Source organism: Micrococcus lylae NBRC 15355, assembly GCF_001570885.1.
Taxonomy (GTDB): domain Bacteria; phylum Actinomycetota; class Actinomycetes; order Actinomycetales; family Micrococcaceae; genus Micrococcus; species Micrococcus lylae.
The window spans coordinates 1-56,912 of record NZ_BCSN01000005.1 but is presented as its reverse complement, the minus strand read 5'-3'; the positions used below and the strand labels follow the sequence as shown (position 1 = coordinate 56,912).

The 56,912-nt window shown below is 72.5% G+C and carries 45 protein-coding genes, 5 tRNA genes, 1 pseudogene and 1 riboswitch (1 of these 52 running past the window's edge); of the genes and pseudogenes, 12 read left to right on the top strand and 39 right to left on the bottom strand.

Annotation, left to right across the window (positions count from 1 at the left end):
• From MLY01S_RS02390 to coaE (MLY01S_RS02355), 8 genes are all read right to left on the bottom strand, one after another.
• Positions 1-741 carry the 5' portion of a TerC family protein gene (locus MLY01S_RS02390; RefSeq protein ID WP_067188937.1) on the bottom strand. It extends 513 nt beyond the left edge of the window, so the window shows 741 of its 1,254 coding nt (coding positions 1-741); its start codon is at positions 739-741; its stop codon lies off the left edge, out of view.
• 241 nt (positions 742-982) lie between these two features.
• Complete coding sequence (locus MLY01S_RS02385; RefSeq protein WP_067188935.1) at positions 983-1,807, bottom strand: putative hydro-lyase; 825 nt, start codon at positions 1,805-1,807, stop codon at positions 983-985.
• The gene (locus MLY01S_RS02380) at positions 1,804-2,709 is read right to left on the bottom strand and encodes a hypothetical protein (RefSeq protein ID WP_067188933.1); all 906 of its coding nucleotides are present in this window, start codon (positions 2,707-2,709) and stop codon (positions 1,804-1,806) included. The genes MLY01S_RS02385 and MLY01S_RS02380 overlap by 4 nt, the downstream gene beginning before the upstream one ends.
• A complete protein-coding gene (locus MLY01S_RS02375) occupies positions 2,706-3,485 on the bottom strand; it encodes a SatD family protein (RefSeq protein ID WP_067188931.1) in 780 nt (259 codons plus the stop codon). The genes MLY01S_RS02380 and MLY01S_RS02375 overlap by 4 nt, the downstream gene beginning before the upstream one ends.
• Positions 3,482-4,849 carry an MFS transporter gene (locus tag MLY01S_RS02370; RefSeq protein WP_067188929.1) on the bottom strand — a complete coding sequence of 456 codons (1,368 nt, stop codon included), beginning with the start codon at positions 4,847-4,849 and terminating at the stop codon, positions 3,482-3,484. Before MLY01S_RS02370 ends, MLY01S_RS02375 begins: the two co-directional genes overlap by 4 nt.
• Before the next feature lie 2 nt (positions 4,850-4,851).
• Positions 4,852-6,990, bottom strand: a complete 2,139-nt coding sequence (gene uvrB, locus MLY01S_RS02365) for an excinuclease ABC subunit UvrB (protein WP_067188927.1) — start codon at positions 6,988-6,990, stop codon at positions 4,852-4,854.
• Between the two features lie 61 nt (positions 6,991-7,051).
• Positions 7,052-7,798, bottom strand: coding sequence for a dephospho-CoA kinase (gene coaE, locus MLY01S_RS02360; protein ID WP_082739533.1), 747 nt, complete (start codon positions 7,796-7,798; stop codon positions 7,052-7,054).
• A gap of 187 nt (positions 7,799-7,985) precedes the next feature.
• Positions 7,986-10,364 carry a dephospho-CoA kinase gene (gene coaE, locus MLY01S_RS02355; RefSeq protein ID WP_067188925.1) on the bottom strand — a complete coding sequence of 793 codons (2,379 nt, stop codon included), beginning with the start codon at positions 10,362-10,364 and terminating at the stop codon, positions 7,986-7,988.
• A gap of 177 nt (positions 10,365-10,541) precedes the next feature.
• Between coaE (MLY01S_RS02355) and MLY01S_RS02350 the strand changes: the two genes are divergently transcribed.
• Positions 10,542-11,291 carry an IMPACT family protein gene (locus MLY01S_RS02350; RefSeq protein ID WP_067188923.1) on the top strand — a complete coding sequence of 250 codons (750 nt, stop codon included), beginning with the start codon at positions 10,542-10,544 and terminating at the stop codon, positions 11,289-11,291.
• Between the two features lie 62 nt (positions 11,292-11,353).
• On the opposite strand, the gene MLY01S_RS02345 is transcribed toward MLY01S_RS02350, so the two are convergent.
• Positions 11,354-13,120 carry a BCCT family transporter gene (locus MLY01S_RS02345; protein WP_067188921.1) on the bottom strand — a complete coding sequence of 589 codons (1,767 nt, stop codon included), beginning with the start codon at positions 13,118-13,120 and terminating at the stop codon, positions 11,354-11,356.
• A gap of 145 nt (positions 13,121-13,265) precedes the next feature.
• On the opposite strand from MLY01S_RS02345, the gene MLY01S_RS02340 reads away from it, so the two are divergent.
• Positions 13,266-14,624: a class I SAM-dependent methyltransferase gene (locus MLY01S_RS02340; RefSeq protein WP_082739532.1), complete on the top strand. Its 1,359-nt coding sequence runs from the start codon at positions 13,266-13,268 to the stop codon at positions 14,622-14,624.
• A 106-nt stretch (positions 14,625-14,730) separates the two neighbouring features.
• On the opposite strand, the gene rpsA is transcribed toward MLY01S_RS02340, so the two are convergent.
• From rpsA to polA, 3 genes are all read right to left on the bottom strand, one after another.
• Entirely contained in the window at positions 14,731-16,182 is a 1,452-nt protein-coding gene (gene rpsA / locus MLY01S_RS02335; protein ID WP_067188919.1) for a 30S ribosomal protein S1, read from the bottom strand.
• A 124-nt stretch (positions 16,183-16,306) separates the two neighbouring features.
• Positions 16,307-17,737 carry a GNAT family N-acetyltransferase gene (locus MLY01S_RS02330; protein WP_067188917.1) on the bottom strand — a complete coding sequence of 477 codons (1,431 nt, stop codon included), beginning with the start codon at positions 17,735-17,737 and terminating at the stop codon, positions 16,307-16,309.
• On the bottom strand, positions 17,721-20,516 hold the full coding sequence (gene polA / locus MLY01S_RS02325) for a DNA polymerase I (protein WP_067188915.1): 2,796 nt from the start codon (positions 20,514-20,516) through the stop codon (positions 17,721-17,723). Before polA ends, MLY01S_RS02330 begins: the two co-directional genes overlap by 17 nt.
• Before the next feature lie 40 nt (positions 20,517-20,556).
• On the opposite strand from polA, the gene MLY01S_RS02320 reads away from it, so the two are divergent.
• The gene (locus tag MLY01S_RS02320) at positions 20,557-21,087 is read left to right on the top strand and encodes a hotdog fold thioesterase (RefSeq protein ID WP_067188985.1); all 531 of its coding nucleotides are present in this window, start codon (positions 20,557-20,559) and stop codon (positions 21,085-21,087) included.
• 96 nt (positions 21,088-21,183) lie between these two features.
• Here the strand turns inward: MLY01S_RS02320 and MLY01S_RS02315 are convergent.
• Positions 21,184-21,265, bottom strand: a tRNA-Leu gene (locus MLY01S_RS02315).
• A 202-nt stretch (positions 21,266-21,467) separates the two neighbouring features.
• On the opposite strand from MLY01S_RS02315, the gene MLY01S_RS02310 reads away from it, so the two are divergent.
• A complete protein-coding gene (locus tag MLY01S_RS02310) occupies positions 21,468-22,154 on the top strand; it encodes an ANTAR domain-containing response regulator (protein ID WP_067188913.1) in 687 nt (228 codons plus the stop codon).
• A gap of 91 nt (positions 22,155-22,245) precedes the next feature.
• On the opposite strand, the gene pyk is transcribed toward MLY01S_RS02310, so the two are convergent.
• From pyk to hisI, 11 genes are all read right to left on the bottom strand, one after another.
• Positions 22,246-23,730 carry a pyruvate kinase gene (gene pyk / locus MLY01S_RS02305; RefSeq protein ID WP_067188911.1) on the bottom strand — a complete coding sequence of 495 codons (1,485 nt, stop codon included), beginning with the start codon at positions 23,728-23,730 and terminating at the stop codon, positions 22,246-22,248.
• 182 nt (positions 23,731-23,912) lie between these two features.
• Positions 23,913-25,373 (bottom strand): glutamate synthase subunit beta, encoded by a 1,461-nt coding sequence (locus MLY01S_RS02300; protein WP_067188909.1) that lies wholly within the window; start codon positions 25,371-25,373, stop codon positions 23,913-23,915.
• Complete coding sequence (gltB, locus tag MLY01S_RS02295; protein WP_067188907.1) at positions 25,366-29,976, bottom strand: glutamate synthase large subunit; 4,611 nt, start codon at positions 29,974-29,976, stop codon at positions 25,366-25,368. Before gltB ends, MLY01S_RS02300 begins: the two co-directional genes overlap by 8 nt.
• Before the next feature lie 250 nt (positions 29,977-30,226).
• Positions 30,227-31,270, bottom strand: coding sequence for a prolipoprotein diacylglyceryl transferase (lgt, locus tag MLY01S_RS02290; RefSeq protein ID WP_067188983.1), 1,044 nt, complete (start codon positions 31,268-31,270; stop codon positions 30,227-30,229).
• 5 nt (positions 31,271-31,275) lie between these two features.
• A complete protein-coding gene (gene trpA / locus MLY01S_RS02285) occupies positions 31,276-32,136 on the bottom strand; it encodes a tryptophan synthase subunit alpha (RefSeq protein WP_245232068.1) in 861 nt (286 codons plus the stop codon).
• On the bottom strand, positions 32,133-33,452 hold the full coding sequence (gene trpB, locus MLY01S_RS02280; protein WP_082739539.1) for a tryptophan synthase subunit beta: 1,320 nt from the start codon (positions 33,450-33,452) through the stop codon (positions 32,133-32,135). The genes trpA and trpB overlap by 4 nt, the downstream gene beginning before the upstream one ends.
• A 148-nt stretch (positions 33,453-33,600) precedes the next feature.
• Positions 33,601-34,407 (bottom strand): indole-3-glycerol phosphate synthase TrpC, encoded by an 807-nt coding sequence (trpC, locus tag MLY01S_RS02275; RefSeq protein ID WP_067188905.1) that lies wholly within the window; start codon positions 34,405-34,407, stop codon positions 33,601-33,603.
• A gap of 11 nt (positions 34,408-34,418) precedes the next feature.
• Entirely contained in the window at positions 34,419-34,700 is a 282-nt protein-coding gene (locus MLY01S_RS02270) for an HGxxPAAW family protein (RefSeq protein ID WP_067188903.1), read from the bottom strand.
• A gap of 131 nt (positions 34,701-34,831) precedes the next feature.
• Positions 34,832-35,482, bottom strand: a complete 651-nt coding sequence (locus tag MLY01S_RS02265; protein ID WP_245232069.1) for a Trp biosynthesis-associated membrane protein — start codon at positions 35,480-35,482, stop codon at positions 34,832-34,834.
• Positions 35,479-37,035: a chorismate-binding protein gene (locus tag MLY01S_RS02260; RefSeq protein WP_067188977.1), complete on the bottom strand. Its 1,557-nt coding sequence runs from the start codon at positions 37,033-37,035 to the stop codon at positions 35,479-35,481. Before MLY01S_RS02260 ends, MLY01S_RS02265 begins: the two co-directional genes overlap by 4 nt.
• Before the next feature lie 62 nt (positions 37,036-37,097).
• Entirely contained in the window at positions 37,098-37,538 is a 441-nt protein-coding gene (hisI, locus tag MLY01S_RS02255; protein ID WP_067188901.1) for a phosphoribosyl-AMP cyclohydrolase, read from the bottom strand.
• Positions 37,539-37,603: 65 nt separating this feature from the next.
• Between hisI and MLY01S_RS02250 the strand changes: the two genes are divergently transcribed.
• Positions 37,604-38,434 carry a maleylpyruvate isomerase family mycothiol-dependent enzyme gene (locus tag MLY01S_RS02250; protein ID WP_067188899.1) on the top strand — a complete coding sequence of 277 codons (831 nt, stop codon included), beginning with the start codon at positions 37,604-37,606 and terminating at the stop codon, positions 38,432-38,434.
• Between the two features lie 63 nt (positions 38,435-38,497).
• Here the strand turns inward: MLY01S_RS02250 and hisF are convergent, their stop codons facing one another.
• From hisF to MLY01S_RS02190, 12 genes and pseudogenes are all read right to left on the bottom strand, one after another.
• Positions 38,498-39,268, bottom strand: coding sequence for an imidazole glycerol phosphate synthase subunit HisF (gene hisF, locus MLY01S_RS02245; protein WP_067188897.1), 771 nt, complete (start codon positions 39,266-39,268; stop codon positions 38,498-38,500).
• A gap of 25 nt (positions 39,269-39,293) precedes the next feature.
• Complete coding sequence (gene hisG / locus MLY01S_RS02240) at positions 39,294-40,142, bottom strand: ATP phosphoribosyltransferase (RefSeq protein ID WP_067188896.1); 849 nt, start codon at positions 40,140-40,142, stop codon at positions 39,294-39,296.
• Positions 40,143-40,161: 19 nt separating this feature from the next.
• On the bottom strand, positions 40,162-40,425 hold the full coding sequence (locus tag MLY01S_RS02235) for a phosphoribosyl-ATP diphosphatase (protein ID WP_067188894.1): 264 nt from the start codon (positions 40,423-40,425) through the stop codon (positions 40,162-40,164).
• A gap of 80 nt (positions 40,426-40,505) precedes the next feature.
• Complete coding sequence (pnuC, locus tag MLY01S_RS02230) at positions 40,506-41,216, bottom strand: nicotinamide riboside transporter PnuC (protein WP_067188892.1); 711 nt, start codon at positions 41,214-41,216, stop codon at positions 40,506-40,508.
• 95 nt (positions 41,217-41,311) lie between these two features.
• A pseudogene (ribH, locus tag MLY01S_RS02225) lies at positions 41,312-41,773 on the bottom strand (6,7-dimethyl-8-ribityllumazine synthase); the annotation flags it as partial.
• Positions 41,770-43,119, bottom strand: coding sequence for a 3,4-dihydroxy-2-butanone-4-phosphate synthase (gene ribB / locus MLY01S_RS02220; RefSeq protein WP_082739529.1), 1,350 nt, complete (start codon positions 43,117-43,119; stop codon positions 41,770-41,772). The pseudogene ribH and the gene ribB, both read right to left, overlap by 4 nt.
• Positions 43,116-43,835 (bottom strand): riboflavin synthase, encoded by a 720-nt coding sequence (locus MLY01S_RS02215; protein WP_067188890.1) that lies wholly within the window; start codon positions 43,833-43,835, stop codon positions 43,116-43,118. Before MLY01S_RS02215 ends, ribB begins: the two co-directional genes overlap by 4 nt.
• Before the next feature lie 4 nt (positions 43,836-43,839).
• Positions 43,840-44,955: a bifunctional diaminohydroxyphosphoribosylaminopyrimidine deaminase/5-amino-6-(5-phosphoribosylamino)uracil reductase RibD gene (gene ribD, locus MLY01S_RS02210; RefSeq protein WP_067188888.1), complete on the bottom strand. Its 1,116-nt coding sequence runs from the start codon at positions 44,953-44,955 to the stop codon at positions 43,840-43,842.
• Between the two features lie 117 nt (positions 44,956-45,072).
• Positions 45,073-45,222, bottom strand: a riboswitch (FMN riboswitch).
• Between the two features lie 22 nt (positions 45,223-45,244).
• Positions 45,245-45,934, bottom strand: a complete 690-nt coding sequence (gene rpe / locus MLY01S_RS02205) for a ribulose-phosphate 3-epimerase (protein WP_067188886.1) — start codon at positions 45,932-45,934, stop codon at positions 45,245-45,247.
• Between the two features lie 52 nt (positions 45,935-45,986).
• On the bottom strand, positions 45,987-47,561 hold the full coding sequence (locus MLY01S_RS02200) for an RsmB/NOP family class I SAM-dependent RNA methyltransferase (protein ID WP_067188883.1): 1,575 nt from the start codon (positions 47,559-47,561) through the stop codon (positions 45,987-45,989).
• On the bottom strand, positions 47,558-48,616 hold the full coding sequence (locus tag MLY01S_RS02195; RefSeq protein ID WP_067188975.1) for a methionyl-tRNA formyltransferase: 1,059 nt from the start codon (positions 48,614-48,616) through the stop codon (positions 47,558-47,560). The genes MLY01S_RS02200 and MLY01S_RS02195 overlap by 4 nt, the downstream gene beginning before the upstream one ends.
• A 420-nt stretch (positions 48,617-49,036) precedes the next feature.
• The gene (locus tag MLY01S_RS02190; protein WP_245232070.1) at positions 49,037-50,014 is read right to left on the bottom strand and encodes a cytochrome; all 978 of its coding nucleotides are present in this window, start codon (positions 50,012-50,014) and stop codon (positions 49,037-49,039) included.
• Between the two features lie 191 nt (positions 50,015-50,205).
• Between MLY01S_RS02190 and MLY01S_RS02185 the strand changes: the two genes are divergently transcribed.
• The 4 genes from MLY01S_RS02185 to MLY01S_RS02170 all read left to right on the top strand — a co-directional run bounded on the left by MLY01S_RS02185 (position 50,206) and on the right by MLY01S_RS02170 (position 50,604).
• Positions 50,206-50,279: transfer RNA gene (locus MLY01S_RS02185), tRNA-Gly, on the top strand.
• Positions 50,280-50,298: 19 nt separating this feature from the next.
• Positions 50,299-50,369: transfer RNA gene (locus MLY01S_RS02180), tRNA-Cys, on the top strand.
• A gap of 54 nt (positions 50,370-50,423) precedes the next feature.
• Positions 50,424-50,495, top strand: a tRNA-Val gene (locus MLY01S_RS02175).
• Between the two features lie 32 nt (positions 50,496-50,527).
• Positions 50,528-50,604: transfer RNA gene (locus tag MLY01S_RS02170), tRNA-Gly, on the top strand.
• Between the two features lie 52 nt (positions 50,605-50,656).
• Here MLY01S_RS02170 and MLY01S_RS02165 read toward each other — a convergent pair.
• A complete protein-coding gene (locus MLY01S_RS02165) occupies positions 50,657-51,646 on the bottom strand; it encodes a hypothetical protein (protein ID WP_067188881.1) in 990 nt (329 codons plus the stop codon).
• 30 nt (positions 51,647-51,676) lie between these two features.
• Positions 51,677-52,744, bottom strand: coding sequence for a cell division protein ZapE (gene zapE / locus MLY01S_RS02160; protein WP_067188879.1), 1,068 nt, complete (start codon positions 52,742-52,744; stop codon positions 51,677-51,679).
• A gap of 233 nt (positions 52,745-52,977) precedes the next feature.
• On the opposite strand from zapE, the gene MLY01S_RS02155 reads away from it, so the two are divergent.
• The 3 genes from MLY01S_RS02155 to ybaK all read left to right on the top strand — a co-directional run bounded on the left by MLY01S_RS02155 (position 52,978) and on the right by ybaK (position 55,077).
• Positions 52,978-53,871: a sulfurtransferase gene (locus tag MLY01S_RS02155; RefSeq protein ID WP_067188877.1), complete on the top strand. Its 894-nt coding sequence runs from the start codon at positions 52,978-52,980 to the stop codon at positions 53,869-53,871.
• A gap of 223 nt (positions 53,872-54,094) precedes the next feature.
• Positions 54,095-54,556: a SufE family protein gene (locus MLY01S_RS02150; protein ID WP_067188875.1), complete on the top strand. Its 462-nt coding sequence runs from the start codon at positions 54,095-54,097 to the stop codon at positions 54,554-54,556.
• A 2-nt stretch (positions 54,557-54,558) separates the two neighbouring features.
• Positions 54,559-55,077: a Cys-tRNA(Pro) deacylase gene (gene ybaK, locus MLY01S_RS02145; protein ID WP_067188873.1), complete on the top strand. Its 519-nt coding sequence runs from the start codon at positions 54,559-54,561 to the stop codon at positions 55,075-55,077.
• Between the two features lie 67 nt (positions 55,078-55,144).
• On the opposite strand, the gene MLY01S_RS02140 is transcribed toward ybaK, so the two are convergent.
• Positions 55,145-56,912 (bottom strand): acyltransferase family protein (locus MLY01S_RS02140; RefSeq protein ID WP_067188871.1); only part of this gene is annotated, 1,768 nt, incomplete at its 5' end.

The following is a 56,912-nucleotide window of genomic DNA, read 5'->3' as shown; positions in this document are numbered from 1 at the left end:
GATGAGGAAGTACAGCTGGCGCAGGCCCATGAGAGAGAACGCGGTGGCGCTGAAGACGATGTACGCCTCCTGCGTCACGCCGAAGATCGCCGGGATGGAGTCGAAGGCGAAGAGGATGTCGGTCGCACCGATGGCCACCATGACCAGCAGCATCGGGGTCATGACCTTCTTGCCGTCGACCATGCTGAAGAGCCTGTCGCCGTCGTAGTTCTCGGACGCCGGGAGGAAGCGCTTGGCCAGGCGGACCATGATGTTGTCCGCCTCGTCCTCGGCCTCGTCGCCGGCGAGCTCCCCCTTCAGCTGGGAGCCGGCCACGAGGAGAAGGAAGATGCCGAAGATGTAGAAGACGTCCGACCAGGCGTTGATGATCGCCGCACCGAGCAGGATGAACACCGTGCGCGAGATCAGGGCGAAGGTGATGCCGAACAGGAGCACCTTCTGCTGGTAGTCGCGGGGCACCTTGAAGGACGCCATGATCACCAGGAACACGAAGAGGTTGTCGACGCTGAGCGCCTTCTCCAGGATGTAGCCGGTGTAGTACTCGACCGCGTGCTGTGTGTCGCCGAAGGCGAAGAACACGAGGCCGAACACGAGGGCCGCTCCGATGTAGATGGCGGACCAGACCGCGGCCTCGCGGATGGTGGGGGTGTGCGCCTTGCGCACGTGGGCGAAGTAGTCGAACGCGAGCAGGCCGACGATCAGTGCGATCGTCAGCCCCCACGTCAATCCGTTGATCTCCATGATCGTCGGTGCCTTTCAGCTCCAGGACAGGTGGAAACGACCGCAAGTCTCTCCGCCCGGCGCTCCATGGCGCTCTCAGGCCGCTGCGTCCGGCTCCCGGCGACAGGTGACCGACCATGGTCACGCGTTCCGGTCGCGTGCTGACGTCCGCAGTGTTCGGGATACTCCCCTACGACGCCGACCAGTGTAGCGAAGCGGTCCGCGTGCGGTGGTCAGGTCGGCGCAGGGTCATGGTGACCGCTCAGGCGGGGCGCCGCCCGTCCGGCTGGTCCGTGACGAACATGTGCCCCGGGGCGTGCGTGATCGCCCACGGAGGGCGTGACAGCTCGAGCGCGCGCTGCGGGGTGACGCCGCAGGGCCAGAACACGGGGACATCCCCCGGGTGCATCTCGGTGGGGTCGCCATAGTCCGGGGCATCCAGGTCTGCGATGCCGAGGGCCGCCGGATCGCCGACGTGCACCGGCTCACCGTGGGCCCGCGGCACGCCGGCGGACACGACGGCCGCCCGCGCCACCAGCCGCGGCGGCACCGGCCTCATGGACACCACCAGCTCCCCCCTCATGCGGCCGGCCGAGCGCAGCGGCACGTCGGTCCGGTACATGGCGACGTTGCGGCCCTGGTCGATGTTCCGCACCGGCACGCCGGCCGCCTGCAACGCCGACTCGAACCCGAAGCTGCAGCCGATGAGGAAGGCCACGGCGTCCCCGGTCCAGTGGGAGGTGGCGTCCGCCACCTCGCCCACGAGCTCGCCGTCCCGCCAGAGCCGGTACAGCGGCAGGTCCGTGCGCAGGTCCGCGCCCGGTGCCCACGGCGTGGTGGGATCGCCCGCGTCGGTGACGTCCAGCAGCGGCATGGGGGCTGGGTTGCGCTGGGCGAACAGGAGCATCTCGTAGGCCCAGTCCGCGGGCAGGACGATCAAGTTCGCCTGGGTGAACCCCGGTGCCAGGCCCGAGGTGGGCCGGACGAGGCCGCCCCGGAAGCGAGCGCGATGGGCGGCGGGCGCCTCGGAGGCGGCCTGCGGCTCCTGTGCGAGGGCGTCGGCGGCGGACGTGTACGGGTCGGTCATGGGGAGGGCACCTCCAGAAGCGGGCCGTGGGCGGCCGCGAAGATCAGCAGTGCGGAGACGAAGGCCAGGCCCCAGCTGGTCAGGGACCCGACGAGGAACTCCTCGGCGCGGGAGCCCTTGCCCGCGTCCGCGGAAATCTCCGGGAAGCGGACGATTCCCTTGGCGGCCATGAGTGCCGCCACCACCTGATAGGCGCCGGCCAGGCCCAGACCTGCCAGGAGCAGACGCTCGACCGGGCCGATCCAGCGGCCGCCGCGCAGGCCGGAGTCCGGGGCGCCGGACTCTTCTGTGGTGCCGGTGGACGCGTCGGCCCCGGCTGTGGGAGCGTCCGGGGGCACCTCGACGGCGGCCGCGACGGCGGCCTCACCGGTGGTCTCGGATACGGCGTCGTCGCGAGGGTCGTCTGCAGGTGCCTGGGCGGGGGCTGGCGGCCCGTCCTGGGTGGACGGACGGCCGGCGAGGACGAGGACGTCACGGGTGATCCGGTTGCCCGGCTCGATGAGGAACGCCAAGGCGCCGAGCACCACCGGCCATCCGGACCCCAGCGCCACGTGGAGGCCGCCGTAGGCCACCAGCTCGAGGCCGGCCAGCAGGACGAGCACCGCCACGAGGACGGGCGAGGCCCAGGCGCGTGTCCCGGCGGCCGTCCAGGCGCAGCCCGCCGCCAGGGCCAGGGCGCCGGCGAGGAGGACGGGGGCGGCGTCGGCTCCTCCGGAGCCGCCGTGCCCTCCGAGGGACGAGGTGAGGGCCACGAACACCAGGGTCAGCAGGACGACCACCGCGCCGACGCCGAGACCGATGAGCCGGTGGCGTGCGGTGGGGACCGCCCCAGGCCCGCGACCGGCCAGCAGGGCCACGGTGAACTCGGTGGCGGCCAGGCACAGCAGGACGACGCCGATCATCGGTGCTCCTGCCCCGTCCGGGCCGGCCGTCCGGCGGCCTGCGCCAGCAGATGGTCCACGTCCACGAGCATCCGCCCGCCGGAGCGGGTCAGCGACTGCGACACGGCGGACTGGCTGATGCCCTCGGCCTCGGCCACGTCCTTCTGGTAGACGCCGTCCAAGGTGGCGCGGACGATCCGCCGCTCCCGCGGCTTCATCGCTCCGATGAGGTGCTCCAGCAGGCGGGCCGCCGCCGCCTCCAGTCCGGGCACCGCCTCCCCGTCCTCCGCAGCGTCCCCGGCGGCGGAGCGCACCTCGAGCGTGGCCGCCGTCGCATCCCGTTCGTGTCCGGCCTCGATCGCGGCGCGCGCGGACCACCAGGCGTCGCCGTCCTGGATCGGTCCGCCCTGGCCGTCGGCCAGCGCGGTCACGTGTCCGAGCCCGATGCCGAAGCGCAGGCGCACCGGCTCCTGAAGGGCCAGCATCACCCGGAGCAGGGCGCGCAGTGCGGTGGGCAGGTCCGGGTAGACGGCCTGGAACTCGTCGCCGACGGTCGCCCACGGCGGGACCTGCCCCGCTCCCGGGGCCGGGGGCTGGTCCCCGGCTGTACCGGAACTCGTCTCGTCCGTCCCCGCCTGCCCGTCCGCATGCGACGAAGCCGATCCGCAGACCTGCCCATGGGCCTCGGCCCAGGCGTGCAGCACCTGCTCCTGCGCGGATGCACGGTCCGGGAGCAGCCGCGACCCGACCAGATCCGCGATCACCGCCACGGCCGGCACGGCCCCCTGCTCGGTCATGACATCACTTCCTGACTGATACTGACATTAGTATAAGCGTGAAGGTCATGGCGCAGGGCGGCGAGCACTCCCGCGAGGCCCGCCAGGCAGATCACACCGCCCACCACGGCGAGCCCGTGGAATCCGATGACGGCCATGATCAGCCCGGACAGCGCTGCCGCCACCGCGGCACCGGCACCCATCCCGGCATCCGTGACGCCCTGGACCAGCACCCTGCGCGGGCCGGCCGCATGCTCGGACACGTAGGCGGAGCCTGCCACCGTCACCAGGGACCACCCCAGACCCAGGAGGATGAGCGCGACCGTCACGGCCCCCCGGCTGCCCGGCCAGGCGAAGGCCGTCACGCAGGAGCCCAGCAGCACGCCCTCGCCCAGCGCCATGGTCCTGAGCCGCCCCCAACGGTCGGCGAGCAGACCCACGAGCGGGGACAGCGCGTACATCCCGGCGATGTGCAGCGAGATGACCAGCCCGATCACCACGAGGGTGTCCGCGTCCGTGTGATGGTGTCCGCCCGTCGCCTGACCGGCATGGCCCGCGTACTCGGCGGCGGCCAGCTGGGACAGGTGCACCGAGGTCATGGCCATGATGCCGACCATCACGGTGTGCGCGGCGACCACGGAGCCCACGCCGAGCAGGAGCCTGCGGCTCGCCACGGTCACCTTGAGGCCGTCGCGGAGCCGGGGTGCGGCGACCTTCTCGGCGGCCTCCTGGCCCACCTCCACGTCCGGGCGCAGGTGCAGGGGGTCCGGCCGCAGCCCGATCTGCAGGACGGTCACCGCAAGGACCATGCCGACCAGGGAGAACAGGAAGGGTCCGGAGGTCTCCGGCAGCCCGAGCGCCTCGGCGACAGCCGAGCCGGGTCCGATGAGATTCGGCCCGGAGACGGCGCCGACGGTGATGGACCAGACCACGATGCCCAGGTCCCGCCCGCGGGTGCGGTCCTCGGCCAGGTCGGTGGCCGCGAAGCGCGCCTGAAGGTTGCCTGCACCCCCGAGGCCGATGAGCAGCGCCGCGAGCACCAGCACCGGGTAGCCGATCCCCGGCAACGCCTCCTCGAGCATGGGGGCCACGATCATGCCCAGCGCACCGAACGCCGCGATGCCGTAGGCCGTGGAGAGCGTGATGCGCCGCCCCTTGGCCAGGGCCAGCCGGGCCAGCGGCAGCGCCGACAGCGCACCGGCGAGGGACAGCGCCATGGTGGTCGTGCCCGCCAGCGCGTCGCTGCCCGAGAGCTCGGCCGCCATGAGGGAGCCGACGGCCAGGGCGGCGCCGTTGCCGATGCCGGAGAAGACCTGGCTCAGGGACAGGGTGGTGACGACCCTGTGCTGATGACGTGCCCGGGCGACCCCGTGGTCCCGGCCCATGCTCAGCCCTCCCGCTTCATCTGACGCAGTTCCTTCTTCAGCTCTGCGACCTCGTCGCGCAGGCGCGCGGCCAGCTCGAACTGCAGCTCGGCGGCGGCCTGGTGCATCTGCCGGGACATCTGGGTGATGAGGTCCTCGAGGTCCTTCGCCGGCAGCGTGGCGGCGTCCACGGCAGGGCTCGCTCCGTCCTCGCCCTCGCCCTGCTCGGCGGCGTCGGCGCGCGCGGAGGTGATGCCGCGGCGGCCCATGCCGAAGTCGAAGCCGGACTTCACGCCGCCCATGCCGGAGAGGAAGTCCGCGGTGTCCGCGTCCTCGCGGGCCAGCTGGTCCGTGATGTCCGCGATGCGCTTGCGCAGCGGCTGCGGGTCGATCCCGTGCTCCCGGTTGTACGCGATCTGCACGGCCCGGCGGCGCTCGGTCTCGTCGATGGCCCGGCGCATCGAGTCCGTGACGTTGTCCGCGTACATGTGGACTTCGCCGGAGACGTTGCGGGCGGCGCGGCCGATGGTCTGGATGAGCGAGGTGGTGGAGCGCAGGAAGCCCTCCTTGTCCGCGTCGAGGATGGACACCAGGGACACCTCGGGCAGGTCGAGTCCCTCCCGGAGCAGGTTGATGCCCACGAGCACGTCGAAGGTGCCCTTGCGCAGCTCACGCAGCAGCTCCACACGCCGGAGGGTGTCCACGTCCGAGTGCAGGTACTCGACCTTCACGCCGTGCTCGAGCAGGTACTCGGTGAGGTCCTCGGCCATGCGCTTGGTCAGCGTGGTGACGAGGACGCGCTCGTCCTTGGCCGTGCGGATGCGGATCTGCTCGAGCAGGTCGTCGATCTGCCCCTGCACGGGCTTGACCACCACCTTGGGGTCCACCAGGCCGGTGGGGCGGATGATCTGCTCCACGTAGCCGTCGGCCTGCGAGAGCTCGTAGGGTCCGGGGGTCGCGGACAGGTACACGGTCTGGCCGATGCGCTCGAGGTACTCGTCCCACTTCAGCGGCCGGTTGTCCATGGCAGACGGCAGCCGGAACCCGTGCTCCACCAGGGTCCGCTTGCGTGACATGTCCCCCTCGTACATCGCGCCGATCTGCGGGATGGTCACGTGGGACTCGTCGACCACCAGGAGGAAGTCGTCCGGGAAGTAGTCCAGCAGGCAGTGCGGGGCGGAGCCGGCGGGCCGGCCGTCGATGTGCCGGGAGTAGTTCTCGATGCCGTTGCAGTAGCCCATCTGCTGCATCATCTCGAGGTCGTAGGTGGTGCGCATCCGCAGCCGCTGGGCCTCGAGGAGCTTGTCCTGGGACTCCAGCTCCTGCAGGCGCTCGCGCAGCTCGTCCTCGATGGACGTGATGGCCTTCGCCATGCGCTCGTCGCCGGCCACGTAGTGGGAGGCCGGGAAGATGTACATCTCGTCCTCCTCCCGGATCACCTGGCCGGTGAGCGGGTGGAGTGTCTGGATGGACTCGATCTCATCGCCGAAGAACTCGATGCGCACGGCCAGCTCCTCGTACATGGGGATGATCTCGACCACGTCGCCGCGCACGCGGAAGGTGCCGCGGTGGAAGTCGGTGTCGTTGCGGACGTACTGCATGGCCACGAACTGGCGCAGCAGCGCGTCCCGGTCCATCTCCTGCCCCTGCCGGAGGGTGACCATCTGCTCGATGTACTCCTCCGGCGTGCCGAGGCCGTAGATGCAGGAGACGGTGGCGACCACGACCACATCACGACGGGTCAGCAGCGCGTTGGTGGCCGAGTGGCGCAGACGCTCGACCTCCTCGTTGATGGAGGAGTCCTTCTCGATGAAGGTGTCCGTCTGCGGGACGTACGCTTCCGGCTGGTAGTAGTCGTAGTAGGAGACGAAGTACTCGACCGCGTTGTGCGGCAGCAGCTCGCGGAACTCGTTGGCCAGCTGCGCGGCGAGCGTCTTGTTCTGGACCATCACCAGGGTGGGCCGCTGCAGGGACTCGATCAGCCACGCGGTGGTGGCGGACTTGCCGGTGCCGGTGGCTCCCATGAGGACGACGTCCTTCTCGCCGGCCTGGATCCTCTCGGTCAGCTCGGCGATCGCCGTCGGCTGGTCCCCCGAGGGCTGGTAGGGGCTGACGACCTCGAAGGGTGCGACGACGCGGTTGATCTGCTGGGCCAGGCTCATGCCAGCCAGCCTACGCGGGTCGGCGGACGCGGTGCGGTCCTCGCCCGCCGTCCCGACGACGTCACCGGCCTTGGGCGCGCCCCTCGCCGCGGTCCTCGGCCGGCTCGGCGGCGTCGGCAGCCGGTGCCTCGCCGGCCGGCTCGTCCCGGCCCTGGGTGGAGTCCGGGTCGAAGCCGTCGCCGTCGACGGCGATGAAGCGGTCCCAGACCTTGTTCGCCGCGCGCTTCAGCGCATCCAGGTCGGCGTCGTTGACCAGGAGCACGTCGGCGGCCTTGCGGCGCTCCTCGTCGCTCGCCTGGGCGGCGATGCGGTTCTGGGCGTCCTCCACGGTCATGCCGCGGTCCTCCACCATGCGGCGGATGCGCTCCTGCACCGGCGACTCGACGACGACGACCAGGTCGTAGGCGGAGGCCTGGCCGGACTCGACGAGCAACGGCACGTCCTGGACCACCACGGCGTCCGGGCCGGCCTCCGCCACGAGCCGGCGGCCGAAGGCGCGGATGCGCGGGTGGACGATCCGGTTGAGGCGCTCGCGGGCGGCCGGGTCGGTGAAGACGATCTCGGCCATGGCGGCACGGTCCAGGTCCCCTTCGGCGGTGATGACGCGGTCGCCGAACTCGTCCTGGACGGCGGCGAGGCCCTCGGTGCCTCGGGCGAGCACGTCGCGGGCGATCTTGTCCGCGTCCACCAGGATGGCGCCGCGCTCGGCGAACACCCGGGCCACCGTCGACTTGCCGGCGGCGATGCCGCCGGTCAGGCCCACGTGCAGACGGGGACGGGAGGGGTGGGGTGCGACGGTCTCGGTCACGGAAGTCTCTCCTCGGTGGGTCGGAAGGCGGAGGCGAGGGGGCCGTCGTCGTCAAGGGCGCCGTCCCCGAGAGGCCGCGCGCGAGGCGGGCCGCTGTGCTCCGGCCCACAGCACGCTACCGGCCGGGGCCGCCCGAGGGCGACACCGGCCGGCGGCGTTTCGTCCCGGTGTCCGGGACGGCGGCGGATCAGGCGTCGGTGGACGCCGCCTTCACCTGGTCCAGCACGGGCTGGACATGTTCGGACCAGTAGGCGTCCACCGCAGCGGAGAGCTCCTCACGGGTGCCGGAGTTCTCGATGGTGGTCCAGCCGGGAGCGTCGCTGGGGTCCGCGTCCTGGGCATCCGCGTCGATCTCGGCCCAGGCCTGCTCGCGGGTGAGGCCGAGTTCGGCCATGAGCCGCTCCACGCGGGACTCCACCGAGGACTCGACCACGATCACGCGGTCGAAGTCGCGGGCCGAGGAGGACTCGTCCAGCAGGGCCAGGTCCACCACGAGGACCGCGTCGTCGCCGATCGCGGCGGCCCGGCGGTTCGCCTCGGCCTTCACGTGCGGGTCGACGACCTCGTAGAGGCGGGTGCGGGCGGCGGTGGACTCAGCGGTCAGGGCGTCCACGGCGGTCCAGTCCACGGAGCCGTCCGCGCGGACCATGTCCTCGCCGAACACGCCGCCGAGTTCCCGGACGGCGGGGTGGCCGGCCACGAGCAGTTCGTGCATGAGGTCGTCGTAGTCCACGACGACGGCACCGTGGCGCGCGAACTCAGAGGCCACGAGGGACTTGCCGGACGCCACGGCACCGGACATGCCGATGGTGACGGCGGCGCGTTCGGCGACCGTCTTCTGCTGGTGCCAGGTGTTCGGGGTGTGCGTGTCGTACTCCGGCTCGGTGCCGACCTCGAACTGCGGGCGGATGGAGTAGTCGGTGATGTCCACGCCGCCCTCCTGGGCACGGCGGTGGTACTCCTCCGCGGGGAGCACGGGCTTCCACTGACGGGTGCGCATCGGCTTGAGGGAGCCGGCGTCCTCGCGCAGGGCGCGCAGCAGCAGGGCGGCCTGCATGAGGGTCAGGACCATCACCGGGAAGCCGATGACGATGATGACCTCCTGCAGGGCGTCCAGGCCGTCCTCGCCGGCGGTGGTGATGATGGCCGTGCAGACCAGGCCGATGGACAGGCCCCAGAACACACGCTGGCGCCGGGTGGTCTCCTCCTCGTGCCCGGAGGCCATGGCGTCCATGACGAGGGCGCCGGAGTCGATGGAGGTGACGAAGAAGATGACGATGATCAGCAGGGCGAACGTGGCGACCGGCAGGTACAGCGGCATGTGCTGCAGGTACTGGAACAGCGCGGCCTGGACGTTGCCGTCCACCACGATGGTCTGGGTCATCTCACCCGGGGCGCCGGGCGCCGACGCGGTGGACCGGTCCAGCTGGTAGGAGGAGAAGCCGTAGACCCCCATCCAGATGATCACGAAGGCGGTCGGGATGCCGATGCCGGCGAAGACGAACTCGCGGATGGTGCGGCCGCGGGAGATCTTCGCGACGAACAGGCCGACGAACGGTGCCCAGGACACGGTCCACGCCCAGTAGAAGACGGTCCAGTCACCGGACCAGGCGCCGCCGCCCAGGGTGTCGCTGAAGGTGGTGAGCATGGGCAGCGCCTGCACGTAGCGGCCGACGGACTCGACCATGCCGCGCAGGACGTTGAGCGAGGACTCCGCCCACATCAGGCAGTAGAGCATGAAGGCCACAGCCATGCAGATGTTGATGTAGGACAGGCGCTTGACGCCCTTGTCCATGCCGGCCAGCACGGAGGTGAGCGCGGCGGCGGTGATCACGGCCATGATCAGCGCCTGGACCCAGCCGGCGATCGGGGTGCCGAACACGTAGTTCATGCCCGCGTTGATCTGCAGGGCGCCCAGGCCGGTGGACACGCCGATGCCGAACACCGTGGAGACGATGGTGACGACGTCGATGGTCTTGCCGATGGGTCCGTGGATGCCGTCGCCGAGGATCGGCTGGAAGGCGGAGGACACGCGCGGGGGAAGCTTGCGCTTGTACGTGAAGTACCCGAAGCACAGGCCCGGCACCAGGAGGATGCCCCACATGTGGATGCCGAAGTGCAGGTTGGCGAAGTTGATCGCCTGCATCAGGGCCTGGTCCGTGTAGGGATCGGTGCCCTCCAGCGGGGGGTTGGCGTAGTGGTTCATCGGCTCGGCGATGCCCCAGAACATGAGCACGGCGCCGACGCCTGCGGCGAAGAGCATGCCGAACCAGGCGATGCCGGAGTGTTCCGGGGTGGCGTCGTCGTCGCCGAGCTTGACGCGGCCGAAGCGGGAGAACGCGAGACCGAAGGCGAAGACCACCAGGCAGGTCGCCGAGGCGGTGTAGAACCAGCCGATGTCATAGCGCAGCCACTGGGCGGCCACGCCGAAGACCTGCTGGACCGGGCCCGGGAACGCTCCCATGGCGACGGTGAAGACGATGATGACCAGGGCCGAGGCGAAGAAGATCGCGGGCGAGGTGCGCAGCCCCAGGCGGTCGTGAAGGCGCGTCAGGAATGAGTTCATTCGAGTGGGGTGGTGTCGTCGAAACCCGGGGCGGCCGGTCCAAAGGGCCCGCGGCCGGGTGCGGTGCCGGAAGAGCACTGCCGACGATCCTAGGCAGAAGCTCGGCACAGGTCGAGACCGGCTGTGTCAGGCCGGGGTGTCACGGGCCTAGAGTGGAGCCGCCCTAGAGTGGAGCCCATGTCCGCCTCAGACCCAGCCGTCTCCCCTGCCGCATCCGACGCCGCCGCCGGCGTGGTGCGCTGCACGGTGCCCGCCGCGCGGACCCGCCCGGAGGACGGGTGGACCCATGTGGAGCTGGAGATCAGGCGTTCCCGGTTCCTGGGCTTCGTGGCCCGCGTGGACTCCGAGGACGACGCACGCGAGATGATCTCGGCCCTGCGCCGGCGCTTCCACGACTCCCGGCACGTGTGCAGCGCGTTCGTGCTCGGGCCGGACCGTCGCCAGGCCCGCTCCAACGACGACGGCGAACCGGCCGGCACCGCCGGTGTACCCATGCTCGAGGCCCTGATGCAGCGCCAGACCGGTCCGGACGGCGCTCGCGACCTCACCGACGTCTGCGCCGTGGTGGTCCGCTACTTCGGGGGCGTCAAGCTCGGCGCCGGCGGGCTGGTGCGCGCCTACTCGGACACGGTGAGCGCGACCCTCGACGCCGCACCCCTGGTCACCCGCTCCCGCATGGCCCTGTTCGAGGTGGATGCCCCCCACGCCGAGGCCGGCCGCTGGCAGCACGAGCTGGACTCCGCCGGGCATCACGTCCACGACGTGCGCTACGAGGCGGACGCCGCCGTGCTGTGCGTCGCCGTGCCGGACTCCCCCACCCGCATCGAGTCCCTTCAGGCCTCACTCGCCTCGGTCACCTCCGGCGCCGGCACGGCCGTGCCGGTCGGCCACGACTGGGTGGACGTGGACGGAGCGGACCCGACCTGACACGCCCCGACGGCCCCGCACCGTGACGGTGCGGGGCCGTCGTCGTCCGACTGCCGCTGCGCTCAGCCGCTGGTCTTGTCCGCGGCGTCGCTGCCGGTCGGATGCTCGCTGCGGACCCGGTCGGCGGGGCCGGCGGTCGGCACGCCTCTGGGCTCCCAGCGGTCGAACTCGGGCTCGGTGCCCTCCTCGTAGGCCGGTCGCATGGAGTAGTCGCTGATGTCGTGCTCGTCCTCCCCGGCACGGCGGTGATACTCCTCGATCGGGATCACCGGCTTCCACTGGCGGGTGCGGATCGGGGCGAGTCCGCCGTAGTCCTCGCGGACCGCGCGCACCAGGCAGAGCGCCTGCAGGAACATCATCATCGTGACGGGCAGGCCGATCACCTTGATGACCTCCTGCAGCGCGGAGAGCGACTCCTCGCCGGTGGTGGTCAGCAGCACGGTGCAGACCAGGCCGATGGAGATGGCCCAGAACACGCGCTGGCGGGTCGGCCCCACGTCGTCGTAGCCGGAGGACATCGAATCGATCACCAGGGCGGCCGAGTCGATGGAGGTGATGAAGAAGACGGTGATGCAGATCAGCGCCACCATCGAGGTGACCTCGAGCAGCGGGAAGTGGCCGAGGAACTGGAACAGGGAGCCGGGGATGTCCCCCTCCTCCACGATGGTCTCCACGAAGTTCGCCTCGCCGGCCAGCTCGAGCTTGAAGGCGTTCACACCCATGACCCCGAGCCAGATGAAGGTGAAGGCGGTCGGCAGCAGCAGCACGCCGAGCACGAACTGGCGGATGGTGCGGCCGCGGGAGATGCGGGCGATGAACATGCCCACGAACGGCGCCCAGGTGGCGGTCCAGGCGAAGTAGAACACGGCCCAGTCGCCGGTCCAGTCGGACTCGCTCCAGGTGGTGTTGAAGAACGCCAGCGCCGGGATCATCGTCAGGTACTGGCCGATGGACTCCACGGTGCCCTGCACGGCCTGCGTGGTCGCGCCGAACATGAGGATGTAGATCAGCAGGGCGATGGCGATGGTGATGTTGATGTAGGACAGGCGCTTGACACCCTTGTCCAGGCCGGCGACCACGGACATCAGGGCGACGGCGGTGATGATCGCGAGGATCGCCGCCTGCACCCAGCCGGCGATCGGGACGCCGAACATGATGTTGGCGCCGCTGTTGATCTGCAGGGCTCCCTGGCCCACGGACACGGAGATGCCGAAGATGGTGGCGACGACGGCGAGGATGTCGATGGCCTTGCCGATCGGTCCGTGGATCTTCTCGCCGATCAGCGGCTGGAAGGCCGAGGACATGCGCGGCGGGAGCTTGCGCTTGTACGTGAAGTACGCGAAGGCCAGCGCGGGGACGATGAAGATGCCCCACATGTGCAGTCCGAGGTGGAAGTTCGCGATGCCCATGGCCTCGGACGCGGCCTGGACGGTCTCCGGCTCGGTGCCGTACATGGGCGGGTCGGCGAAGTGGCTGACCGGCTCGGCCACGCCCCAGAACATGAGGGTCGCGCCCATGCCCGCGGCGAAGAGCATGCCGAACCAGGCGAGGCCGGAGTACTCCGGGGTGGCGTCGTCGTCGCCGAGCTTCAGCCGGCCGTACCGGCTGAAGGCGATGCCGAACGCGAAGAGGATCATGCCGGTGATGGCCAGGACGTAGAACCAGCCGAGATTGCCGGCGATCCACGCGGCGACCGCGCCGAATCCGGCCTGCATGGCGCCGGGGACGAGCACCATGAGCGCGGAGAAGACGACCACGATGGCCGCCGAGACGAAGAAGATCTGCGGGTTGGTCCGCAGTCCGAGGCTGTTGTGCAGTCTCGTGAGCATTCAGCTGCCTTCCAGAAGGTGGAGTTGACGTGCGATTCTGTGAAAACCTCTGCCCCACCGTAGGGGGACGCTGTGACGTCCACAACCCCTCGTGGGCCCGTCAGCGGGGCACAGCGCACACCTGCCGGTTCCTAGGATGGAGGACATGCCCGAGACCTCCGCCGCCCCCTCCGGCCCTGCCTCGCACGGCGCCGCGCCCCGCGCCGCCTCCCGCCCCGACGACGGCCGCCTCCGCACCCCGGACGTCGTCCTGGGTGCCCTCCCGGACGCCTTCACCGCGGACTTCGACTTCGGCCGGCTCAGCCGCGAGCCGCTGCACGGCTCCCGCCAGCGGCAGGCCCACGACGCGGCCGACCTGCTTCTGCTGGACACCCTGGCCGGCTGGGAGGCGACCGGCCGCCAGTCCGGACGCATCGTGGTGCTCCACGACCAGCATGGGGCGCTCGCACTGCCACTGCTCGCCGCCGGCCGTGACGTGCGGCTCGGTGTGGACGAGGCCTCGGCCGCTGCGTCCTCGGCGGGGAACCTGGAGCGTCTGCGCGCCGAGGGCTGGGGACGGCTGACGATCGGCGGCGTGGACCGGCAGACCCTGTCCGGCGCCGACACGGTGGTGATGGCACTGCCCCGCTCCCTGGACGCGCTGCGCCTGACGGCGGCGCGGATCGCCCGCTGGGCCGCGGCCGACGTGCTCGTGCTGGCCGGAGGCCGCGACAAGCACATGAGCCCGTCCATGAACGAGGTGCTCGCCGGCTGCTTCACCACGGTGGTGCCCGGCCGCGGCCGGTCCAAGTCCCGGGTGCTCACGGCGGCCGGGCCCCGGCGGGAGGTGGCGGTCCCGGGGCCGGCCACCGGCGTCCATCGGGTGAAGGGACTCGGCCCGCTCACGCTCGTCGGCGGGCCGGCCACCTTCGGCGGCGCCGCACTGGACCCGGGCAGCAGGCTGCTCGCCGAGACACTGGCCGAGCGCCGCCCGCCGGTGCCCGAACCGCACAGCCGCGTGGTGAGAACCGACTCCGGCCTGAGCGTGCAGGTGCCGTGGACCGCCCCGGTGGACCGTACCGGTGCTCCGGCACCGGACGTCCTGGACGCGGGCTGCGGCAACGGCGCCCTGGCCGCGGTGGCGGCGCTGCTCTGGCCGGAGGCGACCGTGCTGGCCTCGGACCAGTCGGCCGATGCCGTGGCCTCGACGTCGGCGACGACGGCGGCGAACGGCCTGCAGGACCGCATCAGGGTGGAGCAGGACGACGCCCTGTCCACCGTGCCGGACGCCTCGGTGCGCCTGGTGCTGCTCAATCCCCCGTTCCACGACGGCACGGCGGTCGACCCGACGGTCGCCCACCGGATGATCGCCGCCGCCGGACGCGTGCTGGCACCGGGCGGCCAGCTGTGGTGCGTGTGGAACTCGCACCTGCGCCACCGCCCTGTGCTCGAGTCCGCCGTGGGCCCGACGCGGCAGGTGGCCCGCGACCGCACCTTCACGGTCACCGTCTCCACCCGGGCGTGATCGTCTCCGGCGGCACACGACGACGGCGCCCCGTCCCTCACAAGGAGGGACGGGGCGCCGTCTGTCCGGTCAGGACCTCAGCGAGGACCTGTCGAACCGATGCGGATCAGTTGCCGGTGAGCTTCTCGCGCAGGGCGGCGAGGGCCTCGTCGGAGGCCAGGGTGCCGCCGTCGGAGGCCGGAGCCTCGGAGACGTAGGAGGAGGCGCCGGCATCGTGCGAGGCGCCGGCGTTGGCGTCCTCCTCGAGGGCGCGGCGCACCTGCTCCTTGTGGGCCTCCCAGCGGGCCTGGGCGTCGGCGTACTGCTGCTCCCAGGCGGCACGCTCGGCCTCGTAGCCCTCCATCCACTCGTTGGTCTCGACGTCGAAGCCCTCGGGGTACTTGTAGTTGCCCTCGTCGTCGTACTCGGCGGCCATGCCGTACAGGGCCGGGTCGAACTCGGTGCCGTCCGGGTCCACACCGTCGTTGGCCTGCTTGAGGGACAGTGAGATGCGGCGACGCTCGAGGTCGATGTCGATGACCTTCACGAACAGCTCGTCGTTGACCGACACGACCTGCTCGGCGGTGTCGATGTGGCGCGAGGCCAGCTCGGAGATGTGCACCAGGCCCTCGATGCCGTCCTCGACGCGCACGAACGCGCCGAACGGGACGAGCTTGGTGACCTTGCCCGGCACGACCTGGCCGAGGGCGTGGGTGCGGGCGAACAGCTGCCACGGGTCCTCCTGGGTCGCCTTCAGCGACAAGGAGACGCGCTCGCGGTCCATGTCCACCTCGAGGACCTCGACGGTGACCTCCTGGCCCACCTCGACGACCTCGGACGGGTGGTCGATGTGCTTCCAGGACAGCTCGGAGACGTGCACGAGGCCGTCCACGCCGCCCAGGTCGACGAAGGCGCCGAAGTTGACGATGGACGACACGGTGCCCTGGCGGACCTGGCCCTTCTCCAGCTTGTGGAGGAAGTTGGAGCGGACCTCGGACTGGGTCTGCTCGAGCCAGGCGCGGCGGGACAGCACCACGTTGTTGCGGTTCTTGTCCAGCTCGATGATCTTGGCCTCGAGCTTCTGGCCGATGTACGGGGCCAGGTCGCGGACGCGGCGCATCTCGACCAGGGAGGCCGGCAGGAAGCCGCGCAGGCCGATGTCCAGGATGAGGCCGCCCTTGACGACCTCGATGACGGCGCCCTCGACGACGCCGTCCTCGTCCTTGATCTTCTCGATGTCGCCCCAGGCGCGCTCGTACTGGGCACGCTTCTTGGACAGGATCAGGCGTCCCTCCTTGTCCTCCTTGGTGAGGACCAGGGCTTCGACGGAGTCACCGACGGCGACGACCTCGTCCGGGTCGACGTCGTGCTTGATGGACAGCTCGCGGGACGGGATGACGCCCTCGGTCTTGTACCCGATGTCGAGCAGGACCTCGTCGCGGTCGACCTTGACGACGGTGCCCTCGACGAGATCGCCATCGTTGAAGTACTTGATGGTCGCGTCGATGGCGGCGAGCAGCTCCTCGGAGGTGCCGATGTCGTTGATGGCGACCTGCGGGGCGTGGGAGGTGGTGGTCATGTAGGAGGGACTCCGATGGGTTGTGGATCATGCCGAGGCGGCTGGACACACAGCGGCGCCTGCGACCCGGCATGGGTTGAAAACGGACAAAACTGTGAGCGCACGAAAGTGCTCGTCCAGCCTATCAGAATCCCGTGAGCAGGTGAACGGGTGCCGCGGAGGACAGCAGCGTGTCCAGCAGGACCGCCGCGCCGGGGGTCCGTTCCCGGACCGTGCCGGCGCGGACGCCGGTGACGGCACTGACCCCGCCCAGCCACAGGCCGGACAGCTCCGCGACGTCGAGGGCGAGATCGGCCTGTTCCTGCGCACCGTCGGCCAGGCGCTCCACCTGGCCGCGGCCCTCCGCCACCGTGAGCCGCCACGTGCCGTCGGCGAACCCGTGCCGGTCGGACACGGCCAGGGTGAGACCGCCGGCGACACCGGAGACGTAGGCCCGCCCCTCGAGGCAGGCCGGCACGTCGAGGATGCGCAGGTAGAGGTCGTCCCAGTGGTCGGTGACCGTCACCAGGCGCGCGTTCTCCAGCACGGCCTCCAGGGCCCCGTCGTCCGGCAGGCGGGCGAACTCGACGCGTTCGATCAGGTCGAGGTCCAGCAGGTAGCGGACGAGGCCGCGCCAGGCCTCCGGGTCGGCGGCCATGAACGCCTGCACCCGGACGGTGGCGGGCTCAGTCTCCCAGCCCTTGAACCGGTAGACCACGGCTCCGCGCGCCCGGCCCTCGGCGTCCCGGTACAGGCCGACGAAGGAGCCCTCTCCCTTGCCGTCGTTCTCCGAGGCCAGCGCGTCCTTCCACATCACGCGATGCGTCTGGGGCCGGCGCGGACTGCCGGGCGTGAGCAGCTGCAGCTCGCGCTGCAGCGCGTCGACCTGATCGATCACCTCGCGCGGGTCCTCGCGGGTGACGGTGCCGGTCGCGGCCGGGCCGCGCATCTGCACATGCCCGGTGGTGCGGACCTGCGCCCGGCGGGCGTGGCAGCAGACGCCGAAGCCGAAGCGGCCGTAGATGGCGGACTCGGAGACCGTCAGCGCGGCCACGGGCATGCCGGCCGCGACGGCGTCGGTCAGGGAGCGCCCCATCATCGCCCTGAGGATCCCGCGGCGGCGGTGTCCCGGCGACACGGTGACGTTGCTGATCAGCCACGCCGGCAGCTCGATGCCCGGGGAGACGGTGAGCGTCGAGGCCCAGTCCACGAAGGTGCCGACCGGCTCGCGGGCGGCCGGGTCGTCTCCGTCCGCGTAGACGCCGAGGCTGCGCTTGGCGTCGTCCGCGTCCATGCCCAGCGACTGGTCCATGGCCCTGCCGTCCGGGACCTTCTCGTAGAAGCCCTTCTCCACGGCGCGGGTGAACAGGGCCTGGGCCGGGAAGTCGGCGGCCTTCGGGTCGGACCCGTCGGCCGGACGCACCGGGGTGGGCAGGACCTCCAGCCGCAGCCCGTGGGCGGCGAGGGCCGCCTGAGGCGAGCCCACGGCCGAGGCCCCGGACGCACCCGGGCGCGCGGCCGTCGTCGTGGTGTCCGCGGCGGCGACGCCGCCGACCGTGTCAGTGTGCTGCGGCATGCCAGCTCTCCCCCTGTCCGACGTGGACGTCCAGCGGCACGGACAGCTCGGCGGCCCGGCCCATGCGCTCCTTCAGCAGTGCGGTGGCGGCCTCCAGCTCGTCAGCGGGGACCTCCAGGATGAGCTCGTCGTGCACCTGCAGCAGCAGGCGGGATCGCAGCCGCTCCTCGGCCAGGCCGGCGGCGACGTCCAGCATGGCGCGCTTGATGATGTCGGCCGCCGAGCCCTGGATGGGAGCGTTGAGGGCTGCGCGCTCGGCCATGTCCCGCAGCTGGCGGTTGTCCGAGTTCAGGTCCGGCAGGTAGCGCCGGCGGCCCTCGATGGTGGCGGTGAAGCCGTCCCGGCGGGCCTGTGCCACGACGTGGCGGAGGTAGTCGCGGACGCCGCCGAAGCGGTCGAAGTAGCCCTTCATCAGCGTGCGGGCCTCGTCCACGCCGATGTTCAGCTGCTTGGACAGGCCGAACGAGGACAGGCCGTAGGCCAGGCCGTAGCTCATGGCCTTGACCTTGGAGCGCTGCTCGGCGGTCACCTCGGACGGCTCGCAGCCGAACACCTGGGCGCCCACGAAGTCGTGGAGGTCCTCGCCGGTGCGGAACGCCTCGATCAGGCCGGCGTCCTCGGACAGGTGCGCCATGATCCGCATCTCGATCTGCGAGTAGTCCGCCGAGAGCAGCACGTTGCCCTCGCCGGCCACGAAGGTCTCGCGGATGCGGCGGCCCTCCGTGGTGCGGACCGGGATGTTCTGCAGGTTCGGGTGCAGAGAGGACAGCCGGCCGGTGGTGGCCACGGTCTGCGAGTAGGTGGTGTGGATGCGGCCGTCCTCCGCCACGGTCTCCAGCAGGCCGTCCACGGTCTGGCGCAGCTTGGTGGCGTCGCGGTGGGCCATGAGGTTCTCCAGGAACGGGTGGCCGGTCTGCTCCAGCAACGAGTTCAGGGAGTCCACGTCCGTGGAGTAGCCCGTCTTCGTCTTGCGGGTCTTCGGCATGTCCAGGTGCTCGAACAGCACGGTCTGGAGCTGCTTGGGCGAGCCGAGGTTGACCTGCATTCCGCCGGTCTCCTCCGCCACGGACGCCCAGGCGGACTCCTTGGCGGCGTCGGCGGCCGCGGTGAAGTCGGCGCGCAGCGCCTCGAGGTGCTCGCGGTCCACGGCGATGCCCTCGAGCTCCATGTCCGCCAGCAGTCGGGACAGCGGGATCTCGATCTCGCGCAGCAGCGCCTGGGCGCCGCGGTCCACCAGGCGCGGGGTGTAGTCCTCGGACAGGCGGCGGACGATCCAGGCGGCGCGCACGGCGTTGCGGGCGCGGGCCGCGGCCTCGGCGGCGCCGGCGGCGCCGTCCAGGTCGAGCTCGCCCTGGGCCGGGCCCTCGTCGTCGTCGGCCGGCGCCTCGAGCGGGGTGTGCAGGTCCTCGCCTGCCAGGGAGTCCAGGCCGATGTCCCGGCGGTCCGGCTGGATCAGGTAGGCGCCGAGGAAGACGTCGTCCTCCACGCCGAGCACGTCGCAGGGCTGCCCGCCCACGCCGGCGGTGCGCAGGGCCTTGAGGGCACGCTTGAGGTCGTGGACGGCCTTGGTGACGGCGGCGTCTTCGAGCAGCTCGCGGACGGCGGCGGCGAGATCCTCGCCGACGGCCGTGAGGTCCACCGCGACGGCGTCGTCGTCGACGGCCAGGCCGAGGGTCACGGGCACGCCGTACTCCCCCGGCACCGGGACCTTGCGCCTGGGCAGCAGCGCGGGACCGTCCACCTGAACGTGGACGCCGAGCAGGGAGCCGGCGTGGCGGGAGACGAACTCCTCGAGCCCGGCCCGATCCGTGACCACCACGGCCGCGGGGGCCTCCTCGACGTGATCGGCGGGTGCGTCGGCCCCGAGGCGCTCGGAGAACACCTCGAAGACGCGCTCACGGATGCGGTTGAACTGCAGGGCGTCGAAGAGCTCGGCCACCGAAGCGCGGTCCGGCATGGACAGCTGCATGGCCTCGTCGGTCACCGGCAGGTCCAGGTCCCGCACGAGCGCGTTGAGGCGGCGGTTGCGGCGCACGTCGTCCAGGTGCTCCCGCAGGGCCTGGCCCTTCTTGCCGGTGATCTCGTCCGCGTGGGCGATCACGCCGTCCAGGTCCCCGTACTTCTCGAGCCACTTGGCGGCGAAGCCGGCACCCACGCCGGGGACGCCGGGCAGGTTGTCCGCCTTCTCGCCCACCAGCGCCGCGAGGTCCGGGTAGAGCTCCGGCCGCACGCCGTACTTGGCCTCCACGTCCGCGGCCTTCATCGGAGGGATGTCGGAGACGCCCTTCTTCGGGTAGAGCACGGTGGTGGTGTCGGAGATGAGCTGGAACGCGTCCCGGTCGCCGGAGACCACGCAGGTCTGCCAGCCGGCGGCGTCGGCGCGGGCGGCCAGGGTCGCCACGATGTCGTCGGCCTCGTAGCCCTCCATGGTGACGGTGGGGATGCCGAGGGCCTCCATGACCTTGCCGATCAGGTCGATCTGGCCGTGGAACTCCTCCGGAGTCTCGGAGCGGCCGGCCTTGTACTCCGTGTACTCCTCGGAGCGGAACGTCGGGCCGGACAGGTCGAAGGCGACCGCCACGTGGGTGGGCCGCTGCTGGCGGATCATGGTCAGCAGCATCGAGGTGAAGCCGTAGACCGCATTGGTGTGCTGGCCGGTGTCCGTGGCGAAGTTCTCGGCGGGCAGGGCGTAGAAGGCACGGAAGGCCATGGAGTGGCCGTCCAGCACCAGCAGGCGGTGCGGTCCTGCGGCGGGCGCGGCGGTCTCGTCGCTGGGCATGATGCTCCTCTCGAGGGCTGACTGTGCAAGCCTAGTGGCCATGACCGACAACACGCGCGCCACGGCCGACGCCGCCCATCCGCTGTCCGGCTTCTGCTTCCACCCCGGCGTCACCCCCGAGTTCTCCCCCGAGCAGGTCGAGCACCTCGCCGAGGCCGCCGGCATCCCCGAAGGCATGAGGAAGGCCCTCGGCAGTGCGGGCATCAGCCCGCTGGCCGTGAAGATGGGCATCGTGTTCGAGGAGGTCTCGGCCGAGCGGATCGTCGCCACCATGCCCGTGGCCGGCAACGAGCAGCCGGTCGGCCTGCTGCACGGCGGCGCCCACCTGGTCCTCGGCGAGACCCTCGGGTCCGTGGCCGCGAAGGTCCACGCCGGCCCGGACCTGAACGTGGTCGGCATCGAGATCGGTGCCACGCACCACCGTGCCGTGACCTCCGGCACCGTCCGCGCCGTCTGCACCGCGATCTCCCTGGGCCGCACGCTGACCAGCCACGAGATCGTGGTCTCGGACGAGCAGGGGCGGCGCCTGTCCACCGTCCGCATGACCAACATGGTCCTGCAGCCGCGCTGACGCCGGGCTGCGCCCGCCGGTCCCACGACGACGGCCGCCCACCCTGCCGGATGGGCGGCCGCGGCCATGGCTCCCCTTGAGGACGGGGAGGGCCCGTGCCCGAAGTGGGACTCGAACCCACACATCTCTCGATACCGCATTTTGAGTGCGGCGTGTCTACCGATTCCACCATTCGGGCGCGGCCACGCGGCGGCGTGGAGGACTCCACAGTACCAGCGCGTGCGCGGCCGCCGGACCGTCGCGAACGGGCGCGGTGGCAGCGCGACTAGAGTGGGACGAAAGACCCCAGCGCACCGTCACGCGTCGGCGTGCCCGCCGCCCGTGTGCGCCGACGCCGTAGGGCGCACCAGGACCGTGCGCCGAGAAGGAGCCGTCACCCGATGACCGCCGCGAACACCGCGAACACCCCGGAATCCGCAGACCGCCCCCAGGACTCCCCCGCCGCCGAGGACTCCCCCGCCGCCGAGGCCTCCGCCGCGCCGGGTGACGCCGGCCGGCCCGGGGTCCGCGCCGTCGTCGCCGAGGACGAGGCCCTCATCCGCTTGGACATCGTCGAGTCGCTCACCGCCGCCGGCTACGAGGTCGTCGCCGAGGCCGGGGACGGCCGCGCCGCCGTCGACGCCGTCCGCGAGCACCGTCCGGACGTGGTGGTCATGGACGTGAAGATGCCCGTCATGGACGGCCTGTCCGCCGCCGAGGAGATCGCCTCCGAGCGCCTGGCCCCCGTGGTGATGCTGACCGCGTTCTCCCAGCGCGAGCTCGTGGAGCGCGCCCGCACCGCCGGCGCCATGGCCTACGTGGTCAAGCCGTTCACCGAGGCGGACCTGGTGCCTGCGATCGAGCTGGCCGTCGCCCGGTTCGACGAGCTGCGCAGCCTCGAAGAGGAGGTCAAGGACCTGACCGAGCGGTTCGAGACCCGCAAGCTCGTCGAGCGCGCCAAGGCCCTGCTGCAGTCGCACATGGACCTCAGCGAGCCCGAGGCCTTCCGGTGGATCCAGAAGACCTCCATGGACCGCCGGCTGACCATGCGTGAGGTCGCCCAGACCGTGGTGGACCAGCTGGGCTGAGACCTCCGCGCCTACGCGCGAGGAACGCCGTCGCCTGCACGCCAGGGCCCCGACCGGATCGATCCGGTCGGGGCCCGGTGCTGTCAGCCGGTCAGCCCTGAGGGTCCAGCTCCCACTTGCCCACGGGTTCGCGGTCCGAGTCGTCGAGGGTGCCGCCGGCGTCGTGCGGGTCGCCCACCTTGTGCACCTTGAGGGTGTTGGTGGTGCCGGCCTGGCCCGGGGGCGAGCCGGCCGCGATGATGACGAACTGCCCCTCCTTCGCGATGCCCTCGGAGAGCAGGGAGCGGTCCACCTGGCCCGTCATCTCGTCCGTCGTCTCCGCAAACGGCACCATCTTGGGGAACACGCCCCAGGCGAGGCAGAGGATGTTGTGGGTGTGCTCCACGTGCGTGTACGCGTACACCGGCTGCTTCGGACGCAGGCGGGAGATGCGGCGGGCCGAGTCACCGGTGCGGGTGAAGGTCGCCAGGAACGGGATGTCCAGCTGGTGGGCGATGTCCACCGCGGCGCGGGTGATGGCACCGCCGCGGGTGCGCGGCTGGGCGGTCAGCGGGTCGATGCGGTCCAGGCCGTTCGTCTCGGTCGACTCGATGATGCGGGCCATGGTCTGGACCGTCTCCACCGGGTAGGCGCCCACGGAGGTCTCGCCGGAGAGCATGACGGCGTCCGCCCCGTCCAGGACCGCGTTGGCGCAGTCGGAGGCCTCGGCGCGGGTCGGGCGCGGATTCTCGATCATGGACTCGAGGACCTGGGTGGCCACGATGGTCGGCTTGGCCCAGCGGCGGGCCAGCTCGATGGCCCGCTTCTGCACCACGGGCACGTCCTCGAGCGGAAGCTCCACCCCGAGGTCTCCGCGGGCGATCATGACGGCATCGAAGGCGTCCACGATCGATTCCAGGTTCTCCACCGCCTGCGGCTTCTCGATCTTCGCGATCACCGGGATGCGGCGGTTCTCCTCGTCCATGATCTCGTGCACGCGCTCGATGTCTGCGGCGTCGCGCACGAAGGACAGGGCGATCATGTCCACCCCCGTGCGCAGCGCCCAACGCAGGTCGGTCTCGTCCTTCTCGGAGAGGGCCGGCACGTTGACGGCCACCCCCGGCAGATTGATGCCCTTGTTGTTGCTGACGGGGCCGGCCACCTCCACCTCGGTGACCACGTCGGTGTCGGTGACCTCGACGGCGCGCAGGCGCACCCTGCCGTCGTCCACGAGCAGCACGTCCCCCGGGTCCACATCGCCGGGCAGGCCCTTGTGGGTGGTGCCGCAGATCTCGGCGGTGCCCTCCACGTCCCGGGTGGTGATGGTGAAGCGGTCCCCCTGCTCGAGCTGGTGCGGCCCGTCGGCGAAGCGGCCGAGGCGGATCTTCGGCCCCTGGAGGTCCGCGAAGATCGCCACCGGGTGCTTCACCTCGACGGAGAGGCGGCGGACCCGCTCGTAGGTCGTCTCGTGCATGGCATGGTCGCCGTGGCTCATGTTCAGTCGGGCGACGTCGATGCCGGACTCGATGAGTCGTCGGGTCACGTCGTCGGAGTCGGTCGCGGGTCCGAAGGTGGCGATGATCTTCGCGTGTCGCATGGGCACCAGCCTACGAGTCGAGGGACGGAGGGGGCACCGTCCGCGCCCGGGCGATTTCCGCCGCGGGCGAAGACGGCGACGACGGCCCCGCGCCGGGGGTGCGCGGCCGTCGTCGGGACGGGGCCGGCCTGCGGGCGGACCGGGACGGAAGGGCCCAGGTCAGCCCGACGGCCGGGCTCGGGTCAGCCGAGGACGAGGCCGCGGTCGCGCGGCTTCACGGGGGCCGGCAGGTCCGAGGGCTCGCCGGTGAGGAACTCGTCCACGGCTGTGGCGGTGGCACGGCCCTCGGCGATGGCCCAGACCACCAGGGAGGCGCCGCGGCCGGCGTCGCCGCAGACGAAGACACCCGGCTCGGCGGTCTGGAAGGCGTCGTCGCGGCCGAGCACGCCGCGCGTGACCTGCACCCCGGTCTGCTCCGTGATGGCCTCCTGCTCCACGCCGATGAAGCCGAGGGCGAGCAGGACCAGGTCCGCCGGGATCTCGTGCTCGGTGCCGGCCTTCGGGGAGCGGGAGCCGTCCGGCAGGTACTCGGTCTCGGCGACCTTCAGTGCGCGCACGCGGCCCCGCTCGTCCCCGAGGAACTCGACGGTGCTGGCCAGGTAGGTCCGCTCGCCGCCCTCGGCGTGGGCCGAGGCGACCTCGAACAGGGTCGGGACGGTCGGCCACGGCTGGTGGGACGGGCGCTGCGACGGCGGCTGCCTGCCGATCGCCAGGGTGGTGACCGAGGCGGCGCCCTGGCGGTGGGCGGTGCCGATGCAGTCGGCGCCGGTGTCGCCGCCGCCGAGGATGACCACGTGGCGGCCCTCGGCGCTGATCTGCTCCTGCTCGCCGCCGGCCACCCGCCGGTTGACGGGGACCAGGTAGTCCATGGCCAGGTGGATGCCCTCGAGGCCCCGGCCCGGGATGGGCAGGTCGCGGCCGACCGGGGCGCCGGTGGCCACCACGACCGCGTCGAAGGAGTCCTTCAGCTCGTCCCAGGCGATGTCCGTGCCGATCTCCACACCGGTGCGGAAGCGGGTGCCCTCGGCCTCCATCTGGGCGATGCGGCGGTCGATGACGTCCTTCTCCAGCTTGAAGTCCGGGATGCCGTAGCGCAGCAGGCCGCCGACGCGGTCGTCGCGCTCGTACACGGCGACCGTGTAGCCGGCGCGGGTGAGCTGCTGGGCGGCGGCCAGGCCGGCCGGGCCCGAGCCGACGACGGCCACCGTGTGCCCGTTCTGGCGGTGCGGCCGGTGCGGAGGCAGCCAGTCGTTCTCGAAGATCTGCTCGGCGATGGAGGCCTCGACCTGCTTGATGGTCACGGCCGGCTGATTGATGCCGAGCACGCACGAGGACTCGCAGGGCGCCGGGCAGATGCGCCCGGTGATCTCCGGGAAGTTGTTCGTCGCATGCAGGCGCGCGGCCGCCTCCTCCCAGCGGCCGCGGCGCACCAGGTCGTTCCAGTCCGGGATCAGGTTGCCCAGGGGGCAGCCGGCGTGGCAGAACGGCACTCCGCAGTCCATGCAGCGTGTGGCCTGCGTGCGCACGATCGCCTCGTCCTGGCGGACGTAGACGTCCTTGTAGTCCATGATGCGCACCGGCACCGGCCGGGTCGGGCGCTCCTGGCGCTCGCGATGGTTCAGGAATCCGCGCGGGTCAGCCACGGGTCACCTCCAGGATCCGAGCCCAGGCGGCGTCGCCGTCCGGGTCCATGCCGTTGTCTTCGCACTCGGCGCGCAGGGCCTGCACGGCCGCGTACTGCCGGGGCAGCACCGTGGTGAACCGCTGCCACAGCGCCTCGACCGCGTCGGCGTCGCCGCCGTCGATCGTCTCGAGCATCCCGGCCGCCACGGCCGAGTCGGTGAGCTCGTGGTGCCGGCGCAGCAGCTGCGTGATCTGCTCCCGGTCCGCCTCCTCGGGGACGCCGAGCAGCAGCCCGGACTCCTTGACGGCCAGCGGGTTGATCCGCGTCTCGTCCAGGTCCAGGATCCAGGCCACGCCGCCGGACATGCCCGCGGCCACGTTGCGGCCGGTCGGGCCGAGCACGAGGGCTCGGCCGCCGGTCATGTACTCCAGCCCGTGGTCGCCGATGCCCTCGGCCACCGCCGTGGCGCCTGAGTTGCGGACCAGGAAGCGCTCGCCCACGCGGCCGCGCAGGAACATCTCGCCGCTCGTGGCGCCGTAGCCGACCACATTGCCGGCGATGATGTTGTCCTCCGCCACCAGCGGGGCGCGGCGGTCCGGGCGGAGCACGATGCGCCCGCCGGACAGGCCCTTGCCCACGTAGTCATTGGCGTCGCCCTCCAGGTGCAGGGTGACGCCGGACGGGATGAAGGCTCCGAAGGACTGGCCGGCCTCGCCGGTCAGGGACACCGTGATGGTGTCCTCGGCCAGCTCGTCCTGCAGCCGGGCACTCGTCACGTGGTAGCCGAGCAGGGTGCCGACGGAGCGGTCCGTGTTCTTCACGGTGTCCTCCACGGACACCGCCTCGCCGGTCTCGACGGCGGGGGCGACCGCCTCGAGCCACCTGTTGTCCAGCTGCTCGGCGAGTCCGTGGTCCTGGCCTCCGGTGCGGCGGTGGGCCACGGACTCGTCGAAGGAGTCGGCGGCGCCGGAGCCCAGCACCCCGGACAGGTCGAGGCCGCGGGTCTTGAAGTGGCGCAGCGCCTCGTCCACCTCGAGCAGCTCGCGGTGTCCGATGGCCTCGTCCAGGCTCCGGAAGCCGAGCTCGGCGAGCAGCTCGCGCACCTCCTGGGCGATGTACTCGAAGAAGTTGACCACGAACTCGGGCCTGCCGGTGAACCGCGTGCGCAGCTCCGGGTTCTGGGTGGCCACGCCCACCGGGCAGGTGTCCAGGTGGCAGACGCGCATCATGATGCATCCGGAGACCACCAGCGGGGCGGTGGCGAAGCCGAACTCCTCGGCGCCGAGCAGGGCGGCCACCACCACGTCGCGGCCGGTCTTGAGCTGGCCGTCCACCTGCACGGTGACGCGGTCGCGCAGCCCGTTGAGCATGAGGGTCTGCTGCGCCTCGGCCAGGCCGAGCTCCCAGGGGGTGCCGGCGTGCTTGAGGGAGTTCAGCGGGGAGGCGCCGGTGCCGCCGTCGTGGCCGGAGATGAGCACGACGTCGGCCTTCGCCTTGGTCACGCCCGCGGCCACGGTGCCCACGCCGGACTCGGAGACGAGCTTCACGTGGACGCGCGCCTTCGGGTTGGAGCGCTTCAGGTCGTGGATCAGCTGCGCCAGGTCCTCGATGGAGTAGATGTCGTGGTGCGGCGGCGGGGAGACCAGGGAGACGCCCGGGGTGGAGTGCCGGGTGGTCGCCACCCACGGATAGACCTTGGAGCCCATGAGCTGGCCGCCCTCGCCGGGCTTGGCGCCCTGGGCCATCTTGATCTGCAGGTCCGAGGCGGTGGCCAGGTAGAGGCTGGTGACGCCGAAGCGGCCGGAGGCGATCTGCTTGATGGCCGAGCGGCGCTCGGGGTCCAGAAGGCGCTCCGGGTCCTCGCCGCCCTCGCCGGAGTTGGAGCGGGCGCCGAGGCGGTTCATGGCGATCGCCAGGGTCTCGTGGGCCTCCTGGGAGATGGAGCCGTAGGACATGGCGCCGGTGGAGAAGCGCGTGACGATCGACTCGACCGGCTCGACCTCGGCGACCGGCACGGGCGGGCGCTGTCCGGTCTTCAGCCGCATCAGGCCGCGCAGGGTCATGAGCTCTGCGGATTGGTCGTCCACCCGGCGCGTGTAGTCCTTGAACACGTCGTAGCGGCGCTCGCGCGTGGAGTGCTGCAGCCGGAAGACGGTCTCCGGGTCGAACAGGTGCGGCGGGCCCTCGCGGCGCCACTGGTACTCGCCGCCGGCGTCCAGCGGGGCGTCCGGCCGCGGGTCGTTGCCGTCGGCCGGGAATGCGTCCGCGTGGCGGGCCTCGACCTCCGAGGCGATGTACGCCAGGCCCACGCCGTCCATCGGTGAGCTGGTCCCGGTGAAGTAGCGGTCCACGAAGCGCCGGGACAGGCCGACCGCCTCGAAGGTCTGGGCGCCGCAGTAGGAGGCCACGGTGGAGATGCCCATCTTGGACATGATCTTCTGCACGCCCTTGCCGAGGCCCGTGATGAGGTTGGCCACGGCCTGCTGAGCGGTGACGCCCGGCAGGGACCCGTCCCGCACGAGCTCCTCGGCGGACTCCATCGCCAGATAGGGGTTCACGGCGGAGGCGCCGTAGCCGATGAGTACGGCCACGTGATGGACCTCGCGGACGTCGCCGGCCTCGACCAGCAGCGAGGTGCGGGTGCGGGAGGCGGAGGCGAGCAGGTGGTGGTGCACGGCGGAGGTCAGCAGCAGGGACGGGATGGGCGCCCACTGTGCGTTGGCGTCCCGGTCGGAGAGGATCACGTACGCGATGCCGCGCTGGACGGCTGCGGAGACCTGCTCGCAGATCTCCTTGATGCGGGTGCGCATCTCCTCGGCGCCGCCGGCCACCCGGTAGAGGCCCTTGACCTTCAGGGCGCGGCGGGTGCCGTCGGAGGAGCGCACATGGGCGATGCGGGCCAGCTGATCGTTGTCGATCACGGGGAACGGCAGGTCGATCGCCGTGGTGCGCGACTGGCCCTGCGCCAGCAGGTTCGCCTGCGGGCCGATGCAGGTGCGCATGGAGGTGACCTGTTCCTCCCGGATCGCGTCCAACGGCGGGTTGGTCACCTGCGCGAAGGACTGCGTGAAGTAGTCGAAGAGCAGGCGGGAGCGCTCGGCGATCGCGGCGATCGGGGTGTCGGTGCCCATGGCGCCCAGCGGCTCGGCGCCGGTGGTGGCCATCGGCTTGATGAGCAGGCGCAGGTCCTCGAGCGTGTAGCCGAAGATGCGCTGGCGCAGGCGGACGGAGTCGGCGCCGTGGCTGACGCGCTCGCGGGCCGGCAGGGAGTCCAGGTCCAGGAGCGACTCCTGCACCCACTGCGCCCACGGCTGGGACGCGGCGATCTCGGCCTTGAGCTCGGTGTCCGGGATGATGCGTCCCTGGGCGGTGTCCAGCAGGAACATGCGGCCGGGCTTCACGCGGCCCTTGCGGACCACGGTGGCCGGGTCGATCGGCAGCACGCCGACCTCGGAGGCGAGCACCACGAGTCCGTCCTCGGTCTGCCAGTAGCGCGCGGGTCGCAGGCCGTTGCGGTCCAGGACGGAGCCGACCTGGACGCCGTCGGTGAAGGCGATCGCCGCCGGACCGTCCCACGGCTCCATGAGCATCGAGTGGTACTGGTAGAACGCCTTGCGGGCCGGGTCCATGGTGGGATGGTTCTCCCACGCCTCCGGCACCATCATCATGATCGCGTGGGAGAGGGGGCGCCCGGCGAGCATGAGCAGCTCGGCGACCTCGTCGAAGGACGCGGAGTCGGAGCCGTGTCCGGTGACCAGCGGGAACATCTCCTCCGGCACCTCCCCGAGCAGCGGGTGGCGCAGCTCGCCCTGCCGGGCGCGCATCCAGTTGCGGTTGCCCTTCACGGTGTTGATCTCGCCGTTGTGCGCGATGGCGCGGAACGGCTGGGCCAGCGGCCAGGAGGGGAACGTGTTCGTGGAGAAGCGCGAGTGCACGATGCCGAGCGTGGTGGTGTACCGCTCATCGGACAGGTCCGGGTAGAACGGCTCGAGCTGCGCGGTGGAGAGCATGCCCTTGTAGACGATCGTCCTGGAGGACAGGGAGGGGAAGTACACGCCGGCGGTCTGCGCGCGACGGCGCAGGCGCCAGGCGCGGGCGTCGAGGGACTGCCCCGGCTCGTCGAGCTCGCCGTCGTCCACGCGGCAGACGAAGAGCTGTTCGAAGGCGGGCATGACGCTGCGGGCGCCGTCACCGATCACAGAGTCGTCCGTGGGGACAGTGCGCCAGCCCAGGACCTGGAGGCCCTCGCGTTCGGCGAGCAGGCCGATCTCCGCTTTGGCCGCCGCGCAGCGCTCCTCGTCCGCCGGCAGGAAGGCGGTGCCGGCGGCGTACTCGCCCGCGGCCGGCAGCTCGATGCCGGAGACCTCCCGGAAGAAGGCGTCGGGGATCTGGGTGATCAGGCCTGCGCCGTCGCCGGTGCCCTCGTCGGCACCGACGGCGCCGCGGTGCTCGAGGGCGCGCAGGGCGGTGAGGGCGTGCTCGACGATGTCGTGGCCCGGGGTGCCGCGCAGCGTGGCCACGACGGCGAGTCCGCAGGCGTCCTTCTCGTTCGCGGGGTCGTACAGGCCCTGCGCCGGGGGCAGATCCGAGTACCGGAGAAACGGGTCGAGCACGTCGTGCATGACGCTTCCTTCCTGACGGCCACGGTGTGCGTGGCGGTGGAAGGGGACGACGCTGGCCCCTCAGAGGCGGTGGTGGTCCAGACGGCGAAGCCCGTCCGCGATGTGAGTGACGTTACTCCCCTCAGGCCGGGGGACCGCGCTGTGACGGCACCGGTCCCAGAATGTGGACCGGGTCGGCCCGCCCCGCCAGAGGACGGACCGACCCGGTCCAGGTGTGCGTCGCCGTCGGCGCTGCTGCGGCGTCCGGTCCTCAGCCGCGGTCGGCCGCGTGGGAGCCGCCCGTCGCGGATCCGTCGTCCGCGTCCCCGTCGTTCCGCTCGTCGGTGCTCGTCCCGACGACGGCACGCGGCTCGTCGTGGTCTGCCGCCTCCGCCTCTGCGCGGCGGCCCGGCAGCCACACGTCGTCCGCCTCGGCCTGGGTGAGACGGCGGGCCCGGACCCGGCAGACGGCGAACATGACCAGGGCGATCGCGAGCAGCAGCAGGGACGTCCACACGTTGAGACGCTGGGTGGTGCCGAACAGGGTGATCATCTGGGCGTCGTCGATGCGCATCATCTCGATCCACACGCGGCCCAGGGTGTACCAGGCGACGTAGGCCCAGATCATCGCTCCACGGCGCAGGCGCAGGCGGCGGTCCAGCAGGAGCAGCACCCCGACGCCGATCACGTTCCACAGGCTCTCGTACAGGAAGGTCGGGTGGAACAGGGTGTCCTCGGCGTAGCCGGAGGGGACGTGCTCGGGATCGACCTGCAGGCCCCAGGGCTGGTCGGTGGGTCCGCCGAAGAGCTCCTGGTTGAACCAGTTGCCCCACCGGCCGATCGCCTGGGCGAGCAGGATGCCCGGGGCGACGGCGTCGCCGAAGGCCGTGAGCCGATACCCGTAGCGGCGCGTCCCGATCCAGGCCCCGACCGCGCCGAGGGCGATCGCGCCCCAGATGCCGAGACCGCCGTTCCAGACGTAGAGGATCTGGATCGGGTCGCCGGTGCCGTCATAGTTCGGCCCGAAGTACCGGTCCGGCGAGGAGAACACGTGGTAGAGGCGTCCGCCCACGAAGCCGAACGGGATCGCCCAGATGGCGACGTCCAGCACACGGCCGGCCGGGCCGCCGCGACGGCGCCACCGGATCGAGCCCAGCCAGAGCGCGGCGATGACGCCGGCGATGATGCACAGTGCGTAGGCGTGGATCGTCAGCGGCCCGATCTCGAAGCCGGACCAGCCGGGGGACGGGATGGCGAGCAACGGCGAGGCGAGGGTGTCGGCCCGGGAGGCGGCCGTCGTCGGGACTCCGGTCATGGAGGTCACTCTCCTGCCTTCGGATCGGCGGCGGCGCCGGCGGCGTCCCGGACGCAGCCGGCGGCGAGCTCGGCGGCCAGACGGCCCACGGCCTCGGGGCCGCCCTCCCCGAGGGCCTTGACCAGGGCGGTGCCGACGATCGCACCGTCGGCGTACTCGCCGATCTGGGCGATGTGCTCCGGGCGGGAGATGCCCAGGCCCACACAGACGTTCTCCGCGCCGGCGGCCTTGGCGTGCGTGACCACCTCGGCGGCGGCGTCCGAGATGTCCTTGCGGGCGCCGGTGACGCCCATGACGGAGACGGCGTAGACGAAGCCGCGGGAGTCGGCCACCGTGCGCTCCACCCGGGACTGCGGGGAGGACGGGGCGGTGAGGAAGACGCGGTCCAGTCCGTGGCGGTCGGAGGCGGCCAGCCACTCGGCGGCCTCCTCCGGCACGAGGTCCGGGGTGATCAGCCCGGCGCCGCCGGCGGCGGCCAGGCGGCGGGCGAACTCGTCGGCGCCCATGCGGTCCACGAGGTTCCAGTAGGTCATGACCAGCACGGCCGCGTCGGTGCGCTCGGTGATCCGGCGGACGATGTCGAACACCTGGGACACCCGGAAGCCGGCGGCCAGGGACGCCTGCGTGGCGGCCTGGATGACCGGGCCGTCCATGACCGGGTCGGTGTAGGGCAGGCCGATCTCGACGACGTCGGCGCCGTTCTCGACCAGGGCCACGGCGGCCTCGACGCACTCGTCCACGGACGGGTAGCCGGCCGGAAGATAGCCGATGAAGGCGGTGCGGCCGGCGGCGCGCGCCCGCTCGATCGCGGCCGCGGTCTTGGAGCCGCCGGCTGCCGCGGTGCCGGACATGGTCTCGGTGCTCATCGCTGGACCTCCTCGTCGGCGTCGGTGCGGGCGTCGTCCTGGTCTCCGGCCGGATCCTCGCCCGGCGCGAGCCCGGCCTCGGCGCGGATGGTCTCATCCGCGTCGCCGTCGTCCTCGCCGTCGGAGGCCGGGGCAGCGGAGGCCGTGCCGAGGCCGAACCAGGCGGCGGCGGTGGAGACGTCCTTGTCGCCGCGGCCGGAGAGGTTCACGACGATGATCCGCTCCTCGCCGGCCGGGGTGTGCTCTCCCACCTCGCCGGCGTCGATCCAGCGCCGGCCCAGGGACAGGGCGCCGGCCAGCGCATGGGCGGACTCGATCGCCGGCATGATGCCCTCGGTGCGGGTCAGGCGCAGCATGGCGTCCATGCAGGCGGTGTCCGTCACGGGCTCGTAGCAGGCCCGGCCGGTGTCGTTGAGCCAGGCGTGCTCGGGGCCGACCGCCGGGTAGTCCAGGCCGGCCGAGATCGAGTGCGAGTCGATCGTCTGGCCGTCTTCGTCCTGCATCAGGTAGGTGCGGGCGCCGTGGAGGACGCCGGTGCGGCCCAGGGTGATGGAGGCGGCGTGGCGGCCGGTCTCGACGCCGTCGCCGCCGGCCTCGAAGCCGTACAGCTCCACCTCGGGGTCGTCCAGGAAGCCGGCGAACAGGCCCATGGCGTTGGAGCCGCCGCCGACGCAGGCGGCCACCGCGTGCGGCAGTCGGCCGGTCTGCTCGAGCACCTGTGCGCGGGCCTCCTCGCCGATCACCGAGTGGAACCAGCGGACCATCGCGGGGAACGGATGCGGGCCGGTCACGGTGCCGAGGAGGTAGTGGGTGGTGTCCACCGAGGCCACCCAGTCTCGGAGCGCCTCGTTGATGGCGTCCTTGAGGGTGCGGGCACCGATGGTCACGGGGACCACCTCCGCGCCGAGCATCTGCATGCGGGCCACGTTGAGGGCCTGGCGACGCGTGTCCTGTTCGCCCATGTAGACGGTGCACTCCATGCCGAACAGGGCCGCCGCGGTGGCGGTGGCCACGCCGTGCTGGCCGGCGCCGGTCTCCGCGATGAGACGGGTCTTGCCCATGCGACGGGCCAGCAGCGCCTGGCCAATGACGTTGTTGATCTTGTGCGAGCCGGTGTGGTTGAGGTCTTCGCGCTTGAGGAAGATCCGCACGCCCGGCAGGTCCGCGGCGAAGCGCGGCACCTCGGTGAGCAGGGACGGGCGGCCGATGTAGTCCCGGTAGAGGTCCTTCAGCTCTGCCCGGAACTCCGGGTCCCTGCGGGCGGCCTCGTAGGTCTCGGTGACCTGGGCGAGGGCGGCCATGAGCGACTCGGGCATCCACGTGCCGCCGTACCGGCCGAAGTGGGGGCCCGGCTGGTCGCCGAGGCTCTCGGGGCTTTCGGGGCGCTCGGGACTCTCGGGGCGCTCGGGGGTGCCGGCGGGGTCGGTGGACAAGGCGGGTCCTCCTGCGTGGGTGGTGTCTGGGTCAGCGGGCGCGCACCGAGGCGGCGCGGAACTGCTGCAGGGCCTGCTCGGGGGCGCCGTGCCTGACGAGGGCCTCGCCGACGAGGATCGCGTCGGCGCCTGCGGCGGCGTACTGCTCCACCTGGGCAGCGGACTCGACGCCGGACTCGGCGACGCGCACGACGTGCTCGGGCAGGTCTGCGGCCAGGCGGGCATAGCGGTCCGGGTCGACGTCGAGGGTCTTCAGGTTGCGCACGTTGACGCCGAGGATGCGGGCGTCCACGTCCACGGCACGGGCGATCTCCTCGGGGGTGTGGGCCTCGACGAGGGCGTTCATGCCGAGCTCGTGGGTGAGCTGGAGGAAGTCGCGCAGCTGTGCGTCGTCCAGGGCGGCCACGATGAGCAGCACGAGGTCGGCGCCATGGGCGCGGGCCTCGTGGATCTGGTACTCCGCGACGGTGAAGTCCTTGCGGAGCATGGGCAGGTCGATCGCGGCGCGAACGGCGTCGAAGTCGGCGAGGCTGCCGTTGAAGCGCCGCCGCTCGGTGAGCACGGACACCGCTGACGCGCCCCCGCGCTCGTAGGCGCGGCCCAGCTCGGCGGGCTCGGCGATGTCGGCCAGCGCGCCCTTGGAGGGGCTGGACCGCTTCACCTCGGAGATGACCCGGATGCCCTCCGGGTCGGCGCGGCCGCCGACGAGGGCGGCCACGGCGTCGCGTGCCGGGGCCGCCTGCGCCGCGCGGCGGATCATCTCCGGCAGCGGCACGGCGGCTTCACGCGCGGCGAGGTCCTCGCGGACTCCTGCGATGATGTCGTCGAGTACGGTCACGACGGCCGAGCTCAGTGGCGCGAGCCGGAGCCGGCGCTGCCGGACACCACGCCCACCACGACGCCGACCAGGGCGACGGCGATCCCGATCCAGACGATCATCATCTGGTCGATGAACAGGCCGATGGCCCCGGCGACGAAGCCGACCACCACGAGGGCGCACATGGCCCAGGCGCCCGGGGTGTTGCCGTGGCCCGGCACCTCGGCGTGGGTCGGGTCGTTCAGCACGCGGCCGTCCTCGGTGACGGTCACCTGGGCGGTGGCGGTCTGGGCGGACTGGGCGGGGTGGCTCATCGGGCACTCTCCCTGTGGATCGATGTCGGCGACGGATGACTGTCTCTCATTGTGCCACGCCGGGCACGGCGGGGCGCGAATGCGCGTCGGCCGGTGTCAGGGCGCACGGCCTCCCGCGCAGGCGGACGCGATCAGCCGGTGGGGTCGTTGCCGGCCGAGAGCTCGTCCCAGGCGTCCATGGGATCGAGCTCCTCCTCGTCGCCGTCCGCTCCCCCGCTGCCTTCCCCGGCACCCCGACGCTGGCCCTCGCCCGCCGCCCGGGCCTCGCCGTCGCCGGTCGGCAGGGCACCGCCGCCCTCCGCGGCGGGCGCCTCGAAGCGGCGGCTGTGGGACCAGCGGCCCCCGGCCACCAGGGAGGCCAGGCCGGCGAGGACGGCGAGGATGCCGCCGGCGACGGCGACCCACGGCCAGAAGGTCACGGTGTAGGCGGCGGCGGCCTCGGTGGTGCCGGTGGCCGCGGAGACGGCGGGCGCGGCGGCCGCGGCGGGGTCGAGGACCGCCTGCCCGGCCGTGACGGCGAGAGCGGCCCCGGCGAGGACGAGCAGCATGCCCACGACCCAGCGGCCGATGCGGCGGGCGATGGTCAGGGCGAGTCCGGCGGCGAGGACGACGAAGGCCATGGCACTGATGACACCCGAGGCGTCGGATCCGTCCGCGGTGACCTCGGCGACGGCGCCGGAACCCAGGCGCGTGGCGTGGACCCAGGTCTGCCCGGCGGCGAGCAACACGAGTCCTCCGGCGGCCAGGGCGGCGAGGACGACGGTGCGGCGGCCCAGGCTCATGCGAGCTCCTCCATCTCGGACGCGGTCAGCACGGCACGCAGCGGCGCCGTGGCCTTGGTGACGGTCTCGTCGGCCTCGGACTGGGGCACGGAGTCGGCCACGATGCCGGCTCCGGCCTGCACATGGGCCTGCCCGCGGTGCAGGGTCACGGAACGGATGTTGATGGCCATGTCCATGCTCCCGGCGAGGTCGAAGTATCCGACCACACCGCCGTAGGGGCCGCGCCGGGTGGGCTCCCACCGATCCAGCAGCCGCAGCGCACGCGGCTTCGGCGCCCCGGAGAGGGTCCCGGCCGGGAAGGCGGACTTCAGCACATCCAGGGAGCTGCGGCCGGCGGCCACATCACCCTCGACGTGGGAGACGAGGTGGAGGATGTGGCTGAATGCCTCGACCTGCATGAACTGGGAGACGTTCACCGTGCCCGGCGTGCAGACCCGGGAGAGGTCGTTGCGGGACAGGTCCACCAGCATGACGTGCTCGGCCCGCTCCTTCTCGTCCTCGGCCAGCTCCTTGGACAGCAGCGCATCGTCCTCGGCGGTGCGGCCGCGGCGCCGGGAGCCGGCGATCGGGTGGGTGACCACGTGCCGGTCCTGCACGGTCACGAGGGCCTCCGGAGAGGATCCGACGATCTGATAGGGCTCGCCCTCGGGGGTCTCGAAGGTGAACAGGTACATGTAGGGGCTCGGGTTCACCATGCGCAGCACGCGGTAGACCGCCAGCCCGTCGGCCTGCGTGTCCACGCTGAAGCGGCGGGAGACGACGGCCTGGAAGACCTCGCCGTCCACGATGGCCTCCTTGGCCTTCGCGACGGCGTCCGTGAAGCCGTCGTCGCCCCAGCGGTCCTCGGCCTCGGCCGCGACCTGCTCGGCGGTGGCCGTCAGCCAGCGGTCCGGGACGGCGGTGACCGGGTCGTCCACGCCGGCCGAGAGCTTCGCGGACATGGCCTCCAGGCGGGCGACGGCGTCGTCGTAGGCGGCGTCCGCGCCGGTGGCCAGGCCGTTCACGTTGATCGCGTTGGCCACGAGCGTGATGGTGCCCTCGGCGGCGTCGTGGACTGCGAGGTCGGTGACGAGGTTCATCGCCAGCTCGGGCAGGCCCAGGTGGTCCTCCGGGCCGTCCGGCAGGTGCTCGAGGTGGCGGATGACGTCCCAGCCGAGGAAGCCGGTGAGGCCGGAGAGGAAGTGGGGCAGCCCGTCGCCCACACGAGAGCGCACCCCGGTGCCCAGGGCGGCCAGGGTCTGCTCGAGGACCTCCAGGGCGTCGCCCTCGGCGGGCAGGCCGGCCGGCGGGGTGCCCTGCCAGTGGGCCTGCTGTCCGACGGCGGTGAGGGTGGCGACGGAGCCGGCGCCGATGAAGCTGTAGCGCGACCAGACGCCGCCGGGTGCGGCAGACTCCATGAGGAAGGTGCCGGGCCGGTCGTCCGCAAGGCGGCGGTACAGGGCCAACGGGGTGAGGCCGTCGGCCAGGACGGTGCGGATCACGGGGATGACGCGGGCCTCACCGGCGAGGGCGAGGAACCGTTCGCGGGACGGGTGCACGGCGCCGGTGGGCACGCGGGCGGCGGCGAGGGCCTCCTGTGAGACGGTCGCGTCGGTGCGGGTGTCGGTGTGCTGGCTCACGTGGTCTCTCCTCGGTTCTCGTCGGCGGCGGATCGGTCGGACCGCGGGTCGGCCGGCTCGGCGACGACGCGGCCGGTGAAGCAGGACGCGGTCCCCGTGTGGCAGGCGGGCCCGGTCTGGTCCACCTGCAGCAGCAGCGTGTCCCGGTCGCAGTCGGCGGCCACGGAGAGCACGCGCTGCAGGTGTCCGGAGGTCGCGCCCTTGCGCCAGAGCTCTGCGCGGGAGCGGGACCAGTAGGTGGCCCAGCCGGTCTCCAGGGTGAGCCGCAGGGACTCGGCGTCCACCCACGCCAACATGAGGACCTCACCGGTGTCATGCTGCTGCGCGATGGCCGGCACCAGCCCGTCGGCGGTGAAGGACAGGCTCTCGACCAGGGCGGCGACGTCGTCGCCGGACGGGGGCGTGGAGGCGGTGGACGACGTGGAGGCGGTGGTCATCCCGCCATTCTACGGGCGTCGACGGGCCCTGCCTGGGCCCGGAGACACCGTGCTACGTTGAGGCGGTGACTGCCTCCGACCACCCCCAGCAGGGTCCCGGCGACGCCGTGACCGAGACCGACTACGCCGCCGCCTCGCGCGCCGCCCTGGTCGAGGCGCTGACGCATGCCGGACCGGAGCAGCCGACGCTCTGCGAGGGCTGGCGGACCGAACACCTGGCCGCACACATCGTGCTGCGCGAGACCTCCCCGCTGGCCGTCGGACTGCTGCTCCCACCGGCGGCGAAGCGACTGCAGGAGAAGACGATCGCCCTCGGCGACGCCCACGCGGACGAGGCCGGCTATGCCCGGCTGGTGGAGCGTGTGGCCGCCGGTCCGCTGGAGGGTTCCCTCGGGCAGCGGGCCCAGGACGACGGCCCCGTCGACTCCGGCGCCCACGGCACCGCCGACGCCTCACCGGAGGCGGGCGGCCGTCGTCGCAGTCGAGGGCGCGTCGCCGGCCTGGTCAGCCGTGCCGCGGCACTGCTGCGCCGCACCCCGATGGGTACGACCGTGGCCGACGAGGTGCAGCTGCTGGAGTTCTTCGTGCACACCGAGGACGTGCGCCGTGCGAAGGACCGCTGGGCCCCGCGCATCCTCGCCGACGACTACGCGGACACGCTCTACACGCATCTGAAGCGCCGCGCGAAGCTGCTCTACCGGTCCGAGGAGACCGGGATCGAGCTGGAGCGTCGGGCGCGTCCGGCCTCGCGCGTGGACAACTCCCCCGTCATGGTGAAGGCCCCCGGCGACGACGGCCGGTCCGTGCACGTGGCCGGCCCCGCCGGCGAGCTCGTCATGCACGCCTTCGGCCGCCGCACGGCCGCCCTGGTCCTCGAGGACGTCGTCGACGCCTGAGCCGAGGGCACTCGGCGTGGACGCGGCGACCGCCGGGGTCCGTCCACGCAGGCCGCGACGCGCTCAGCGCACGACGTGCCCGGCCTTGCGCAGGGCGTCCTTGACGGAGCCCATCATGTGGTCCGGGCCGAAGTGGAAGATGGAGGCGGCCAGGACCGCGTCGGCGCCCGCGGCGACGGCCGGCGGGAAGTGCTCCGGACGGCCGGCGCCGCCGGAGGCGATGAGCGGCACCCGGGTCACCGCGCGCACGTCGCGGATCATCTCGAGGTCGAAGCCGTCCCGGGTGCCGTCGGCGTCGATCGAGTTCAGGAGGATCTCCCCCACGCCGCGCTCGGCGGCCTCGCGGCACCAGGCGACGGCGTCCAGGCCGGTGCCGGTGCGGCCGCCGTGGGTGGTGACCTCGTAGCCGGAGGGGCAGCCGGGGTCCGTGGTGCGGCGGGCGTCCAGGGACAGCACGAGCACCTGAGAGCCGAAGCGACGGGTGATCTGCGTGATGACCTCCGGCCGGGCGACGGCCGCGGTGTTGATGGAGGCCTTGTCCGCGCCGAGGCGGAGCAGGCGGGCCACGTCCTGCTCCGTGCGCACTCCGCCGCCGACGGTGAGCGGGATGAAGACCTCCTCGGCGGTGCGGGTCACCACGTCGGCGGTGGTCTGCCGGTCCGCGGTGGAGGCGGTGACGTCCAGGAAGGTCAGCTCGTCTGCGCCGGCGGCGTTGTAGCGGCGGGCCAGCTCCACCGGGTCGCCGGCGTCCCGCAGGTTCTCGAAGTTGACGCCCTTGACGACGCGGCCGGCGTCCACGTCCAGGCAGGGGATGACTCGGACGGCGACGGTCATGGTGGCGCTCCTGTGGGTCGGCGGCTCAGAGACGGATGGCGTGGATCTCGGACACGAGGATGGCGCGGGCGCCGAGAACGTACAGCTCGTCCATGACGCGGTGGACGTCGTCCTTCTGGACCATGGAGCGGACGGCGACCATGGACTCGTCCTGCAGCGGCGAGATGGTCGGGGACTCCAGCCCGGGGGTGACGGCGGTGGCCTGCTCGAGCAGGGCCTTGTCCACGTCGTAGTCGATCATCAGCCAGCGACGGGCGACCAGGACGCCCTGCAGGCGGCGCAGGAGGACGTCGAGGCCCTCGGGGTGCTTGCCGGTCTGGCCGATCATGATGGCCTCGGAGGCGAGGATCGGCTCGCCGAAGACCTCCATGCCGGCGGCACGCAGGGTGTTGCCGGTCTCCACCACGTCGGCGATCGCGTCGGCGACGCCGAGGGAGACGGCCGATTCGACGGCGCCGTCCAGGTGGACGATCTCGGCGTCGAGGCCGATCTTCTCCAGGTAGGCGGCGAGCAGGCCGTCGTAGCTGGTGGCGATCCGTTTCCCGGCCAGCTCCGCGGTGGCGGTGAAGGTGCCGGCCGGGGCGGCCAGACGGAAGGTGGAGGCGCCGAAGCCGAGGGCCATGATCTCCTCGGCCGTGTCCTTCACGCGCGCGTCGGCGAACAGGTCGCGGCCGGTCAGGCCGACGTCGAGGGACCCCTGGCCGACGTACACGGCGATGTCGCGGGGACGCAGGTAGAAGAACTCGACCTGGTTCTCCGGGTCCACGAGGACGAGCTCGCGGGACGAGCGGCGCTGGTGGTAGCCGGCCTCGGTGAGGATCTCGATGGCCAGTTCGGACAGGGCGCCCTTGTTGGGGACGGCGATGCGGAGCATGGGGGTGTCCTTCCTGGACTCAGAGGTGGCGGTAGACGTCCTCGAGGGTGAGGCCCTTGGCGATCATCATCACCTGCAGGTGGTAGAGCAGCTGCGAGATCTCCTCGGCGGCGGCCTCGTCGGTCTCGTGTTCGCAGGCCATCCAGACCTCGGCGGCCTCCTCCACGACCTTCTTGCCGATCTGATGGATGCCGGCATCCAGCTCGGCCACGGTCTGTGAGCCGGCGGGGCGTTCCCGGGCCTTGCGGGACAGTTCGTCGAAGAGGGTGTCGAAGGTCTTCACGGGGGCCAGCGTAGCGAGGCCGGGCACCGCGGGTGCGGTGCCCGGTCTCTATGTGACGCGCAGCGGAGCGAGAACGCCGGTCAGCGGGCGGCGCGCTCCTCCTCCGGACCGTCCGGCAGGAGCGTCTCCACGTGGGGCTTCTCGTGGGCCTTGGCGCGCACCCAGACGAAGAACCCGATGAGGGTGAACACCCCGTAGAAGAGGTACATGAAGGCGGAGGCGTAGTAGCCGGAGGACCACAGCAGCGGCACACCCACGACGTCCACGGCCACCCAGATGAGCCAGAACTCGACCCAGCCCTTGGCCATGCCGTAGGTGGCCAGCAGCGAGCCGACGAAGGTCCAGGCGTCCGCCCACACCGGCTCCCAGGAGCCGAGGGCCCGGAACACCGGGGTCAGGGCGATCGTGCCCACGACCATACCGAGCGCCAGGAAGGTGCGGCCGCCCCAGCCGGCCCACTCCGGGGTGATGGCGCCGCCGTCCTGACCGCCGCCGTGTGCCTGGGACCGGCGCCAGCGGACCCAGCCGTAGACCGAGACGGCGATGAACATGACCTGACGGCCGGCCTGCCCGAGCAGCGTGGCATGGTCGGCGCCGCCGAACAGGGAGGACAGGAACACGGTCAGCAGGATCAGGTTGCCGATGATGCCCACCGGCCACGCCCAGACCTTGCGACGCATGCCGCCGAGGGCCGAGGCGAGCCCGAAGACGTTGCCGACGACCTCGCGGACGAGCAGGCCGCCTCCGCCGACGGGGATGTACCAGTTGAACAGGTCCACGAGCCACTGCATCAGGCGGTCGCCTCCTCGGCGTCGGCGGTGGCGTCGGCCGTCGGCCCGGGGGCGGTCTCGCCGGCATGCGGGGCCGGGGCCGCGCCGGAGACCGCTCGCAGGGCGAGCTCGGTGAGCACGGCGGCCTCGAGGGCCTCACGGCCCTTGTCCTCGCGGGAGCCGGGCAGGCCCGCCCGGTCGATCGCCTGCTGCTCGGTGTCCACGGTGAGGACGCCGAAACCGACCGGCACGCCGGTGCGGACGGAGACCTCGGTGACGCCCTGGGTCACGGCGGAGCAGACGTAGTCGAAGTGGGGGGTGTCCCCTCGGACGACGACCCCCAGGACCACGACGACGTCGTGGGTGCGGGTCAGGCGGGCGGCGGCCACGGTGAGCTCGATGGTGCCGGGGACGCGGACGAGGTCCGCCTCGAGGCCGAAGTCCGCGGCAGCGGCCTGTGCGCCGGAGACGAGGCCGTCCATGATCTGCTCGTGCCACTGGGCGGCGACGATGGCGACCCGCAGGCCGGCGGCGGCCTCGCGGTCGTGGGTGAAGGTCGGGGCTCCTGCTCCGCTCATGCGTGGTGCTCCTCGGTCTCGGAGGGACGGGTGATGGCGCCGGCGGCGTCCGCGGGGGACGGCGTCAGCGGGTCTGCGGGGCGGCCGGGGATCTCCGGGGCGCTCTCGCCGAGGGCCGGCAGGTGGCCCATGCGCTCGCGCTTGGCGGCGAGGTAGGCGCGGTTGTGCTCGTTCTCCGGTGCCGGGGCGGGGACGCGCTCGACGACGTCGATGCCCGCCCGGCGCAGCGCCGTGAGCTTCACCGGGTTGTTGGTCACCAGCCGGACGCAGGTGATCCCGGCGTCGGCGAGGATCCGGGCCGCGGCGCGGAAGTCGCGGCCCTCGGCGGGCAGCCCGAGGGCGAGGTTGGCGTCCACGGTGTCGAGTCCCTGCTCCTGCAGACGGTAGGCGCGGACCTTGTTGGCCAGGCCGATGCCGCGCCCCTCGTGGCCGCGCAGGTAGAGGACGGCGCCGCCGTGCCGGGCGGTGGCCTCCAGCGACCGCTGCAGCTGGGGGCCGCAGTCGCAGCGCAGGGAGCCGAGGACGTCGCCGGTGAGGCACTCGGAGTGCACGCGGACGGTCACGGGGCCGGCGGACGGATCGAGGTCCGGGGAGGTGAGCAGCACGTGCTCGGCGCCGGTGGCGGGGTCCGGGTGCACGGCGATCCGCAGGGGCCCGCGGGCCGTGGGCAGGCAGGCCTCGGCGGGCACGTCGTCGATCCGGGTGAGGAAGTCGGCCAGGTCCTCGATGGAGACAAGGACGAGGCCGTGCTCGTCCGCGAACTCGCGGAGGGCGGGCAGTCGCATCATGGTGCCGTCGTCGTGGGTGAGTTCGGCGATGGCCGCCACCGGGGCGAGGCCCGCCAGGCGGCAGAGCTCCACGCCGGCCTCGGTGTGGCCGGCCCGCTCGCGGACGCCGCCGTCCACCGCGCGCAGCGGGAAGACGTGGCCGGGGCGGGTGAGGTCGCCGGCCGCGGAGCCGGGGTGGGCCAGCACGCGGAGGGTGCGGGCGCGGTCGGCGGCGCTGATGCCGGTGGTGACGCCTGCCGCCGCGTCCACGGACACGGTGTAGGCGGTGCCCTTGGGGTCCTCGTTGGTGTCGGTCATCGGCGGCAGCGCGAGCCGCTCGGCCCAGGCCGCCGGCATCGGGGTGCACAGCACGCCGGAGGTGTGACGGATCGTGAAGGCGGTCAGCTCGGCGGTGGCCCGGGAGGCGGCGAAGATCAGGTCGCCCTCGTTCTCCCGGTCCTCGTCGTCCACCACGACGACGGCCCGTCCCGCGGCGATCGCGGCGATCGCCTCCTCGACGGGGTCGAGGCGGACGAGGTCGACACCGAGGGTCTGCTGCAGGTCCTGTCCGTGGCTCATGCGCGCTCCTCCTCGTGTGCCGGCTTCGCCTGTTCTGCCGGCTGCGCCTGGTCTGGCGGCTCCTCCTGGTCTGCCGGTGCCGTGGCGTCCCGCGGTGCGGGGATCTGGGCGAGGCGCTCGGCATAGCGGGCCATCACGTCGGTCTCGACGTTGAGCCGGCGGCCGGCCTCGAGCCCGTCGAAGGTCGTGGCGGCGAGGGTGGCCGGGATGAGACCGACCTCGAACCAGTGCTCGGCGGCGTCCGGGGAGGACACCGCGGTGATCGTCAGGGACGCGCCCTGGAGGGCGACGGCCCCCTGGGCGGGCAGGTATCGGGCGAGACGGGCGGGGACGCCGACGCGCACCCGATGCCAGGCGCCCTCGTCCGCGACCTCGAGCACCGTGCCGACGCCGTCCACGTGGCCCTGGACCAGGTGGCCGTCCAGGTGCTGGTGGGGCAGCAGGCACCGCTCCAGGTTGACGCGGGAGCCGGGCGCGAGGTCGCCGAGGGCGGTCATGCGCAGGGTCTGGCCCATCAGGTCGGCGCGGAAGACGCCGGGCTCGGCGTCGGCGTCGTGGAGCGCGGTGAGGCAGACGCCGTCGACGGCCAGCGAGCCGCCCTCGGGCAGGCCGTCGAGCACGCCGGGGGCGTCCACGACGATCGTCGCGACGTCCGCCTCCGGACGGTGCACCAGCTCCCGGACGGTGCCGATGTGCGTGATGATCCCGGTGAACACGGTGTCACTCCTTCCCTGCGGCCGTCGCCGGCCGCAGATGGGTCCAGGTGTCGGGGCCGAGCGGGCGGACCGGGCCGCCCTCGGCGGAGTCCGGGGTCCAGCGCACGGCGTGGGCGAGGGTGTCCACGGCCAGGCCGGACACGGCGGGCAGGCCGGCGCCGAGGAACGTCGGCGCGGTGTAGACGTGCAGCTCGTCGACGAGGTCGGCGGCGATCCAGGCGGCCAGCACGGTGGGACCGCCCTCGATCAGCAGGTGCTCGCATCCGCCGCGGCCGTGCGGCCAGGGGCCGGGGTGGGCGGCGATCGCCGCGAGCACCTCGGCGGGGTCGTGGGAGCGCAGGTGCAGAGGCTCCTCCCCCGCCGCCAGGGCGGGGTGGCCGCGCAGGGCGGCCCCCGCGGGGATCCGACGGTGCCCCATGACCACGGGGACCGGCTGGACGGAGGCGAGGGAGCCGTCGTCGTCCCGGGCGGTGAGCCGGGGGTCGTCCGCGAGCACGGTGCCGGTGCCCACGACGATCGCGTCCACCCGACCGCGCACGGCGTGGGCGTGGGCGCGGGAGGCGGGCGAGGTGATCCACTGGCTGGTGCCGTCCGCGGCGGCGGCGCAGCCGTCGAGGGACTGCGCCAGGTGCGCGGTGACGAAGGGACGGCCCGTGGCGCGGGCGCGACGCCAGCGGTCGGTGAGGGCGAGGGATCCGGCGTGTCCGGTCGGACCCGACACGTCGAGGCCGGCGGCCCGGAGGGTCTGTGCTCCCCCGCCGGAGGTGCCGGTCGGATCGGCGACGGCGTAGACGAGGCGGCCGATGCCGGCGGCGCGGACGGCGCCGGTGCAGGGTCCGGTCCGCCCGGTGTGGTCGCAGGGTTCGAGGGTGACGTGGAGGGTGCAGGCGGCCGGGTCGACCGCAGCGGCCTGCGGGTCGGTCTCGCGCAGGGCGGCCCAGGCGGCGAGGGCGTCGGCCTCGGCGTGCAGGGTGCCGGCGCCGCGGTGGCGGCCGACGGCGAGGAGCTGTCCGTCGGGAGCGGTCAGGACGGCGCCGACGAGCGGATTGGCGCCCCGGACGCCCTCGAGGGCGGCGGCGACGGCGAGGTCCATGGCGGCCTCGTCCGTGAGGTGCTCCATCTGCGTCCTCCCGTGCGCTCGGCGCTCCGGGTGGCCCTCACCCGGAGGCGCGCTCCGGGGGCATGTGGGGACGGACAGGGCAGGGTGCTGCGAAGAGACCTCTGCCGAGGCGTCGGCTGCGTGCTTCTCCCATCCAGACTCTTACTGTCGGTGCCGGAATTCCACCGGCTCAACCGTCCGCGTGGGCCGGGGCTCTCGCCTGGCTCACGCTCGCGGGTCGCGGACTGTCACCGCCGGTTCGGACTTTCACCGACCCCGGAGCACGTTAGCTGGGATCAAGTATGCCACGTCACGCCCTGCCGTGGGCGCAGGCGTGGGCCGCCGTCTCACGCAGCAAGCGGATGGCCGCGTCCGGGTCGTCCGCGCCGTAGACAGCGGAGCCCGCCACGAAGACGTCGGCGCCGGCCTCGGCGGCGCGGTGGATGGTGTCCGCGTTGACGCCGCCGTCCACCTGGAGGGCGAGCTGACCGCCCAGGTCGTCGACGGCCTTCCGGGCGGCACGGATCTTCGGCAGCACGAGGTCCAGGAACGGCTGGCCGCCGAAGCCGGGCTCGACGGTCATGAGCAGGAGCATGTCCAGCTCCCCCAGCATGCCCAGGTGGGGTTCGAGGGCGGTGCCGGGGTTGAGCGCCATGGCGGCCTTTGCGCCGCGGGCGCGCAGCTCGCGGGCCAGGCGCACCGGGGCCTTGGCGGCCTCGGCGTGGAAGGTCACGGAGGCGGCGCCGGCGTCCACGTAGTCCGGGGCCCAGCGGTCCGGGTCCTCGATCATCAGGTGCAGGTCCAGCGGCAGGTCGGTCGCCTTGCCGATCGCCTCGACCACCGGCAGGCCCAGGGTCAGGTTCGGCACGAAGTGGCCGTCCATGACGTCCACGTGGACGGCGTCGGCGGTGCCGATCCGGGCGAGCTCGTCGGCGAGGCGGGCGAAGTCGGCCGAGAGGATCGACGGGTGCAGGTGGACGGTCGGGGACGTCGCGGTCATGGCGGGCTCCTGTGGTGGGGACGGGCGGAGTATCCGGGTGGGTCCGGCCGGCTCAGGCCGGCTTCCGCACCAGGGCGAGGAACATGGCGTCGGTGCCGTGGCGGTGGGGCCACAGCTGGGCGGTCTTCGTCGCGGGCAGGCCGAGGTCACCCACGGCCACGGACTGCAGCGCCTGTGCCGCGTCGAGCTGCTCGAGCTCCGGGTGGCGGCGCAGCAGGTCCTCGGTCTGGACCACGGTCTCGGCCGGGTGCGGCGAGCAGGTGACGTAGGCGAGGACTCCGCCGGGGACCAGCGCGCCGACGGCGGCGTCCAGCAGCTCGGCCTGCAGGTCCGTGAGGACGGCGAGGTCGGCCGGGGTGCGGCGCCAGCGCGACTCGGGGCGGCGGCGCAGGGCGCCGAGCCCGGTGCACGGGGCGTCGACGAGGATGCGGTCGAAGCCGGGCGCGGCCTCGGGCGCCTCGGAGATCCGGCGGCCGTCGCCGGCGCGGACGGTCCAGGCCCGCTGCGGCACGGCGGTGAGCGCCCCACGGACGAGGTCGGCGCGGTGGTCGGCGACCTCGTTGGCGAGCAGGTGGGCGCCCCGCTCGGCGGCCAGCGCGGCGAGCAGGGCGGCCTTGCCGCCGGGGCCGGCGCAGAGGTCGAGCCAGTGCTCGGTGCCAGACGCGCCCGAGGCGACGGGGCCGTCGTCGTGCGCCTGTCCCCCGAGCGGGACGGAGGCCAGAGCACGGGCGGTGAGCTGGGAGCCGACGTCCTGGACGCGGACGACGCCGTCGCGGACGCCGGGCAGGCGGGCCGCGTCGCCGCCGGCGTGGAGGGCGGCGTCGGGGGCGATGGGGCTGGGCTCGGCGCCGGCGGCGAGCACCGGGCCGATGTCCCCGAGGCCGGGCAGCGCGACCACGTTGACCACGGGGGCGGCGTTGTCCGCCTCGAGCAGATCGGTGAGTTCGGCGGCGTCGGCGCCGTGACTGACGAGGGCCTGGCGCAGGCCGCGCACGATCCACGCCGGGTGCGAGTGACGGATGCCCAGGGACTTCTCGGACCCGTCCTCCGGGGCGACCCGGTCGAGCCACTGCTCGCGTGGCGTCTCGGAGATGCGGCGCAGGACGGCGTTGACGAAGCCGGAGGGGCCGGCGCCGATCCTCTCGCGCACCAGGGCGACGGTCGCGTCGAGCGCGGCGTGGGCGGGCACCCGCATGCCGAGCAGCTGGTGGGCGCCGAGGCGCAGGGCGTCCAGCACCGGGGCGTCCAGGTCCTCCAGGGGACGGTCGACGCACTCGGCGAGGATCGCGTCGTACAGGCCGATGCCGCGCAGGGTGCCGTAGGTCAGCTCGGTGGCGAAGCCGGCGTCGCGGCGGTCCAGGCGGCGGGCGCGGATGCGCTGCGGAAGCACGAGGTTGGCGTAGGAGTCGTCCTGGTGGACGGCGCGGACCACCTCGTAGGCCACGGCGCGGGCCGGGTCGGCCTGTCGCGTGCGCTGCGACGGGGCCGCCGCCGAGTAGTGCTTCCCGGCGCCGGAGCGGCCGCGGTTGCGGGTACGGCCCCGGGCGTCGCGGCGGTCCTGACGGCCCCGCCCGCGGCCGCGCCGGTCGTCCCGGCCGGATCCGTGTCCCTGTCGTCGATCGCTCATGCGCGGGTGTTCCCTTCGGCGGTGGTGCGGGCGGCGAGCCGAGCCGCGTGGGCGGCCTGCAGCCCAGCCGTGTGGGCGGCGAGTTCGGGACCGGCCAGCAGGCGGGGCGAGCCGTTGGCGCCGCGGGCCCAGTCGGCGGCGGCCATGAGCTTCTTGCCGGCCGGCTGGACACGGGTGAGCTCGAGCGCACCCGGGCCGGTGCGCAGCCACGCCTTCCGGGCGGCGACGAGCAGGTCTCCGGCGGACGCCTCGGCCACCTCGGCAGGCAGGGTCTGTTCGGCGTGCGGCAGGACGGCGTCGAGCTTGAAGCGGGTGGGGGCGTCGGCGGGGTCGGCGATCATCCAGCCCCAGGCACCGGGCTCCGGGGTGACCCCGTTGACCAGCGCGCCCACCGCGTCCGCGTCACCGGCGGGGTCGACGAGCCCGTCGGCGTGGGAGAGCTTCTCGGCGTGGGTCGGTTCGCCCTGCTGCGGCGTGGCGACGGCGGTGCCGGCAGACAGTCCGTCCAGCACCTCGACCACCAGCGGTCCCCCGTCCACGGCTAGCGCGGCGAGCAGGTCACCGGAGGTCTGGCCGGGTGCGACGTCCCGGTGCATGCTGGCGAAGACCGGACCGGTGTCCAGGCCCTCCTCGAGCTGGAACACGTCGGCGCCGATGCGGGTCTCGCCGGCCATCATGGCGCGCTGCACGGGGGCGGCGCCGCGCCAGGCGGGCAGCGTGGAGAAGTGCAGGTTGAGCCAGCCGTGCTTCGGCACGTCCAGCAGCTCGGCCGGCACGAGCGCACCGTAGGCCACGACGACGGCCACGTCCGCTCCCAGCGCACGGATCGCCTCGGCGGCCTCGGCGCCGGCCTCCCCGCGGAGGCGGTCGGCCTTGACGGTGGGGATGCCGTGGGCCTCGGCGGCCGCGGCCACCGGGGACGGGGTGAGCACCCGCTTGCGGCCCAGCGGGGCGTCCGGCCGGGTCAGCACGCCGACGACCCGGTGGCGGGAGGCCACGAGCGCCTCGAGCACGGGCACCGCGGTCTCGGGCGTGCCTGCGTAGAGGACACGCAGCGGTGCGCCCGCGTCCTGGGCGGACGCCGGCTCGGCCGGCTGGGCGGTGGTCTGCGCAGTCGCCTGCGCGGCGGGCGGGGCGGCGTGGTCAGTCATGGTCTCCTGGGGTGTCTGGCCGGTGGCGCACCGACGGGCGGTGCGGACACGGATGCTGCGGTGGCCGTGGGACGTCGGCGCCTTCCGAGGACGGAGGCGACGAGACGGCCCACGGACAGCATGCCATCCAGGTGGTCCACCGCGCGGTGGAGGCACCGGGCCGGCAGTCAGTCGCCCGGCTCGGGGTCCGGCAGGCCGTCGCCCGGCATAGGGGCCGGCAGTCCGTCGCCCGGCATAGGGCCCGGCAGGCCGTCGCCCGGCTCGGGCACCTCCTCGTCCTCGGCCCCGGGGCGGGGTCCGACCCGGTGCGGACCGGCAGGCTGGTCATCGGGCTGACGGTCCCTCGGCTCCCGCCGGAGCAGCCGTGGCGGCGTGGGATCCGGCCCGGGACGGCGCCCCGCCGACCGGTGCGCCGCTGCCGCGGGCTGCGGAATCGGCACCGTTGCCGGCACCGGCACGCTGCACCGGCGGCGGGCCGATCTCGCGCAGGGCGGGGCCGGCCTCAGCGGCGGCCTCCTGGTGGGTCCAGAGCTGGCGGAGCGCCCAGAACTTGTGCCAGTGCTGCTTGAGCACGGCGGGGTTGGCCTGGTGGACGGCCACCTCGGTCTCGCCGACGGCGACGCCCAGCAGCATCTCGGCGCCGCCGTGGGCCCAGGGCTCCCAGGTGCCGGCCTCGGCGTCGACGAGGGACTCCTCGGCCTGCAGGCCGGCCACGAGCTGCATGACCACCTTGGGGTCGAGCGGCTTGACCCGGCCGTCGCGTCCGGTGGTCTTGGTCTTGAAGTCGATCAGGCACAGCCGCCCGCCGATGCGCGCCACCAGGTCCAGCGTGCCCGCGTAGCCAACGGAGTCGTTCCAGACCGTCACCTCGGCCGCCACGGGCTGCACGCCGTAGAGGTCCCACCACTCGTCGAAGCGGTCGGCGTAGGCGCCCTCGCCGTGCTGGATCAGGGTCTGCCGGCACTCGGCCATGCGGTGCGGCCTGCCGAGGGCGCGGAGGGAGACCTGCTCGGCGTAGTCGTGGACCCGGTCGCCGCGCTCGGCGGCGGCGTCACGGTACTTGGCGGCGGCGTCCGCGTTCTGCCGAGCGATCTGGCGCAGCCGTGCCGAGGAGCCCAGCGCCTGTCCGAGCCGGGCGTCCTTCGTGGCGGCGTCAGCGGCCATCCAACCGACCCAGCCGTCCAGGTCCGCCTTCTCCAGGCCGATGACGGTGGTGATCGACGGCACCTCCGGCAGGCCGCCGAGCTTGCGCGAGTACATGCGCCCGCGCTCTGTGGCGTGGGCGAGGCGTGGCTGGGTCATGGTCCACCATTCTGGCAGGCGGTCCGGACGGGGCGTCGGGTCTCCACAGGTGAGACGGCTGACACCTCCTGCCCTGCAGGGCGCGCCCGCCCCCGATTTGGCATCCGCCGACGACATGGTCTAGAGTTCTTTCTCGTTGGAAAACGCGGCGAGCGGTTCCGATGAGGAAGACGATCGCCGCGTCGATCCATGCGGATGTAGCTCAGTTGGCTAGAGCGCCACCTTGCCAAGGTGGAGGTCGCGGGTTCGAATCCCGTCATCCGCTCGCATGACCTTTCAACCCTGGTCGGGTGGCCGAGAGGCGAGGCAGCGGCCTGCAAAGCCGTATACGCGGGTTCGAATCCCGTCCCGACCTCGCGGCTCCTCCAGAGATGGAAGGAACTGTACTCAGCAGTCGTGAGGCTGATGAGCGCGATTGGCGCAGTGGTAGCGCGCTTCCTTGACACGGAAGAGGTCACTGGTTCGAACCCAGTATCGCGCACGGACGGTGGTCTTCAGTGGCCGACCGGTTCTGCGGATGTAGCTCAGTTGGCTAGAGCGCCACCTTGCCAAGGTGGAGGTCGCGGGTTCGAATCCCGTCATCCGCTCCATTCATCTTCGAGGCCCTGTCGGCGATGCCGGCAGGGCCTCTTACGTCCTCGGTCAACCGGCGCCCAGCGCCCGCCGCAGCGCCTCCACATCGTCCATCACCTTGTCCGGCGTGTAGTCGAGTCCCTCGGCCAGCTCGTGGTTGAGGATGCGCCCCTGGGCCTGGAGCGCGGAGAAGGCCGCTCCCCCGGCACCGATCGCGCCGAGCACCGGCACAGCGCGCAGTACCCCGCGGCGCAGCACCACGGACTGCATGCGGGAGGCGAACCGGGCGAGTACCCGTCGGCAGATCGGTCCGATGACGCTGCGGCCCAGCAGGTCGGCCGGCAGCCCAGCGCCCGCGGCACCTGCCCTGGCACCAGCCCCCGTCCGGGCACCGAAGCCGGCGTCAGCACCGAAGCCGGCGTCAGCACCGATGCCGGCATCGGCGTCGAGCCCTCCGCCGGTCGACTCGCCTCCGCTGCGTCGACCCCAGTCGCCGTCGCCGTAGCCGACGGGACGTCCGTCGCGCTCCAGGCGCGGACCGGTGAGCCGGACGGCGGCCGCGGCGCCCTCCACCTCCAGCAGGCCGCCGAAGAGCAGGAGAAGCTGCTCGAGCTCCGCGTCGGTCGGCGGGGCGCCCTCGTGGTCGGTGCCGGAGAGCCGGTGCCCGTAGAGATAGGCGAGCTCCTGGGACAGGCGCAGGCCGAAGACGAGCTGCTGCATCACATCGGCGCCGGCGCCGGCGGTCATCGCCACCGGCCCTGCAGGCAGGGCGGACACCACGGCGGCCGACGAGGACCAGGCGGTCAGCTGCAGGACCCGCCGCAGGCCCAGGGCGCGCATCTCGGGCTCGGTGAGCACGGCGGCCAGGCCCTCGGTCAGGACCCGGCGGCGTGCGCCGTCGTCGGGAAGCAGGCCCCGGGCCTGCCTGAGGAGGAATCGCTCCCGGTCCACGCGGACGCCGGGGACGCGGAGGGCACGGCGGACGGCGGCCTCGACGGCCGACAGGGCCTGCCTGCCGTCCGGGTCGGTGCCGCCGGGCGAGGGCACGGAGCCGCTCATCGGCGGTCCCCCGCGCCGGTCACCGCGGCGTCACTTCTCCTCGGCGATGCCGAGCTGGCCCTCGCGGACGAGCGCGGTCATGCGGGAGACGGTGCGGAAGTACTTCTTCATGTATCCGCCGTGCATCATCTCGTGCGTGAACAGCTCGTCGAAGGCGGTGCCGGAGGCGACCACTGGGACGTCCTTGTCATAGAGCCGGTCCGCGAACACCACGAAGCGCAGCGCGGTGGCCTGCTCGGTGATGGTCTCCACGTTGTGGAGGGCGATGACGTCCACGTCCTTGACGAGCTCCCGGTAGCGCGAGGGGTGCACGCGGGAGAGCATGGCGGTGAGGTCGGCGAAGTCGTCCTCGGCCACCACACCGACGTCCGGGAAGTTCTTCGCCACGGTGTCCATGACCTCGGCGTCGTCGAGCGGGGCGGGGGCCTCGGAGAGGCCGCGGTGGCGGTAGTCCTCGCCGTCCACGCGGATCACCTCGAACTGCTCGGCGAGCACCTGGATCTCGCGCTTGAAGTCCTGTGCGGCGAACCGGCCTTCGCCGAGGGCGCCGGGCAGGGTGTTGGAGGTCGCCACGAGGCGGACGCCGGCGTCGGCCAGCTCGCGCATGAGGCGGGACATGAGGACGGTGTCGCCCGGGTCGTCCAGCTCGAACTCGTCGATGCAGACCAGGGTGTACTCCTTGAGCACGTCCACGGCCTTGCGGAAGGACAGGGCGCCGACCAGGTTGGTGTACTCCACGAAGGTGCCGAAGGCCTTCGGGCCCGGGGCGGCGTGCCAGGTGGAGGCGAGCAGGTGGGTCTTGCCGACGCCGAAGCCGCCGTCCAGGTAGATGCCGGCCGGCCCCGCCGCCCGCTTCTTCCCGCCGAACAGGCCGCCGAACAAGCCTCCGGAGCCGCCATGCCCGCCGCGCCCGCCACCGATCGAGGCCGCGAAGTCCTTCAGCCGGTTCACGGCCTCCGCCTGCGACGGATGGGCCGGGTCCGGGATGTAGGTGTCGAAGGACACCTCACCGAAGCGGTAGGACGGCTGGAAGCCGGCGAGCAGTTCGTCTGCCGAGACCTGCGGGGAGCGCTCGGACAGATGGACGGTCTGGGCCACGGCGGACTCCCTTTCCTTCGGCGTGCGTTGTCCCGGTTCACTGTACCGTCCGCCGCCTGCACCGACGATGACGGTTTAGGACAGCCTGCCTATTAGGACCCGCCGCCCTCGCGTAATCTGACGGCCGAGGGCCCGGCCCGGACGCCGGCCGCCGAACGCGGCGTCTCCGCACGGAGGACGGCACCGGAGAGGGCCCGCAGGCCAGACCCCATCGACAGGAAGAGGTGCCCCTGATGGCTGAGACCTCCACCGAGTTCGCCGAGTACGCCCACCCTGAGAAGCTCGTCTCCACCGCCTGGGTCGCCGAGCACATCGGCGACGAGGACGTCGTGGTCCTCGAGTCCAACGAGGACACCCTGCTCTACTCCACCGGTCACATCCCCGGTGCCGTGAAGATCGACTGGCACACCGAGCTCAACGACCCGGTGACCCGCGACTTCGTCGGTCCGGAGGCCTTCGCGGAGCTGCTCGGCTCCAAGGGCATCGGCCCGGACACCACCGTGGTGTTCTACGGCGACAAGTCCAACTGGTGGGCCGCCTACGCCCTCTGGGTCTTCACGCTCTACGGCCACAGGGACACCCGCCTGATGAACGGCGGCCGCGACAAGTGGATCGCCGAGGGCCGCGAGACCACCCGCGAGGTCCCGTCCGTCACCCCGGTCGACTACCCGGTGACCGACCGCGACGACACCACCGATCGCGCCGCCCGCGAGGACGTGTTGGCCGCCCTCGGCTCCACCCCGCTGATCGACGTGCGCTCCCCCAAGGAGTACACCGGCGAGACCACCCACATGGACGGCTACCCGCAGGAGGGCACCCTCCGCGGCGGCCACATCCCGACCGCCGCCTCCGTGCCGTGGGCGAAGGCCGCCAACGAGGACGGCACCTTCAAGTCCCGCGCCGAGCTCGAGGCGATCTACCGCGACGAGGCCGGACTCGGTGAGACCGACAAGGTGATCGCCTACTGCCGCATCGGCGAGCGTTCCTCCCACACCTGGTTCGTGCTCAAGCACCTGCTCGGCTACGAGGACGTCCGCAACTATGACGGCTCCTGGACCGAATGGGGCAACGCCGTGCGCGTGCCGATCGTCATGGGCGACGAGCCCGGCCAGGCCCCGCAGCGCTGACCTGCGCCCGGCGGACTCGCCCGGAGCGGCGTCCGCCTGCCCCGCCTCACTGCCTGGGATCTCAGGGACTTCCCGACGGCGGCCGGTCGCCTTCCGCACGAAGGTGACCGGCCGTCGTCGTCCGTCTGCGGCATGGAGAACCGGTGGCCCAGGGCTGAAGGACGCCTCCGCTGACGTTCTCTGGGCCTGCCGGCGGCGGCATGGGGTCCTAGGATGGTGAGCCATGACCGAGAACACCGCGCTGCCCACCGCCCTGGCCGAGATCGTCGACGACTTCACCGCGGTCCCGGACCCGGAGAAGCTGGAGCTGCTGCTCGAGTTCTCCGACGAGCTGCCGGAACTGCCGGCCCGCTACGACGGGCATGAGGAGGAGATGGAGCAGGTCGTGGAGTGCCAGTCCCCGCTCTTCCTGGCCGTGGAGATCGAGGGCGAGCCCGCCGGCGGACAGTCCGTGATGCGCCTGTTCATCACCGCACCCCCGGAGGCGCCGACCACGCGGGGCTTCGCCTCCGTGCTCTCGCAGGGACTCGATGGGCTGACCGCCGCCGAGATCCTCGGCGTACCGGACGACATCCCGAATCGCCTCGGCCTGGCCCAGGCGCTGACGCCGCTTCGCCTGCGCGGCATGTCCGCGATGCTCGGCCGCATCAAGCGCAACGTGAGGGACCTGACGGCCGAAGGCTGACGATGGCGCGCAGGAAGGACGCCGGGGATGCGCCGACGCCGGCCGTCGCCGCACTGACCCGGGCGGATGCCGTTCACACCCTGCACCGCGTGGAGATCGACGACGGACACACCGCCGCGGACGCCGTGGGCGTGGGCGAGCGGATGGCCACGGCGCTGGGCGTGGAGCCGGCCCGCGTGTTCAAGACTCTGATGGTGCAGGTGCCGGATGGTTCGCTGGCGGCCTGCGTGGTCCCGGTGTCCGGGCGGCTTGATTTGCGGGCCGCGGCGAAGGCCCTCGGGGCGAAGAAGGCCGTGATGGCCGACCGCGAGGAGGCCGAGCGCAGGACCGGATACGTCCGCGGCGGGATCTCACCGTTCGGCCAGCGGCAGCGGTGCCCGGTGCTGGTGGACGAGAGCGTCCTGAACTGGGCCACGGTGTTCGTGTCCGGCGGGCAGCGGGGGCTGGACATCGAGATCGCGCCCGCTGACCTCGTGCGGGTTGCGGACGCGACGGTGGCGCCGATCGAACGAGGACCCTAGCGAAGAAGCGTTCTACTGATACAGATCCATTTATCAGTGGAACGCTTCTTCTCTTTGCTGAGGGGTGTCAGTCTGCGATGACGCGGTCGAGCCGTTCCCACAACGCGTCGTCGAGCGAATGGGAGAAGGTCGCCGTCATGTGATGGGAGTCCATGTAGACCAGGGCATTGCCAACCACGGGCGCGCAGACCGGACCCGGGCAGATGAAGTCGTTGAGGTCGATCACCTCGACCTCGGGCACCTGCTCGGCAGCGGCGAGGATGTCCGGGGTGCCGGAGTCCGCCAGGCCCTCCTCGCGGTCCCAGGAGCAGGCCGCGATGTCGTCGCTGTGGCGTTCGACGCACTCCGGCACGGGCCGGCTCGCATGCGGCGGGTCCGCCAGCACCACGGTGTGGTCCGCGTGGGCGACGAGCTTCTTCCATCCCTCCGCCATGCCGTCGGCGGCGGAGGAACCGTCCGCGTCACGGTAGAAGCTCGCCGAGGTGATGATGACGTCCGCCTGCTCGGCCTCGACCTCCTTGATCACCTTCTCGTTCCAGGAGGTGCATTCGGTGAACGGGCGCGGTCCGCCGTTCTCCTCGGACAGTTCCACGGTGTGCGTGGTGATCGGGCAGGCGCCCTTGACGTAGGAGACCATGTTCCATCCCCGTTCGAGGGCCTCGTCCACGATCGCCTCAGACCAGTGGTGGACGTGGGAGTCACCGACCAGCAGGACAGTGGTGTCAGCGTCCGGGTCGCCGTCCTCGCAGCGCTTGGCGGTGTCGTCCGCGGCCTCGACCTGGCAGTCCCGATACAGCAGCGGCGAGCCGTCCCGGGAGCCCGAGGACGGTGCGGGGACGATCTGATCGACGCTGAGCCCGGCGAGCTCGTCCATCGGGTCCCAGCCCTCCGGCGGGGAGGCAGGCTCCTCGGCCTCGGCGTCCTCGGCGGAGGCGAGGGCTTCCGCCCGATTCGAGCCGGCGGCCGTCGTCCCGTCGGCGGGTCCGGGCTCCGGGTCCTCGTCGGTCGCGATGCCCGCGCCGGCGGCCCCGGCGCCGGCGACCGCCCCCTCGGTATCCGGCAGGGCGGTGCGCTGGGCGGCGGTGAACGCGAGCGCCAGGGCGAGCGCGCAGACGCCGGCGGTGGCGAGGCCACCGGCCAGCAGCGGGCGGAAGGTGCCTCGGCGTCGACGACGGCGTGCCTCGGCCCGGGTCTGGGCGGCGGTGGGCGACGCTGCGGCCGAATGCGCCCCCATGAAGGGCTTCTCGACGGCGATGCGCAGCAGCCAGGCCACGGGCACCGACGCAGCCGCCAGGACCAGGCCCAGCCACAGGGGAAGGCCCTCGGCGAACCGCCAGGAGGCGATCGCGATCACCGGCCAGTGGACGAGATACAGCGAGTAGGAGAGGTCGCCGACCCACCGTGCCGGCCGCGAGGACAGCAGGGTGCCGACGCCGGCGCCGTGGCGATCGCCCTCCGCATGGGTGCCGGCCAGGATCATCAGGGCCGAGCCGACGACCGGGACCGCGGCCTTGTAGCCCGGGAACACGGTCTCTTCCGTGAAGACGACGACGGCGGCCAGGACCATGGCCAGACCCGTCCAGCCGAGCACGACACGGAGCCGGGCGGGCAGTGCGGGCAGGAGCACGACGAGCGCGGCCAGTGCCGCGCCGACGCCGAGCTCCCAGGCGCGCGTGGTGGTGATGAAGTAGGCTGCCCCCGGGTTCTGCGGGGTGTAGAGCACCGAGTGCACGAGGGACACGACGCTCACGACGACGGCGACCAGGAGGACCCGGGCGGCGACGGCGCGGGGATCGAGGGCCGACTCGCCGGCAGCGGGGGCGGCCTGTCGAGCG

Bases quoted from the DNA above. Each gene is read 5' to 3' on its own strand.
- MLY01S_RS02385 (WP_067188935.1), bottom strand. From the start codon at position 1,807: ATGACCGACCCGTACACGTCCGCCGCCGACGCCCTCGCACAGGAGCCG.
- MLY01S_RS02380 (WP_067188933.1), bottom strand. From the start codon at position 2,709: ATGATCGGCGTCGTCCTGCTGTGCCTGGCCGCCACCGAGTTCACCGTG.
- MLY01S_RS02375 (WP_067188931.1), bottom strand. From the start codon at position 3,485: ATGACCGAGCAGGGGGCCGTGCCGGCCGTGGCGGTGATCGCGGATCTG.
- MLY01S_RS02370 (WP_067188929.1), bottom strand. From the start codon at position 4,849: ATGGGCCGGGACCACGGGGTCGCCCGGGCACGTCATCAGCACAGGGTC.
- uvrB (WP_067188927.1), bottom strand. From the start codon at position 6,990: ATGAGCCTGGCCCAGCAGATCAACCGCGTCGTCGCACCCTTCGAGGTC.
- coaE (WP_067188925.1), bottom strand. From the start codon at position 10,364: ATGAACTCATTCCTGACGCGCCTTCACGACCGCCTGGGGCTGCGCACC.
- MLY01S_RS02350 (WP_067188923.1), top strand. From the start codon at position 10,542: ATGTCCGCCTCAGACCCAGCCGTCTCCCCTGCCGCATCCGACGCCGCC.
- MLY01S_RS02345 (WP_067188921.1), bottom strand. From the start codon at position 13,120: ATGCTCACGAGACTGCACAACAGCCTCGGACTGCGGACCAACCCGCAG.
- MLY01S_RS02340 (WP_082739532.1), top strand. From the start codon at position 13,266: ATGCCCGAGACCTCCGCCGCCCCCTCCGGCCCTGCCTCGCACGGCGCC.
- rpsA (WP_067188919.1), bottom strand. From the start codon at position 16,182: ATGACCACCACCTCCCACGCCCCGCAGGTCGCCATCAACGACATCGGC.
- MLY01S_RS02330 (WP_067188917.1), bottom strand. From the start codon at position 17,737: ATGCCGCAGCACACTGACACGGTCGGCGGCGTCGCCGCCGCGGACACC.
- polA (WP_067188915.1), bottom strand. From the start codon at position 20,516: ATGCCCAGCGACGAGACCGCCGCGCCCGCCGCAGGACCGCACCGCCTG.
- MLY01S_RS02320 (WP_067188985.1), top strand. From the start codon at position 20,557: ATGACCGACAACACGCGCGCCACGGCCGACGCCGCCCATCCGCTGTCC.
- MLY01S_RS02310 (WP_067188913.1), top strand. From the start codon at position 21,468: ATGACCGCCGCGAACACCGCGAACACCCCGGAATCCGCAGACCGCCCC.
- pyk (WP_067188911.1), bottom strand. From the start codon at position 23,730: ATGCGACACGCGAAGATCATCGCCACCTTCGGACCCGCGACCGACTCC.
- gltB (WP_067188907.1), bottom strand. From the start codon at position 29,976: ATGCACGACGTGCTCGACCCGTTTCTCCGGTACTCGGATCTGCCCCCG.
- lgt (WP_067188983.1), bottom strand. From the start codon at position 31,270: ATGACCGGAGTCCCGACGACGGCCGCCTCCCGGGCCGACACCCTCGCC.
- trpA (WP_245232068.1), bottom strand. From the start codon at position 32,136: ATGAGCACCGAGACCATGTCCGGCACCGCGGCAGCCGGCGGCTCCAAG.
- trpB (WP_082739539.1), bottom strand. From the start codon at position 33,452: ATGCCCGAGTCGCTCATGGCCGCCCTCGCCCAGGTCACCGAGACCTAC.
- MLY01S_RS02270 (WP_067188903.1), bottom strand. From the start codon at position 34,700: ATGAGCCACCCCGCCCAGTCCGCCCAGACCGCCACCGCCCAGGTGACC.
- MLY01S_RS02265 (WP_245232069.1), bottom strand. From the start codon at position 35,482: ATGAGCCTGGGCCGCCGCACCGTCGTCCTCGCCGCCCTGGCCGCCGGA.
- hisI (WP_067188901.1), bottom strand. From the start codon at position 37,538: ATGACCACCGCCTCCACGTCGTCCACCGCCTCCACGCCCCCGTCCGGC.
- hisF (WP_067188897.1), bottom strand. From the start codon at position 39,268: ATGACCGTCGCCGTCCGAGTCATCCCCTGCCTGGACGTGGACGCCGGC.
- hisG (WP_067188896.1), bottom strand. From the start codon at position 40,142: ATGCTCCGCATCGCCGTCCCCAACAAGGGCGCCCTGTCCGAACTGGCC.
- pnuC (WP_067188892.1), bottom strand. From the start codon at position 41,216: ATGCAGTGGCTCGTGGACCTGTTCAACTGGTACATCCCCGTCGGCGGA.
- ribB (WP_082739529.1), bottom strand. From the start codon at position 43,119: ATGAGCCACGGACAGGACCTGCAGCAGACCCTCGGTGTCGACCTCGTC.
- ribD (WP_067188888.1), bottom strand. From the start codon at position 44,955: ATGGAGCACCTCACGGACGAGGCCGCCATGGACCTCGCCGTCGCCGCC.
- rpe (WP_067188886.1), bottom strand. From the start codon at position 45,934: ATGACCGCGACGTCCCCGACCGTCCACCTGCACCCGTCGATCCTCTCG.
- MLY01S_RS02200 (WP_067188883.1), bottom strand. From the start codon at position 47,561: ATGAGCGATCGACGACAGGGACACGGATCCGGCCGGGACGACCGGCGC.
- MLY01S_RS02190 (WP_245232070.1), bottom strand. From the start codon at position 50,014: ATGACCCAGCCACGCCTCGCCCACGCCACAGAGCGCGGGCGCATGTAC.
- MLY01S_RS02165 (WP_067188881.1), bottom strand. From the start codon at position 51,646: ATGAGCGGCTCCGTGCCCTCGCCCGGCGGCACCGACCCGGACGGCAGG.
- MLY01S_RS02155 (WP_067188877.1), top strand. From the start codon at position 52,978: ATGGCTGAGACCTCCACCGAGTTCGCCGAGTACGCCCACCCTGAGAAG.
- MLY01S_RS02150 (WP_067188875.1), top strand. From the start codon at position 54,095: ATGACCGAGAACACCGCGCTGCCCACCGCCCTGGCCGAGATCGTCGAC.
- ybaK (WP_067188873.1), top strand. From the start codon at position 54,559: ATGGCGCGCAGGAAGGACGCCGGGGATGCGCCGACGCCGGCCGTCGCC.